Origin of the sequence: Pedobacter segetis, from assembly GCF_016623585.1 — a bacterium.
Classification (GTDB): domain Bacteria; phylum Bacteroidota; class Bacteroidia; order Sphingobacteriales; family Sphingobacteriaceae; genus Pseudopedobacter; species Pseudopedobacter segetis.
Map to the genome: position 1 here is coordinate 1 of NZ_JAEHFY010000012.1, position 57671 is coordinate 57671.

General features: G+C 35.8%; 54 protein-coding genes (1 of these 54 running past the window's edge). 34 read left to right on the forward strand and 20 right to left on the reverse strand.

Annotation, left to right across the window (positions count from 1 at the left end):
• Positions 1 to 92 precede the first annotated feature (92 nt).
• Positions 93 to 986 (forward strand): methylmalonyl Co-A mutase-associated GTPase MeaB, encoded by an 894-nt coding sequence (gene meaB / locus I5M32_RS09335; protein ID WP_200585968.1) that lies wholly within the window; start codon positions 93 to 95, stop codon positions 984 to 986.
• On the opposite strand, the gene I5M32_RS09340 is transcribed toward meaB, so the two are convergent.
• Positions 973 to 2262, reverse strand: a complete 1290-nt coding sequence (locus tag I5M32_RS09340; protein ID WP_200585969.1) for an aminopeptidase P family protein — start codon at positions 2260 to 2262, stop codon at positions 973 to 975. The genes meaB and I5M32_RS09340 overlap by 14 nt on opposite strands.
• Before the next feature lie 156 nt (positions 2263 to 2418).
• On the opposite strand from I5M32_RS09340, the gene I5M32_RS09345 reads away from it, so the two are divergent.
• From I5M32_RS09345 to I5M32_RS09380, 8 genes are all read left to right on the forward strand, one after another.
• Positions 2419 to 3867: an OmpA family protein gene (locus tag I5M32_RS09345; protein ID WP_200585970.1), complete on the forward strand. Its 1449-nt coding sequence runs from the start codon at positions 2419 to 2421 to the stop codon at positions 3865 to 3867.
• A 68-nt stretch (positions 3868 to 3935) separates the two neighbouring features.
• Positions 3936 to 4079 (forward strand): DUF6728 family protein, encoded by a 144-nt coding sequence (locus tag I5M32_RS09350; protein WP_200585971.1) that lies wholly within the window; start codon positions 3936 to 3938, stop codon positions 4077 to 4079.
• Between the two features lie 3 nt (positions 4080 to 4082).
• Complete coding sequence (locus tag I5M32_RS09355) at positions 4083 to 4463, forward strand: RidA family protein (RefSeq protein WP_200585972.1); 381 nt, start codon at positions 4083 to 4085, stop codon at positions 4461 to 4463.
• Entirely contained in the window at positions 4464 to 5393 is a 930-nt protein-coding gene (locus I5M32_RS09360; RefSeq protein ID WP_200585973.1) for an EamA family transporter, read from the forward strand.
• Positions 5394 to 5395: 2 nt separating this feature from the next.
• Positions 5396 to 7501: an ATP-dependent DNA helicase RecG gene (gene recG / locus I5M32_RS09365; protein WP_200585974.1), complete on the forward strand. Its 2106-nt coding sequence runs from the start codon at positions 5396 to 5398 to the stop codon at positions 7499 to 7501.
• Positions 7502 to 7545: 44 nt separating this feature from the next.
• Positions 7546 to 8940: a M20/M25/M40 family metallo-hydrolase gene (locus I5M32_RS09370; RefSeq protein WP_200585975.1), complete on the forward strand. Its 1395-nt coding sequence runs from the start codon at positions 7546 to 7548 to the stop codon at positions 8938 to 8940.
• An 87-nt stretch (positions 8941 to 9027) separates the two neighbouring features.
• Positions 9028 to 10218, forward strand: a complete 1191-nt coding sequence (locus tag I5M32_RS09375; protein ID WP_200585976.1) for an MFS transporter — start codon at positions 9028 to 9030, stop codon at positions 10216 to 10218.
• Positions 10219 to 10983, forward strand: a complete 765-nt coding sequence (locus I5M32_RS09380) for a segregation and condensation protein A (protein WP_200585977.1) — start codon at positions 10219 to 10221, stop codon at positions 10981 to 10983.
• Here the strand turns inward: I5M32_RS09380 and I5M32_RS09385 are convergent.
• Entirely contained in the window at positions 10940 to 11962 is a 1023-nt protein-coding gene (locus I5M32_RS09385) for a Gfo/Idh/MocA family protein (RefSeq protein WP_200585978.1), read from the reverse strand. The genes I5M32_RS09380 and I5M32_RS09385 overlap by 44 nt on opposite strands.
• A gap of 127 nt (positions 11963 to 12089) precedes the next feature.
• Here I5M32_RS09385 and glyA point away from each other — a divergent pair, with 127 nt between their 5' ends.
• Together glyA and I5M32_RS09395 are read left to right on the forward strand one after the other, a co-directional pair.
• On the forward strand, positions 12090 to 13361 hold the full coding sequence (gene glyA / locus I5M32_RS09390; protein WP_200585979.1) for a serine hydroxymethyltransferase: 1272 nt from the start codon (positions 12090 to 12092) through the stop codon (positions 13359 to 13361).
• 67 nt (positions 13362 to 13428) lie between these two features.
• Positions 13429 to 16143, forward strand: a complete 2715-nt coding sequence (locus I5M32_RS09395; protein WP_200585980.1) for a PAS domain-containing hybrid sensor histidine kinase/response regulator — start codon at positions 13429 to 13431, stop codon at positions 16141 to 16143.
• On the opposite strand, the gene I5M32_RS09400 is transcribed toward I5M32_RS09395, so the two are convergent.
• The 7 genes from I5M32_RS09400 to I5M32_RS09430 form a co-directional block, all read right to left on the reverse strand.
• Positions 16144 to 17175, reverse strand: a complete 1032-nt coding sequence (locus tag I5M32_RS09400; RefSeq protein WP_200585981.1) for a hypothetical protein — start codon at positions 17173 to 17175, stop codon at positions 16144 to 16146.
• Positions 17176 to 17177: 2 nt separating this feature from the next.
• Positions 17178 to 18905: an ArnT family glycosyltransferase gene (locus I5M32_RS09405; protein ID WP_200585982.1), complete on the reverse strand. Its 1728-nt coding sequence runs from the start codon at positions 18903 to 18905 to the stop codon at positions 17178 to 17180.
• Positions 18905 to 19309, reverse strand: coding sequence for a GtrA family protein (locus I5M32_RS09410; RefSeq protein ID WP_200585983.1), 405 nt, complete (start codon positions 19307 to 19309; stop codon positions 18905 to 18907). The genes I5M32_RS09405 and I5M32_RS09410 overlap by 1 nt, the downstream gene beginning before the upstream one ends.
• Positions 19310 to 19372: 63 nt before the next feature.
• Positions 19373 to 20923, reverse strand: a complete 1551-nt coding sequence (gene odhB, locus I5M32_RS09415) for a 2-oxoglutarate dehydrogenase complex dihydrolipoyllysine-residue succinyltransferase (protein ID WP_200585984.1) — start codon at positions 20921 to 20923, stop codon at positions 19373 to 19375.
• A gap of 23 nt (positions 20924 to 20946) precedes the next feature.
• Positions 20947 to 23751: a 2-oxoglutarate dehydrogenase E1 component gene (locus I5M32_RS09420; RefSeq protein ID WP_200585985.1), complete on the reverse strand. Its 2805-nt coding sequence runs from the start codon at positions 23749 to 23751 to the stop codon at positions 20947 to 20949.
• A 97-nt stretch (positions 23752 to 23848) separates the two neighbouring features.
• On the reverse strand, positions 23849 to 24748 hold the full coding sequence (locus tag I5M32_RS09425) for a MerR family transcriptional regulator (protein ID WP_200585986.1): 900 nt from the start codon (positions 24746 to 24748) through the stop codon (positions 23849 to 23851).
• A gap of 73 nt (positions 24749 to 24821) precedes the next feature.
• Positions 24822 to 26360 (reverse strand): cryptochrome/photolyase family protein, encoded by a 1539-nt coding sequence (locus tag I5M32_RS09430; RefSeq protein ID WP_200585987.1) that lies wholly within the window; start codon positions 26358 to 26360, stop codon positions 24822 to 24824.
• Positions 26361 to 26440: 80 nt separating this feature from the next.
• On the opposite strand from I5M32_RS09430, the gene I5M32_RS09435 reads away from it, so the two are divergent.
• Positions 26441 to 27445, forward strand: a complete 1005-nt coding sequence (locus tag I5M32_RS09435; RefSeq protein WP_200585988.1) for a YncE family protein — start codon at positions 26441 to 26443, stop codon at positions 27443 to 27445.
• 7 nt (positions 27446 to 27452) lie between these two features.
• On the opposite strand, the gene I5M32_RS09440 is transcribed toward I5M32_RS09435, so the two are convergent.
• Both I5M32_RS09440 and I5M32_RS16860 read right to left on the reverse strand, forming a co-directional pair.
• Positions 27453 to 28754: a DASH family cryptochrome gene (locus tag I5M32_RS09440; RefSeq protein WP_200585989.1), complete on the reverse strand. Its 1302-nt coding sequence runs from the start codon at positions 28752 to 28754 to the stop codon at positions 27453 to 27455.
• A 37-nt stretch (positions 28755 to 28791) separates the two neighbouring features.
• Positions 28792 to 28944 carry a DUF2256 domain-containing protein gene (locus tag I5M32_RS16860; RefSeq protein ID WP_200585990.1) on the reverse strand — a complete coding sequence of 51 codons (153 nt, stop codon included), beginning with the start codon at positions 28942 to 28944 and terminating at the stop codon, positions 28792 to 28794.
• Positions 28945 to 29123: 179 nt separating this feature from the next.
• On the opposite strand from I5M32_RS16860, the gene I5M32_RS09450 reads away from it, so the two are divergent.
• Positions 29124 to 29411, forward strand: coding sequence for a TIGR03643 family protein (locus I5M32_RS09450; protein ID WP_200585991.1), 288 nt, complete (start codon positions 29124 to 29126; stop codon positions 29409 to 29411).
• A gap of 1 nt (position 29412) precedes the next feature.
• Here I5M32_RS09450 and rluF read toward each other — a convergent pair whose 3' ends face one another.
• Genes rluF through I5M32_RS09470 form a run of 4 tightly spaced genes read right to left on the reverse strand, consistent with a single transcriptional unit; the run spans position 29413 to position 32867 of the window.
• Entirely contained in the window at positions 29413 to 30147 is a 735-nt protein-coding gene (rluF, locus tag I5M32_RS09455) for a 23S rRNA pseudouridine(2604) synthase RluF (protein ID WP_200585992.1), read from the reverse strand.
• A 2-nt stretch (positions 30148 to 30149) separates the two neighbouring features.
• Positions 30150 to 30698 (reverse strand): dTDP-4-dehydrorhamnose 3,5-epimerase, encoded by a 549-nt coding sequence (gene rfbC / locus I5M32_RS09460; RefSeq protein ID WP_200585993.1) that lies wholly within the window; start codon positions 30696 to 30698, stop codon positions 30150 to 30152.
• A 36-nt stretch (positions 30699 to 30734) separates the two neighbouring features.
• On the reverse strand, positions 30735 to 31034 hold the full coding sequence (locus I5M32_RS09465) for a DUF4286 family protein (protein ID WP_200585994.1): 300 nt from the start codon (positions 31032 to 31034) through the stop codon (positions 30735 to 30737).
• Positions 31035 to 31058: 24 nt separating this feature from the next.
• Positions 31059 to 32867, reverse strand: coding sequence for a tetratricopeptide repeat protein (locus I5M32_RS09470; protein ID WP_200585995.1), 1809 nt, complete (start codon positions 32865 to 32867; stop codon positions 31059 to 31061).
• Positions 32868 to 33048: 181 nt separating this feature from the next.
• Here I5M32_RS09470 and I5M32_RS09475 point away from each other — a divergent pair, with 181 nt between their 5' ends.
• The 8 genes from I5M32_RS09475 to I5M32_RS09510 all read left to right on the forward strand — a co-directional run bounded on the left by I5M32_RS09475 (position 33049) and on the right by I5M32_RS09510 (position 40556).
• Complete coding sequence (locus I5M32_RS09475) at positions 33049 to 34944, forward strand: S9 family peptidase (RefSeq protein WP_200585996.1); 1896 nt, start codon at positions 33049 to 33051, stop codon at positions 34942 to 34944.
• 3 nt (positions 34945 to 34947) lie between these two features.
• On the forward strand, positions 34948 to 36618 hold the full coding sequence (locus tag I5M32_RS09480) for a sensor histidine kinase (RefSeq protein ID WP_200585997.1): 1671 nt from the start codon (positions 34948 to 34950) through the stop codon (positions 36616 to 36618).
• 1 nt (position 36619) lies between these two features.
• Entirely contained in the window at positions 36620 to 37309 is a 690-nt protein-coding gene (locus I5M32_RS09485) for a response regulator transcription factor (protein ID WP_200585998.1), read from the forward strand.
• A 2-nt stretch (positions 37310 to 37311) separates the two neighbouring features.
• Positions 37312 to 37971: a hypothetical protein gene (locus I5M32_RS09490; RefSeq protein WP_200585999.1), complete on the forward strand. Its 660-nt coding sequence runs from the start codon at positions 37312 to 37314 to the stop codon at positions 37969 to 37971.
• A 252-nt stretch (positions 37972 to 38223) separates the two neighbouring features.
• Complete coding sequence (locus I5M32_RS09495; RefSeq protein WP_200586000.1) at positions 38224 to 39111, forward strand: phosphatase PAP2 family protein; 888 nt, start codon at positions 38224 to 38226, stop codon at positions 39109 to 39111.
• A gap of 198 nt (positions 39112 to 39309) precedes the next feature.
• A complete protein-coding gene (locus tag I5M32_RS09500) occupies positions 39310 to 39588 on the forward strand; it encodes an RNA polymerase sigma factor (protein WP_200586001.1) in 279 nt (92 codons plus the stop codon).
• Between the two features lie 125 nt (positions 39589 to 39713).
• Positions 39714 to 39866, forward strand: coding sequence for a hypothetical protein (locus tag I5M32_RS17005; protein WP_394370318.1), 153 nt, complete (start codon positions 39714 to 39716; stop codon positions 39864 to 39866).
• A 231-nt stretch (positions 39867 to 40097) separates the two neighbouring features.
• Positions 40098 to 40556 (forward strand): DUF2147 domain-containing protein, encoded by a 459-nt coding sequence (locus I5M32_RS09510; protein WP_200586003.1) that lies wholly within the window; start codon positions 40098 to 40100, stop codon positions 40554 to 40556.
• 179 nt (positions 40557 to 40735) lie between these two features.
• Here I5M32_RS09510 and I5M32_RS09515 read toward each other — a convergent pair whose 3' ends face one another.
• From I5M32_RS09515 to I5M32_RS09525, 3 genes are all read right to left on the reverse strand, one after another.
• Positions 40736 to 41503, reverse strand: a complete 768-nt coding sequence (locus I5M32_RS09515) for a COG4705 family protein (RefSeq protein WP_200586004.1) — start codon at positions 41501 to 41503, stop codon at positions 40736 to 40738.
• A 192-nt stretch (positions 41504 to 41695) separates the two neighbouring features.
• Positions 41696 to 42115, reverse strand: coding sequence for a PepSY-like domain-containing protein (locus I5M32_RS09520; protein WP_200586005.1), 420 nt, complete (start codon positions 42113 to 42115; stop codon positions 41696 to 41698).
• Positions 42116 to 42417: 302 nt separating this feature from the next.
• Complete coding sequence (locus tag I5M32_RS09525) at positions 42418 to 43410, reverse strand: aspartate-semialdehyde dehydrogenase (RefSeq protein ID WP_200586006.1); 993 nt, start codon at positions 43408 to 43410, stop codon at positions 42418 to 42420.
• Positions 43411 to 43474: 64 nt separating this feature from the next.
• Here I5M32_RS09525 and I5M32_RS09530 point away from each other — a divergent pair, with 64 nt between their 5' ends.
• From I5M32_RS09530 to I5M32_RS09545, 4 genes are all read left to right on the forward strand, one after another.
• The gene (locus I5M32_RS09530) at positions 43475 to 46081 is read left to right on the forward strand and encodes a lamin tail domain-containing protein (RefSeq protein WP_200586007.1); all 2607 of its coding nucleotides are present in this window, start codon (positions 43475 to 43477) and stop codon (positions 46079 to 46081) included.
• 1 nt (position 46082) lies between these two features.
• On the forward strand, positions 46083 to 46280 hold the full coding sequence (locus tag I5M32_RS09535; protein WP_200586008.1) for a hypothetical protein: 198 nt from the start codon (positions 46083 to 46085) through the stop codon (positions 46278 to 46280).
• 169 nt (positions 46281 to 46449) lie between these two features.
• Complete coding sequence (locus tag I5M32_RS09540; RefSeq protein WP_200586009.1) at positions 46450 to 47397, forward strand: NAD-dependent epimerase/dehydratase family protein; 948 nt, start codon at positions 46450 to 46452, stop codon at positions 47395 to 47397.
• Positions 47398 to 47621: 224 nt separating this feature from the next.
• A complete protein-coding gene (locus I5M32_RS09545) occupies positions 47622 to 48347 on the forward strand; it encodes a YebC/PmpR family DNA-binding transcriptional regulator (RefSeq protein ID WP_200586010.1) in 726 nt (241 codons plus the stop codon).
• Positions 48348 to 48706: 359 nt separating this feature from the next.
• Here I5M32_RS09545 and I5M32_RS09550 read toward each other — a convergent pair whose 3' ends face one another.
• Together I5M32_RS09550 and I5M32_RS09555 are read right to left on the reverse strand one after the other, a co-directional pair.
• Complete coding sequence (locus I5M32_RS09550) at positions 48707 to 49540, reverse strand: alpha/beta fold hydrolase (protein ID WP_200586011.1); 834 nt, start codon at positions 49538 to 49540, stop codon at positions 48707 to 48709.
• Between the two features lie 48 nt (positions 49541 to 49588).
• Complete coding sequence (locus tag I5M32_RS09555) at positions 49589 to 50599, reverse strand: sugar kinase (RefSeq protein ID WP_200586012.1); 1011 nt, start codon at positions 50597 to 50599, stop codon at positions 49589 to 49591.
• A 133-nt stretch (positions 50600 to 50732) separates the two neighbouring features.
• On the opposite strand from I5M32_RS09555, the gene I5M32_RS09560 reads away from it, so the two are divergent.
• From I5M32_RS09560 to I5M32_RS09600, 9 genes are all read left to right on the forward strand, one after another.
• The gene (locus I5M32_RS09560; RefSeq protein WP_200586013.1) at positions 50733 to 51428 is read left to right on the forward strand and encodes a YjjG family noncanonical pyrimidine nucleotidase; all 696 of its coding nucleotides are present in this window, start codon (positions 50733 to 50735) and stop codon (positions 51426 to 51428) included.
• Complete coding sequence (locus I5M32_RS09565; RefSeq protein ID WP_200586014.1) at positions 51425 to 51943, forward strand: DinB family protein; 519 nt, start codon at positions 51425 to 51427, stop codon at positions 51941 to 51943. The genes I5M32_RS09560 and I5M32_RS09565 overlap by 4 nt, the downstream gene beginning before the upstream one ends.
• Positions 51940 to 53091, forward strand: a complete 1152-nt coding sequence (locus I5M32_RS09570; RefSeq protein ID WP_200586015.1) for an MFS transporter — start codon at positions 51940 to 51942, stop codon at positions 53089 to 53091. The genes I5M32_RS09565 and I5M32_RS09570 overlap by 4 nt, the downstream gene beginning before the upstream one ends.
• 52 nt (positions 53092 to 53143) lie before the next feature.
• On the forward strand, positions 53144 to 54064 hold the full coding sequence (gene rsgA, locus I5M32_RS09575; protein ID WP_200586016.1) for a ribosome small subunit-dependent GTPase A: 921 nt from the start codon (positions 53144 to 53146) through the stop codon (positions 54062 to 54064).
• Between the two features lie 176 nt (positions 54065 to 54240).
• Positions 54241 to 54966 carry an SDR family NAD(P)-dependent oxidoreductase gene (locus I5M32_RS09580; RefSeq protein ID WP_234461922.1) on the forward strand — a complete coding sequence of 242 codons (726 nt, stop codon included), beginning with the start codon at positions 54241 to 54243 and terminating at the stop codon, positions 54964 to 54966.
• Complete coding sequence (locus tag I5M32_RS09585) at positions 54967 to 55515, forward strand: hypothetical protein (protein WP_200586017.1); 549 nt, start codon at positions 54967 to 54969, stop codon at positions 55513 to 55515.
• A gap of 6 nt (positions 55516 to 55521) precedes the next feature.
• Entirely contained in the window at positions 55522 to 55782 is a 261-nt protein-coding gene (locus I5M32_RS09590) for a phosphopantetheine-binding protein (RefSeq protein WP_200586018.1), read from the forward strand.
• Position 55783: 1 nt separating this feature from the next.
• Positions 55784 to 57133, forward strand: coding sequence for a beta-ketoacyl-[acyl-carrier-protein] synthase family protein (locus tag I5M32_RS09595; RefSeq protein ID WP_200586019.1), 1350 nt, complete (start codon positions 55784 to 55786; stop codon positions 57131 to 57133).
• Positions 57133 to 57671, forward strand: the 5' portion of a protein-coding gene (locus tag I5M32_RS09600) for an enoyl-ACP reductase FabI (RefSeq protein ID WP_200586020.1). Its footprint extends 274 nt past the window's final position; the window shows 539 of its 813 coding nt (coding positions 1–539); its start codon is at positions 57133 to 57135; its stop codon lies beyond the right edge, outside the window. Before I5M32_RS09595 ends, I5M32_RS09600 begins: the two co-directional genes overlap by 1 nt.

A 57671-nucleotide genomic window follows, 5' to 3' on the forward strand; every position in this document is an offset into this window, starting at 1 on the left:
TTTCTAATAAAATTAACCCTGTTTGTTTTTGGTTTGCAATTAAGCAAAGCAATTAACTAGCAACTTGAATTAATTAGGGTAAAGTTATATTAATGTTAGATAAGAAGAAACCAATACTAGCGCAATTGCGGCAAGGTAATTACAAAACTTTAGCTCGTTTGCTTACCATAGTAGAAAATAATTTGGCTTTCGCCGATGATTATCTAAAGGCATTAGAAATCAAAAACATCCCGGTTATTGGGATAACAGGGCCACCCGGGGCAGGGAAAAGCACATTGGTAAATGCCTTATTGATCAATTTGGCAAAAGAAAACAAAATAGCGGTTTTGGCCGTAGATCCAACCTCACCATTTAATATGGGTTCTCTTCTGGGCGATAGGATAAGGATGATCAGCCAGTTTAATAACCCCAATGTATTTATAAGATCTATTGCAACTCGTGGTTCTTTAGGTGGTTTATCGGTAAAAACCATAGAAATGGTAGATGTTTTAAAAGCTGCCGATTTTGATTATATCTTTATAGAAACCGTTGGGGTTGGGCAATCTGAAGTTGAGGTTGCCGGTTTGGCGGATGTAAGTGTGGTAGTTTTGGTGCCAGAGGCAGGTGATGATATCCAAAGCATAAAATCTGGTTTAATGGAAATTGCCGATGTTTTTGTGGTTAATAAATCTGATAGGGAAGGAGCGCAAACGTTTGCCAATCATTTAAAAAAATTGGTACATCACCAAACTAAAAAAATTTCAGTGATTTCTACCGTTGCCCATCAAAATGAGGGAATACAACAATTGATAGATGGGATAAAGGATTTCCAAATTGGAGCAAATCTGAAAAAACCATTTTTATTAGCAGAGAAAGCTTGGCGTTTGATCCAAAATGATAGCATGAAAGGTATTAAAAAAGAAAAGCTTCAGCAAAAGATCACTGAAGCATTAGAAAAACCAGATTTTAACTTATATAGGTTTGTAGCCGAATTTAAGAGTTCATGATTTCTTCAATCTCATCAGCCTCTATGGGGATATTTGCCATTAGATCAACAGGGCCATCTTTAGTAATCAAGATATTGTTTTCTAACCTAATTCCCAAACCCTCGTTTAAGATATAAATACCGGGTTCGCAAGTTAAAATGTTACCAAGGGCAAAAGGTTGGTACCTGCTCGCAAAATCATGAACATCTAAACCTAGATGATGTGAGGTGCCATGCATAAAGTATTTTTTGTAAGCAGGCATTTTTGGGTTTTGTTTTTCTACATCATGTTTATCTAAAAGTCCTAATTTAATCAATTCAGAGGTCATTATTTTTCCAACCTCTTCATGGTAGTCGTTCCAGATTGTTCCAGAAACAAGCATTTTGGTTGCCTCTTTCATTACATGCAGAACCGCATTATAAACGTCTTTCTGTCTTTTGGTAAATTTTCCGTTAACAGGTATGCTTCGGCTCATATCTGCATTATAATTGGCGTATTCTGCTCCAAAATCGAATAGAATTACTTCCCCATCTTTACATTCTTCCTTGTTATCGTTATAATGTAGCACACACGCATTTTTACCAGCTGCAATTATCGGCGAATAGGCATGCCCCGTAGATTGCTGTTTAATAAATTCATGGATGATCTCTGCTTCAATCTCATATTCTTTTACCCCCGGCTTAACAAATTTTAAAACTCTTTTAAAGGCATCTTTGGTAATATCGCAGGCTTTTTGGGTGTAAGCCACCTCAAAATCAGATTTTATAGGCCTTAATTCCCTAAAGATCAAAGCTGCCCTCTCATAATGGTGTAAAGGGTATCTTGATTTTATTTCATTAATAAACCTCAAATCTTTATACGGCACTATTGGCGCATACCTATCATTTTCATTGGTGTTTATATATATATGAGTAGCATAATGGATAACGGAAGATAAAATATTCCAAAATTCATCAACCCAATAAATGTTTTCTATACCAGAAATGGCTCTTGCTTCTTCTATGGTGTACTTGTGCCCCTCCCAAATGGCAATATGTTCATTGGTCTGTCTTAAAAACAGGACTTCTCTGTATAGTGGATTAGGACAATCTGGGAAAATTATCAAGATTGATTGCTCTTGATCTATCCCAGAAAGGTAAAAAAAATCGGGATTTTGTTTAAAATTATAAATTTGATCGCCACTTCTAGGAAATTCGTCATTAGAATTGATAATCGCAACGGCGTTTTTCTTAATTCTAGAGGAAAAATTTTTTCTATTTATCTTAAACAATTCATTTTTCTCAATCTGTACTTTCATTTTAATTAATATATATTTTAAAGATAAATTAATTTAAGTTATTTTTGCGGAGATTAAAAGTTTGGAATGAAGTTTGAATATTTGCTGATGTCAAACTTATAATTAATTTTACAAATAATTAAGCAATTAAGAATTGTTAACCTTAAAAAAAAAATGATGAATTATTCTACATTAAAAAAAACAGTTGCTTTGTCTCTTGCCACTGCTTTTGCTATAGCAGCAAACGCCCAAGACACAATGCCAACTACAAGCTCTGCCAAAACATTTGGTGGTAGATCACAGTACCGTACTTGGACTTTAGGTTTGAATGGCGGTGGTACAGTTCCGGTTGTTATTACTGGTGGTACAAACGATTTCGGAAGAAACGTTAAATTTGGAGAATATACTGTTGGTGCTTATTACGGACTTAGTTTAAGAAAACAATTAGGTCATGTATTTGGCCTCCAAGGTAACCTTTACAGAGGTCATGTTATTTCTTACAACAAAAATTCTGGAACCAGCTTAACTGGTGGATCTGGTATTTACAGTTCTACAGAAACTAAAGTTCAATATGATGCTAATTTGTCAGGTGTTTTCACTTTAGGATCTATTGATTTCTTAAATAGAAAAAATGCAGTTAATTTCTACGCAACCGTTGGTTACGGAATTATAGCTTATAACCCAGTAGTTTTCTCTACTTACGGTGTAGCAGACGCTACTCACCCATTTGTTGATGGTAAAGGTAGCTACGGCGATCCGGGCGAAAATCACGATTATATAAAAGAGGCTTACATTCCTGTTGGAGTAGGTGTTAAATTTAAACTAAGCGATAGAGTTGCAATAGATTTAGGTTACGATGCTAAATTTATTGATGGCGATAACTTTGATGGTGTTTACGCAGGTGGTACTTCAAAAGATAAATTTTCTGTTGCACATGCTGGTTTAGAGTTCTCTTTAGGTTCAAAATCAAAACCAGATTTAACTTGGTCTAACCCAATTGCAATGATGTACGATGAATTAAAAGATCCTACATTACGTCAAGAAGTTGAAGCATTGAAAGGTCGTGTAACTAACGTTGAACAAGCTGTTGAGGATATGAAAAAAGATTCTGATGGTGATGGAGTTGCTGATTATTTAGACAAATGCCCAAATACTCCGGCCGGAGCTAAAGTTGATGGTGCTGGTTGTGAGTTAGATACAGATGGTGATGGTGTGCCAGATTGGAAAGACAAATGCCCTACAGAAAAAGGAACAGCAGAATTGAACGGTTGCCCAGCAATGGAAACAGCAACAATGGAAGGTGTAAGCAATATCCAGTTTGAATATAACTCATCTGTATTAAGAACTTCTTCTTATGCAACTTTAGATAAAGTTTCTTCATCAATGAGAGCAGATAACAACATGATGTTGCAATTAGATGGTCATGCTTCTGCAGAAGGAACCGATGCTTACAATATGCAATTATCTATTGATAGAGCAAACGCAGTAAAAACTTACCTAGTTAATTCAGGAGTTGATGCGAAAAGAATTGCAACAAAAGGTTACGGAGAAACACGTCCTATTGCTTCAAATGCAACTGAAGAAGGTCGTGAGTTAAACCGTCGTGTTGAGTTCAGACAAAAATAATTAGATTTTTAATCTATATTAAAGGGAGTTCTTAACAGACTCCCTTTTTTTATTTATAATTTTATCAAATGTATTTTTTTAGAAAAAAAGACCCAAACCGCCCAGATAACTTTAACTTACGGGCTATGCACTGGATAAACCGCATAGCCATTACCGTATTTATCCTAGGTGTAATATGGAAATTGATAGATATTTTAATCTTAGAAAAATAAGTGATGAAGAAGGTGATCAAAACAGAAAATGCCCCAGCACCCATTGGGCCATATAACCAAGCAATTTTGGCGCATGATACTTTATATATATCTGGTCAAATCGCTATTGATCCCAAAACGGGGCAAGTTGTAAATGATTCTTTAGAAGAAGAAACCCTTCAAGTTTTAGAAAACCTAAAAGCGGTTTTAGAAGCTGCGGGTTTATCTTTTAAAAACATCGTAAAAACCTCAATATTTTTGAGTGATATGGATTATTTTTCTAAAGTAAATGAAATTTATGGTAATTATTTTGAAGGGGAGTTCCCTGCCAGGGAAACTTTAGCAGTTAAAACATTGCCTAAAAATGTAAATGTAGAAATATCTGCAATAGCCGTTAAGTTTTAGATGAGTAAAAAGGCCATTGGCTTATTAGCAGCATTATCGGCTAATGTTATCTGGGGTTTTATGTCTATACCCCTTAGGCAAATTAAAAATTATGATGCAAATCAAATTTTATATTATAGGATAGCGGTCTCTTTTTTCATCTGTCTCTTTTATATTCTGCTGTTCAGGAGAAAAAGTTTGTTAAACGATATAAATGCGTTTAGCGGTTTAAAACGGGGGGATTTAAAACAAACTGCTATTTTAATTTTGTTATCAGGAGTTTTTATTACGCTAAATTGGTTCTCATTTATCTATGTGATCAATAATGTAAATATAAAATCTGCTGCTTTCGCCTACATGGTTTGCCCTCTCATAACGGCATTGGGAGGTTACTTTCTGTTAAAAGAGAATTTATCTGTTACAAAGTTTGTTGCAATTGGTATAGCGATAATTTCTATCATATTGTTATCAACCGGTTCTTTAAAAGATACCCTCTGTTCTGTACTCATAGCTTTTTTTTATAGCTTTTTTCTAATCATTCAGCGCAAGGTGCAAGGGATAAATAAGTTAAATATGCTATTTGTACAACTTGTTATCGCTATGCTGATTATTGCACCCATATTTTTTTTATTCCCAGAAGCTTTCCCAAAAGAACCCATCTTTTGGTTAAACATTATACTCATTTCAACGGTATTTACTATTTTACCTTTGCTGCTGAGCTTATATGCCTTAGAAAGTTTGCCATCATCAACAGTAGGGATATTAATTTATATTAACCCGATTGTTGTTTTTAATGTGGCATTTTTTTATTTTAAAGAAACGGTTCGGCCGTACCAGATAATGGCTTACTCAATTTTAGTATTAGCCGTAATTCTCTTTAACTATAAAATTTTACTAAAGGGTTTTGGTAAAATCAAATCGAATAACAATAATAATATACCAGTACAATAGCATTGATTGAGCAAATACTTAAAAGCCCAATAGCCTATTTAAAAGGGGTAGGCCCACAAAGAGCCGAAATCCTGAAAAAGGAAATCGGTATCTATACCTATTCAGATTTATTAACCTATTATCCATTTAGGTACATAGACAAAACAAAGTTTTATAAAATAAATCAAATAGATGTAGATCTGCCGTTTATCCAGGTTTTGGTTAGGTTAAGATCATTTGAAATTATCGGGGAAAAAAGAACCAAACGCTTAATTGCCCAAGCTATTGATGATACCGGGGAGATAGAATTAATTTGGTTCCAAGGCATAAACTGGCTTCAAAAAAACCTTCGGGCTAACCAAGTTTACATCATATTTGGTAAGGCAGTTTTGTTTAATGGCAAAGTTCAGATGGCTCATCCAGAAATGGAAAGTTATAATAAAAACGCCATTAGCAAAGGTAACCTTAGGTTACAACCGGTTTATTCATCAACAGAGAAATTAAAGCAATATAGTTTAGATAGTAAAGGCATCCAAAAAATAATGTCTAATCTTTTAGATGTTTGTTTAGATCAAATTCAAGAAAGTTTACCTTTTTATTTGATAGAGAAATATAAACTTTATAAACAGCAACAGGCTATTCAAAACATTCATTTCCCTCTTGATGCCCACAACCTAAAGAAAGCCCAAAGCACCTTAAAATTTGAGGAATTATTTCTTATACAATTTAGGATGTTGAAGGCCAAAATGCTGAGGACAGAAAAATATAAAGGAAATATATTTAGCAACGTTGGCGAAAAGTTTAATTATTTCTATAATAATTTGTTGCCCTTTGAGCTGACAAATGCTCAAAAGAAAGTAATTAAAGAGATTAGGTTTGATACCCAAAGAGGTGCGCAAATGAATAGATTAGTGCAAGGTGATGTTGGATCGGGGAAAACCATTGTTGCGCTAATGGCCATGCTTTTGGCAATTGATAATGGCTTCCAAGCCTGCTTAATGGCACCAACAGAGATTTTGGCCACACAACACTATCATTCTTTAAAGGCTTTACTTCCCAATGATTTTGTAACAATATCTTTGTTAACAGGCTCTACCAAAAAAAAGGACAGAAAGATAATTGCAGAAAACTTAGCTTCTGGGAAGCTTTCTATATTGATAGGCACACACGCCTTGATTGAAGAGCCCGTTAAATTCAAAAATCTGGGATTTGCCGTAATTGATGAACAACATAGGTTTGGGGTAGAACAAAGGGCAAAACTTTGGAAGAAAAACAATATCCCCCCACATATTTTAGTGATGACAGCTACCCCTATCCCAAGAACATTAGCCATGACGCTTTATGGGGACCTAGATATTTCTGTGATCGATGAATTGCCAGCTGGGAGAAAACCCATAGAAACAAAACACCTTTTTGAAAGCCAAAGACTAAGGATGTTTGGCTTTATGAAACAAGAAATAGCTAAAGGGCGGCAGGTTTACATTGTTTATCCTTTAATACAAGAAAGCGCAAAGCTTGATCTAAAGAATCTGTTAGATGGTGTAGATACCATGAGTAAGGAGTTTCCGCTTCCGCAGTATAAAATAAGCATAGTTCATGGGCAACTAAAGGCGGCAGAAAAAGAATTTGAGATGCAGCGTTTTGTGAAAGGAGAAACCCAGATCATGGTGGCAACAACAGTTATAGAAGTTGGTGTAAATGTTCCAAACGCATCGGTTATGATTATAGAAAATGCCGAACGCTTTGGCTTGTCTCAATTGCATCAACTACGTGGGAGAGTAGGGAGAGGGGCAGAGCAATCTTATTGTATTTTAATGTCTGGCGATAAATTGAGCAAAGACGGGAGGATAAGATTAGATACCATGGTACGCAGTAACGATGGTTTTGAAATTGCAGAGATAGACTTGCAGTTACGTGGGCCAGGGAATATTGAAGGTAAACAACAAAGTGGCGTAATGGATTTAAAATTAGCAGATTTAGCCACAGACCAAACAATTTTAAACGAAGCCAGGCTAAGTGTGCTAGATATTTTTGATAAAGACCCTAATCTAGAACTGCCAGAGCATCAAATATTGAAGTCTATATCTCAAAATTCTGATAACGGTATTATGTTAAATAAAATATCTTGATGTTTTAATAATTCGATACATTTACAATCTTAATTTTTATAAATATGATCAAAATCTTTAAAAAAGCTCTTTTTACGATAGCTGTTATTTTAATTTTTAACACCGTTAAAGCTCAAGATTCTTTAATGTTAAGAAATATCTATGATAATGCTTTAGTTAGGGGAGAAGCTTATGAAAACTTGAGGCATCTTTGTAAAAATATTGGGCCACGGTTAAGTGGTTCTGCTAATGCACAAAAAGCAGTAGATTGGGGTAAAAAACTTATGGAGTCTTATGGGTTTGATAAAGTGTATTTACAGGAGTGTATGGTGCCACATTGGGTTAGGGGAGAAAAAGAGGTTGGGAAAATTATAAATGGGAAAACAGAAATCAATGTTCCTATTTGTGCATTGGGAATGTCTCCTGCAACTCCAAAAAACGGCTTAAAAGCAAAAATAATAGAGGTTAAGAGTTTAGAAGAATTAGCTTCACTCGGCGAAAGCCTGGTAAAAGGCAAAATCGTGTTTTTTAATAGACCTTTTGATCAAAGATTTATAGAAACCGGTAGAGCATACGGAGCCGCAGGCGATCAAAGATTTAAAGGCCCGGCAGAGGCAGCAAAATATGGTGCAGTTGGTGTTATCGTAAGATCGCTTTCTAGCACTTTAGATGATTATCCCCATACAGGGACAACCATATTTCCTGAAGGATCAAAAAAAATACCTGCAGCGGCAATTTCTACAAAAGCGGCAAACCAACTCAGCAATTTGTTAAGATTAAAAAAATTGCCAGAGATACAGTTTTACTTTAAACAAAATTGCCAACTTTTACCAGATGTGAAATCTTACAACGTGGTAGGAGAGATAACCGGGACAGAAAAGCCCAATGAATTTATTACGGTTGGAGGCCATTTAGATTCTTGGGATTTGGCAGAAGGTGCCCATGATGATGGTACCGGTGTGGTACAAGGAGTAGAAGTATTGAGAATTTATAAATCTTTGGGGCTAAAACCAAAACACGCTATTAGAGCGGTAATGTTTATGAACGAAGAAAATGGAGGAAGAGGTGGCGAGAAATATACAGAATTAGCGCAAAAAAATAAGGAAATCCATATTGCGGCCATAGAGTCTGATGGTGGCGGTTTTACGCCGAGGGGATTTAGTTTTCAAGATGTAACGCAAAAAGGTATTATAAAAATCAATGAGGATTGGAAGCATTTATTTACCCCATATCTTGGCGATTTATTAACCATAGGAGGGAGCGGAAGCGATATTGAACCTCTTTCTGTTTATAAAGACGCAGTATTGATTGGTTTTAGAGCAGATTCTCAAAGATATTTTGATATACACCATACGCCAAATGATGTTTTTGAAAACGTGAACAAAAGAGAGTTAGAATTGGGGGCAGCATCTATGGCCTCTCTGGTTTATTTGATAGACAATTACGGTATCACTCATTAAATTATTTTTTTGGAACCAAATCTTACTAATTTTAAGAAAGACCCCTATATATCTCTTAGGTTTAAAGAATTTAGATCGTATTTAATCATGCGATTTTTCTTAACCATAGGCTACCAAGTGCAAGGTGTAATAATTGGCTGGTACATTTACAAACTAACCAGAGACCCGCTTTCATTAGGTTTAATTGGCTTGGCCGAAGCTATCCCAGCTATTGGTATTGCATTATATGGGGGCTACATTGCCGATAAATCGAACAAAAAAACATTGCTTCAGAAAGTTGTAGGCTTAATTCTATTGTCATCAACAATACTGTTTATAATCACATTACCTGCCATAACAAATCAGCTTGGGCAATCTTTGATCATTTCTATTATTTATTTAATGATTTTTGTGAACGGTATGGCAAGGGGTTTTTATGCCCCAACTGCTTTTTCATTAATGGCAATGATCATCCCCAGAGAGCATTATCCAAATTCATCTACCTGGAATAGCTCTGCATGGCAAATCGCATCTATTGGCGGCCCTGCGATAGGCGGTTTATTGTATGGCTTTGCAGGCCTTAATCATTCTTTCTTCTTTATATTGATTTGTTTATCAATATCTTTTATTTCTACTTTCTTTTTTAAGAGTAGGCCGGCAACCTATGTACAAACCACCAATATTTTTCAAAGTTTATCTGAAGGTTTAAAGTTTGTTTTTAAAACAAAAATGCTTTTGGGTGCTTTAAGCTTAGATTTATTTTCGGTGTTTTTTGGCGGTGCGGTAGCTTTGATACCGGTTATAGCTACAGAAATATTACATGTTGGTGCAACAGAATTTGGCTTTTTAAGAGCAGCACCAGCTGTGGGTGCGGTAGTAACCATGTTATTCATGACCCGTTTCTCGCCCATGGGAAAACCTTGGAGAAACTTGCTTTTTGCGGTAACTGGCTTTGGGATTTCTATTATATGTTATGGCTTATCCACAAATTTTTATCTTACCCTTTTCTTTTTGTTTTTAGAAGGGGCTTTTGATAGCGTAAGTGTAATCATAAGATCAACAATTTTGCAGATCTTAACCCCTGATGATATGCGTGGCAGGGTTTCGGCAGTTAATTCCATGTTCATTGGGTCATCTAATGAGATAGGCCAGTTTGAGTCTGGTTTGACCGCAAAATTGATGCGCACTGTGCCAGCTGTAGTTTTCGGCGGCACCATGACTTTGATCGTTGCAGGCACAACTTGGCTAAAAACAAAAAAATTAGTGCCTTTAACTTTAGATGATATCAATAAATCTTAAATGATGGAGCAAATAAAAGAGTTTTCGATCAAACTTCCCATTTTTGAAGGCCCTTTTGATTTATTGCTTTTTTTTATCGAGAAAGATGAACTGGATATTTACAACATACCTATCGCAAAAATAACCGATGACTTTTTAAATTACCTGCATCAGCTTGCTTCTTTAAACATAGAATTAGCCAGTGAATTTATTTACGTAGCCGCTACTTTAATGCGTATAAAGGCAAAAATGCTTTTACCAAGACCAGATTTAAACGAATACGGGGAAGAGGTAGATTTACAAAAAGATCTGATACAGCGTTTAATAGAATATAAAAGGTATAAAAAAGCAGTAGAAAATTTTAAGATCTTAGAAGAAGAAAGGATATCTAAAAGCCGTAGAGGTAATATCAATGAAGATATTGATGGTTTACTGTCTCAGTCAACTTCAAATTTAGAAGATTTTTCTTCTTTTGATCTTTATAAATTGTTGAAGGCCTATTTAAAAGCAATAAAAAACCACGAAATAAAAACCAATGAGGTTAAACATACCGTTACAAAATATCCTTACAGTATTGAGGAGCAAAAGGCAGAAATTAAAGCTTTAATGGCTATAAATGATAAATTGGAGTTTAGAGATTTACTCAAAATATCAAAAGATAAAGTTCAGTTTGTTTATAATTTTTTGGCCATGCTAGAGCTGTTGCAGCAGCAATTAATTAAAATACAAGTTGGGTTGGGTTTTAATAACTTTTGGCTTCAGCATAAAGAACAGCCTGCTCAATAAAGTGGATAACATTTAACTCATCAACCAAACCAATTTCTGGCACCTTATCTTGTAGTAGGCACTCGATAACATTTTTTAAGAAAACATCATGCTTATCTGCCGAACCTTTATAATAACTATAATTATTGGCTTGGGTAACCTTGTCAAAAACCGGGACTTCAAATTCTTTCTCAAGATTTACGAAATCTAGTTTTTCCATATATTGGCCACCCACCTTAACGTTTCCTTTAGTTCCAATAATGGTTAAGCTGCTTTCAATATTTGTTTGGTAAGCCGCATTGGTAAAAGTGAAAACACCTTTCCCAACAGGGTTTAAATTAAAATTGATGATTCCGCTATCTTTAAATTCTGTTTGTATTTGTTGGTTGAGCGAAAAAAACTCACTTTTTACTTCATAAGGATTACCACAGATCCATATCATTAAATCTATAAAATGGCTAAATTGCGAGTAAAGCGGCCCTCCTCCCAGTTCTTTGCTAGCCCTCCAAGGAGAGTCTTCGTAATATTTACTGTTTCTGTTCCAAAAACAATTTATTTGTAATAATAAAATATTGCCAAGCAGCTTTTGATCCATTAGTTTTTTTAGCCACAAAGCAACTGGGCTATATCTGTTTTGCATCACGGCAAAAACCTTTTTGCCAGAAACTTTTTCGGCTTCAATCATTTTCAGCACATCATCTACCTCTAACGCAACTGGTTTTTCACAAATTACATGGTAGCCCGCATTTAAGCAAGAAATAGTATGAGACGGGTGCAACCCATTTGGGGTACAGATACAAATTACGTCTGCAGGAATTCTAGCGCTGATAAAATCTTCTAAAGATGTGAAAAAAGGAATTAATTTAGCTATGGATTTACGCCGGCCAAAATTAACATCCACTATCGCAACCAATTCTGCATTTGGTAACTCATTCAATAGCGTTACGTACTTTGTGCCAATATTGCCCACCCCAACAATTACGAAGTTAATTTTATTCATGTATGGTTTTATTCAAATAATGGCTTAAAATTTATAATTTAGGGCATCCAAAAGCATTGGTTTTGAAAGTAATAATTTTGGTTTAGGCTGCTAATAAACGTAATAATATTAAAAATATATAAATTAAATGAAAAAAGACAAAGTTATTTTTGACCTTATAGAAAAAGAAAAAAACAGACAAGAAAACGGGATAGAACTAATTGCATCAGAAAACTTTGTTAGTAAGCAAGTTATGGAAGCGGCCGGTTCTGTTTTAACCAATAAATATGCAGAAGGGCTGCCCAATAAAAGATATTATGGGGGCTGTGAGGTGGTTGATGAAATTGAGACAATAGCAATAGACAGGGCAAAAGAATTGTTTAACGCAGCTTGGGCAAACGTACAGCCTCATTCTGGCGCACAAGCAAATGCCGCTGTTTTATTAGCGGTTTTAAACGCTGGCGATAAAATTTTAGGTTTTGACCTTTCACACGGTGGGCACCTTACGCATGGTTCGCCGGTAAATTTTTCTGGTAAATTATATCAACCGTTTTTTTACGGAGTAGAAGAAGAAACGGGCTTGATCAACTATAAGCAATTAGAAGAAGTTGCGCTTAAAGAAAAACCAAAATTGATCATTTGCGGTGCTTCGGCTTATTCTAGAGATTGGGATTATGCCTTCATAAGAAAAGTGGCAGATAAAATCGGTGCATTGGTTTTGGCAGATATTTCACATCCTTCAGGTTTAATTGCCAGGGGTTTATTAGCAGACCCACTTCCGCATTGCCATATTGTTACCACCACAACCCATAAAACTTTAAGAGGCCCAAGAGGCGGTTTAATTATGATGGGAAAAGATTTTGAAAACCCATGGGGCATCAAAACTCCGAAAGGAGAAGTGAAAATGATGTCGGCATTATTAGACGGGGCAGTTTTCCCGGGTACACAAGGCGGCCCTTTAGAGCATATCATTGCAGCTAAAGCTATTGCATTTGGCGAAGCTTTAAGCGATGATTATATGGATTATATCGTTCAGGTAAAGAAAAACGCAGATGCTATGGCCCAAGCCTTGGTTGCCAAAGATTACAAGCTGATTTCTGGCGGCACCGATAACCATTTGATGTTGATAGATTTGAGCAATAAGAACATCACCGGAAAACTTGCCGAAGAAACATTGGGCAAAGCCGATATTACGGTGAATAAAAACATGGTGCCATTTGATAAACGCTCTCCCTTTGTTACATCTGGCATAAGGGTGGGTACTGCTGCCATAACTTCAAGAGGGTTGAAAGAAAACGATATGTTATTGATAGTGGATTTTATTGATCAGGCACTAATCAATCACGCTGATGTATCTTTCTTAGAAACTTTACGTATGAAGGTTAATAAACTAATGGCTAAACACCCATTATATAGATAACCTAAGCTTAATTTTATAATTGATTGCTGAAGAAACATACCTAACTACGATTCATGCGGTGGCAAACATGTCATTATATGACCTGTTTAATGAAAATTCTGAAAAGGACTTTATCCCAATTCTGAAATCTGCATGTTATGTTTCTGGCTGTAAAAATGCTTCTATATCTTTTATTAAAGATGATTTCCAAGATGTGAGATATACCGAAGGCAACATTGACCCAGTTAATTTACGTTTATCTAGGTCAATTTGTAAATTTACGGTAGAGAGTGAAGACGGATTTTTACAAATACAATCTCTTAAAACAGACCCTAAAACCAAAGAACTAATCCATGATCCTAATTTCCCTTTTAACTTTTATGCAGGCTTAAAATTTGAAACCTCTGATAACGACTTAACTGGTACCCTGTGCCTATTAGATGAAGGATCCAAAACATTGGATCAGCATCAAATTGAAGCATTAAGAAACATTGCCGATCAGTTAGTTAATGTTTTGGATTTGAGAAAGAAGGATTTAGAAGGTCAGAAAGATAAGGTAAAAAAAGAAGAGTTCAATATCCTCTTTAACTCTTCGCCAGATCTGATCTGTATCCTAGATGAAAATCAGAAAATTTTAAACATAAACAACGCATCAGAGAAAATTTTAGGTTTTAACCCCCAAGAATGTTTGGGGATGGATATCGCAAAGTTTGTTTTCCACGAAGATAAATTTAACGTTCTTAGGTCTGCTAATGAGGCATTATCAAACGGAAGTAAAAATTTTGAGGTAGAAACGCGTTTAATTTCCAAAACCGGGGAAATTAAATGGATCAGTTGGAACGCCGTTACCAAAAAACGTACCTGGTTTATTATAGGTAGAGAAGTAACCAAGCAAAAAGAATTGATTAGAAATTTAAACCAACTTTCTACGGTTGCTAGCAAGATCAATAACGGCGTTGTGATTAGCAATAACAAAAGCGAGGTGGTTTGGGTAAACGATGCTTTCGTTAAAATTACGGGGTATAGCCTTAATGATATTATCGATAAGAAATTGGGAGATGTTATTAGTGCATCAAACTCTTCCCAAAAGAGGGTAGAAGAAGCCAGAAAAGCAACTGAAAATAAGCAATCTTTTTCTGTTGAACTGCTAGCGAACAGAAAAGATGGCAAGCCGATATGGCTTTCTGTATTTAACACTATTATTTTAGATGAGCAAGGCGAGATAGAAAGCCTCATAGAGATTATCGTAGATATAACCGATAGAAAGCTATCAGAAGAAAAGTTAGAATTACTTTCTTTGGTGGCAAGCGAAACAGAAATTGGCGTATGTATAAGCGATCAAAATGGCAAAGTAAATTGGATCAATGATTCTTTGGTTAAATTATTAGGCTATCAATTAGAAGAAGTGGTTGGCAAACGCCTAGGTGATTTAGCCAACAGTAGTGAAACAGATTTAGATACAATAAGAGAGGGTAGAGAAAAAGCAGCCAACCTAATTCCTTTTAATATTGAAATAAAAGTAAATAAGAAAGATGGTTCTGAAGTATGGCTTTCTGTTTCAAATACACCTATTCATGATGAGAAGCAAGATGTTTATAAACAGATAGAGATCATATCGGATATAACCCAACGCAAACTGGCAGAATTCCAGCTTGTAGAGGCCAAAGAACAGGCTATACAATTAAGTAAGGCCAAAGAAATGTTCTTATCGGTAATGAGCCATGAGATAAGAACGCCTTTAAATGCCATTATTGGTTTATCTAATATCTTAAATGATGAGGAAAAGCTAGAATCACAAAACCATACCATTAAACTATTAAAATTTTCATCAGATAACCTATTGGCCTTGATCAACGATATCCTAGATTTTTCTAAGATAGAGGTAGGTAAAATGGAATTGGAAAATAAAAGGCTTTCTATCAATGATTTAATCAAGGATATTGCAGATTCCCTGATTTTTAAAGTCAAGGAAAAAAATATAGAAATAATATACGAGGTTGACCCTAACATCCCTGCCTTGGTTAGGGGAGATAAAACGCGTTTGTACCAGATCCTTATCAACCTGATCAATAACGCTATTAAATTTACGGATAAGGGATTTGTAAAGATTACGGCAGATTTAATAAGCATCGATAAAGAACATACAAGGCTAAACTTTAAGGTTATAGATACGGGTATCGGAATACCAGAGGATAAGTATGATTATATTTTTGAGTCTTTTACGCAAGCGGCTACCAATACGGCAAGGAAGTACGGTGGTTCTGGCTTAGGGCTATCCATTACCAAAAGATTGATACAACTCTACCATGGATCCATAAAAGTAAATAGCGAACTGGAAAAAGGCACTACTTTTGAATTTGACCTAAGGTTTAATAATTTTATCGATCTAGAGCAAAATCAGGTGGATCAAACAAAGCAACAAGATACATTAAAAGCCAAAATTCTGGTAGTTGATGATAATGAAATCAATAGGATATTGGCAATAAAGGTGCTAACCAGATATGGTTTAGAGGTTATACCTGCCGATAGCGGTTTTAAAGCCATAGAATTACTACAAGCCAAAGATTTTGACTTGGTTTTGATGGATGTTCACATGCCGGAAATGACGGGTTATGAAACCGTGAAAAAACTGAGAGAGGATAACGACGAGTATTTTGATAAACTCCCGATCATTGCCCTTACGGCCTCTATACTTAAAGAAGATATTAATGAGATCAATGCAAACGGAATGATTGATTATCAATTAAAACCGTTTAAACCAGACGAACTGGTTGCTAAAATAGCCAAGTATATCAAAAAATAGTTACTGTTTTTTCTTCAGGTCTTTTTTGCCGGAGATATTATACCTTAAGAAAAAAGCCTGTTGATTATCTAAAACGCCTTCTAAGAAGTGGTAGCTAAACACAAACTTACCTTCTAAATTTTTGTATTTTATTGCGGTATAGCCTAAATCAACCCTATCGTAATAGCCATGGGTGGTATAAAATGAGTCTCCATAAATGATATGGTGTGGGTTGCCGTTATAAAAAGTATTCTTTACGCTAAATTTTTTATAAGAGGCATATAAGTTAGAAATAAACCCGGCCGGTGTGTTAAAGGAAGAGGATATAGCCCTGGTTCTTTCGATAGAGAACATCACACCGCCACTTAGGGTTAAAGAATCTAAAATTGTTTTTTTGGATAGGTCCAAGCCAACTTCGGCCTGCAAACCACCGTTATCTTGCAGAAAATCTCCCGGTATAGGTATCCCTGCCCCGGCGTTATGGTACATAAAAGCATAATGGGATAAAAAGAACATACCGGGTTGGTACTTTCCAGAAAAACCAAATAAGAACGTTTCCTTATCTTTTGCGGTTTGCCTGCTGGTCCAATCTAGCCAAACAGTTTCTCTAAATTGCTTTGTTTGATATTTAACCAACATCCCTTCAATATTGGGTCTATAATAATTTAATGAATCTCTTAATAAACCTACGGGATAATCCGTCAATAAATTTAACCTCGGGAAAGAGCCAATAAAAAAACTCCAGTTGTTTTTTTCATGCTCGTAGTAAATTACGGGATCAACTCTATCAAAAAAGGTATGCTTTTGCGATCCAAATTCATACAGGGCATTAAAACCTATCCTAAACCTGTTAAAGCTATCTAACTTAAGGCCAATTTCGGGAGAAATGCGGTTGCCAAATATGGTTTGGGAAAACCTTTTAGACCTGGCATATTCTCTATTATCCATAAAACCAAAATAGTTAAGGTTTCCCTCAATTGTTTGCGATTTTGCGCTAAAAACTAATGTAGATAACAATGTTGATAGGATGAAGCTTATTTTTTTGATGCTCATATTTATTTAACTTTAAGGGAAATCATTTTGCTGTTTCTGGTACCTTTAAAGGGCTTTGTTTTTATTGATATAAATAACTTATAATCTCCCGCTTTATTTGGCGATTTAATATTGAGGTTAACTTTCTTTGTTTCGTTGGCTTTTAACGAAATTGCCTTTAAAGAATCTGGCAAAGCCGATAAGCTAATCATTTTACCGTTTTGCATTAAACCGTATTGAAAACTACATTTCCATTCTTGATCATCATCAGAAAATGAAACGGTTTTTTGGTACGGGTTTCTGATGGTAAAGGCAACAAGCCTGGTTTCGTTTTTATCCCATTGTTTTGGGAAATTTATAGGGTCAAAATATATCTTGGGATAAAACCTAACATGGTTTATTAAGGTGAGATGGTAGGCCCCTTTAATGGTTTTTACAGTTTGTTGATTTTTGCCTGTTGCTTTTCCATCTTCAATTAAAAACACGCTTTTACCTTGTATCTCATTTTCTAAAGGCCAAAGATCATATTGTGTTTGCCTGTAAGCAATAGAATTATAGGCATCTGCTTTTAAAGATCGGGTGTAAAAATTATAATAAGAAGCTTTTTGGAAACCGTCTAAAAAAATCACAGGTTTGTTTTCTGTTACCTCTTTTAGCTGATTTGCCCAAACATCATAATTTTGAAATTCGGCAACAAATTTTATTTTATTGGCGGCAGGGATAAATCCCATAATGATCAACCTGGCCAAAATTATCAAGAATATATTTATCCCAAACAACCACTTAAATTTAGAAACATGTGCCGTATTGTTACTGGCATAAACATAAGCCAAAATAAACAATGCAATAAACTCTATCAAAGGCCATTGGGCTTGTACCCTGCCTTTAAAAGTGCTGATAAAGAAAAAAATTAAAACCCCGTATAAAATGAATTTTAAAGATCTTAAAAACGCATCGGGCTTACTTTTTACCTTAAAACCGTAATAAAAAAACAACCAACCAACTAAAGGCCCCATCATCAATAATTGGTCTAAAAAGTATTGCGAAGTATAATCAAACCTATAAGGTGTTGCTGATCGATCAATAATATGGTAATAAAAAGAAGGGAAATTATTGAGGTATTGCCAGTATAAATGCGGTAAGCAAATTAAGATACCCAAAGAAATTACCAAATAAAAAGATTTTCTTTTAAATAAATTAAGATTAGAGATTAGTACAAAAAATATCACTAATATTCCATGATATTTGCTCATCATTAATGCTCCGCATACCAAACCCAACAGAATTGCCCAATATAATTTATCTTCTTTTAGATAAATCTGATAGAGGTATAAAAACAATATGGTAAAAAAGAATAGCGGCACATCTGGTGTGGTAATGAATGCGTAAACATGAAACATTAACACAGCGCTTACCATTAAGATAAACAATGGGACGTTTTGGTTATACTTTTTAACTATTTGGTATAGAATTATAAGCGCACCTAAATTGCTAATCACAGTAATTAACCTAAGCCCTAATGTGTTTTGGAATATTGCATAACCACCTTTAATAAATAATGCAACCATTGGCGGATGATCAAAATATCCCCAATCTAAAAACTTAGAATAGATCCAGTAATAAGCTTCATCTGGGTGTAAACCAGTAAAATAAGATTGTAAAAGATTGAGTACAAAAGTTAAGACAAGAAATAAGATAAAGAGGTTCTTGCTATTAACATCAGTAACCGTATTTTTCAAAAACTTATCCATTAGGCTGCAAAAGTATAAATATAGTTTGCAAAAAAGTTCCATAAAGAAACGGCAACAATTGCGAATACTTTTGATAGGTAAAAATTGATCTTCAATTTATCGTTTAAAAAATAGATGATCAGATTATTGAAGATTAAACCCACCAATGCAATAGCGAAAAATTTACCGAATTGCTGAAATGCTTTTGGATCGTGGCTTTGGAAAGTCCAGTACCTGTTTAGCAAATAGTTGGTTAAAGTAGCCAACAAAAAACCACAAGAATTGGCTACGTATTTATGGATCTTTACTTTTTCTTTTAGTAGCCACGTTGTTCCAAAATCAACAAAAATACCAGAAATGCCAACAATGCCAAATCTTATAAATTTGAAAATAAGGTCTTTAGAAAAAGTAACTATAAGATTCATTAACAGTTGTAAAAAGAAAAACCTCTAATCTCTCAGAGGTTTTTATGTTTATTTTTATCGATTTTAAACTCCTAATAATAACCTGGCGGGATCTTCTAACAATTGCTTAACCCTTACCAAAAAGCCTACGGATTCTCTACCATCAATTACCCTGTGATCATAAGATAATGCCAAATACATCATCGGAAGAATAACAACCTGGCCGTTTACTGCCATTGGGCGTTCTACTATGTTGTGCATCCCCAAAATTGCAGACTGTGGGGCGTTAATGATTGGTGTTGACATCATAGAACCAAATATACCACCATTAGTTATCGTAAAGGTTCCACCTGTCATCTCATCAATCCCTAATTTACCTTCGCGGGCCTTAACCGCCAATCTAATAACTTCTTTTTCAATCTCTGCTAAAGATAAACTATCTGCATTTCTTATTACAGGTACCACCAATCCTTTTGGTGCAGATACCGCAATTGAAACATCGGCAAAATTGCTGAAAACCAATTCTTCGCCTTCTATTCTTGCGCCAACAGATGGGAAATCTTTTAACGCTTCGGTAACTGCCTTTGTAAAAAACGACATGAAACCTAAACCAACGCCATGTTTTTCTTTAAATTGATCTTTATATTTCTTCCTTAGTTCCATCACCGGTCCCATGTTAACTTCGTTAAAGGTTGTTAACATGGCGGTTTCATTCTTTACGGTAACCAAGCGTTTAGAAATGGTTTTTCGTAAAGAGGTCATCTTTTCACGACGCTCATCTCTATTTCCAGAAGTTGGCTGTGAAGCAGATGTGCTTCCAGAAGATTTAGATATTGTTGAGCCTTCTACCTTCGTCTTTTGATCTTCAACTTTTTGGGCATTAATGGCATCTTCTTTTGTAATGCGGCCATCAACTCCAGTACTTTTCACATCTTTTGCATCAATACCTTTTTCTGCTAAAATTTTTGCGGCGGCAGGTGATGGCGATTTATCTGCATAAGAAGTATTAGATTTTTCAGTTTTTGAATTGCTCTCTGCTTCTGGCTTTTGGCTTTCAGCATTTTGTGCGCCTCTTCCAGAAATTTTAGCTACCACAGCACCAATCTCTAAGGTATCGCCTTCTTTTGCTATTAAACTTAAAATTCCCGCACTTTCTGCTGGTAATTCAAAAGTAGCCTTATCAGATTCTAGTTCGGCAATAACCTCATCCATCTCTACGCTATCACCTTCTTGTTTTAACCATTTTGTTAGGGTAACTTCTGTAATAGATTCTCCAACCGAAGGGACTTTTATTTCTTTCGTTTCACTGCTCTCGGCTTTTGGTTCTTCACTTGCGGCCTTCTCTACGTCTTGTTTTTCGCTTTTGGCTTTTGCCTTTTGGCTGTCGGTTTTAACAGGATCGCCGTCTTCAATACTACAAACAACAGCTCCAATTTCTAAAGTATCGCCTTCATTTGCGATCAACTTTAAAGTACCAGATGCTTCTGCTGGTAATTCAAAAGTAGCCTTGTCAGATTCTAACTCAGCAATTACCTCGTCCATTTCTACATGGTCGCCTTCTTTTTTTAACCATTTGGCCAGTACTACCTCTGTAATTGATTCGCCAACTGAAGGCACCTTTATATCTAAGCTCATAAATTTAAGAATATGATTTTCTATTAATCAACTTTGGCCGTTTTTGCCATTGCAGATTTTTTAATAACTTCTTTAACTTTTTCTACGTTTTTAATCTCAAATGCTTTGGCAACAATTGCGGCTTGTTCTGCCAAATGTTGTTTGGCAAAACCAGTTGCTGGGCTGCTAGATGGCTTTCTTGATATTACATCAAAATTAAAATCTGATTTTCTAAAAATCCTTGATATGAATGGCCAAGCGCCCATGTTTTCTGATTCCTCTTGCACCCAAACAAATTCTGCATTTTTATATTTTTTCCTGATTTTTTCTAATTGATCATAAGGCGTTGGATAAACCTGTTCTAACCTTACTATAGCAACATCATTTCTTTTGCTTTTTTCTTGCTCTTCTAATAAATCGTAATAAATTTTACCAAAAGATATTAAAACTCGTTTAACATTTACAGCTTTAACATTCTCATCATCAATTACTTCTTGAAACTTACCGTCTGTAAAATCTTTTAAGGGAGAAACACATTTAGGAAATCTCAATAGGCTTTTTGGCGAGAAAACTACTAAAGGTTTACGAATTTCTCTTATTAATTGTCTGCGTAGGGCATGGAAGAATTGGGCCGGTGTGGTGCAATTGATCACTTGCATATTATATTCTGCACAAAGCTCTAAGAAACGTTCTATCCTTGCTGAAGAATGTTCTGGCCCTTGCCCTTCATAACCGTGAGGTAAAAGCATAACCAATCCGTTTGCCCTTTGCCATTTTGTTTCGGCAGCAGAGATGTACTGATCCAGGATAATTTGCGCACCATTAAAGAAATCGCCAAACTGCGCTTCCCAAATTGTTAAAGCATTTGGGTTTGCCATGGCGTAACCATACTCGAAACCTAGAACACCATATTCTGAGAGGTGAGAGTTATAGATTTCAAACGGGGCTTGATCTTTTGCCAAGTTTGATAATGGTGTATATTCTTCTTCAGAATCTTCTACTTTCACTACGGCATGTCTGTGCGAGAAAGTCCCTCTTTCTACATCTTGTCCGCTCATTCTCACTCTTTTGCCATCATTTATAACGCTGGCATAAGCTACCAATTCTCCCATGGCCCAATCAAAAACATGGGTTTCTTCGGCCATTTTTAATCGCTCTTTAAACAAACGATCAATTTTTGAAAGGAAATTTTTATCTTTTGGTAAAGTAGAAATACTTTTTGCAAGCTTTAAAAACGTTTCTTTATCGATAGCTGTATTTGGAGATGATTCAAAATCTTCTGGTTTAGAAAAACGCATAGCTGTCCATGCTCCAGAAAATGCAGGGTTTGATGGTGCGCCTTCATCTTCTTTAGATTCGTTTAATCTTTCTTGTAAAAGGGCCTTAAACTCCTTTTCCATCTGCTTTGCCAAATTATTATCAACCGTACCAGAAGAAAGCAGTTTTTCTACATAAATTTCTCTTGGGTTTGGGTGGTTTTCTATGGTTTTATAAAGTATCGGCTGTGTAAACCTAGGCTCATCAGACTCATTGTGGCCGTATCTACGATAGCAAAGAATATCTATAAAAACATCGTTATGGAAACGTTGGCGATATTCCATCGCCATATTTATGGCATAAACCAACTCTTCTACATCGTCTCCGTTTACATGGAAAACAGGCGATAAAGTTACTTTGGCGATATCTGTACAATAGGTAGAAGATCTTGCATCTTTATAATTGGTGGTAAAGCCAATTTGATTATTGATGACCAAATGGATGGTGCCGCCGGTAGAGTAAGCATCTAACTTAGACATTTGCAAAACCTCATAAACTATGCCCTGCCCCGCAATAGAAGCATCGCCATGCAATAAAATAGGTGCAATCTTTTTATAATCGCTATCATATTTTAAATCCATCTTAGAGCGTGTAATCCCTTCTACCACGGCAGAAACCGTTTCTAAATGTGATGGATTTGGGCAAAGGCTTAAATGAACTTTTTGGTTATTAGAGGTTTCTACATCGGTAGAAAAACCAAGATGATATTTTACGTCGCCACCAAACGGAAGGTCTTTATTGTACTTCCCTTCAAACTCAGAGAAAATATCTTTATAGGTTTTACCCATAATGTTGGCCAATACGTTTAGCCGCCCTCTATGTGCCATTCCTATTACAAATTCCTGGATCCCTAAAGCTGCCCCTTTTTCTATAACAGAATCTAATGCAGGGATCAAGGCTTCTGCGCCTTCTAAAGAAAATCTTTTCTGGCCTAAAAATTTGGTACCTAAAAAACTCTCAAATGCAACCGCTTGGTTTAATTTTAGTAGGATCCTTTTTTTTGTCTCAACATCAAAATCTGGTTTGTTCCTAGATTTTTCCATGCGATCTTCAAACCATTTAAGTTTGATGGGGTTACGCATATAGCGATATTCTATCCCTAAAGATTGGCAATAGGTATCTTCTAAAAGTTGTTTAATTTCCCTTAAAGTGGCATTGGGGCCTAACCCAACTTCTACACCGGCCTTAAAAACGGTATCCAGATCGGCTTCTGTAAAGCCAAAAGTCTCTAATTCTTTGCCTGGGAAATATTGCCTCCTCTCTCTTACCGGATTTGTTTTAGTAAATAAATGCCCACGATCTCTGTATCCATTGATCATGTTTAGAGCATTTATTTCTTTTAAAACATGATCAGAAGAGCTAGAAGAAGTATTGCCAGTAGATGCTTCTTTGTCTGATTGTTGACCAAAATCAAAACCTTCAAAGAATTTTTGCCAACCAAAATCAACCGAATCTGGGTTTTGTTGGTAAGATTGGTATAAGGAATCTATGTATGCCGAATCGGCGTTGCTTAGATAAGATAAACTATCCATCAAAAAAAAATATTTTTATTGGTTGCAAAAGTAAAAAAATAGGTTTGTAAACCAGTAAATTAATGCTATTAATTAAATTTAATTATGTGCTTGTAGGTTATTTATAAGCAGAGCCGTTAAGATGGTGCACCTGATCTATAAATTCTTGTATGTTTTTGATAAAAATGGTGTTTGGGATAGGAGAGAAAGTATTACAAGAAATTTGTGCACCGGCCAAAATTAAAGGAGTATCATTAATTTTTTCTTTGATCTTGTGGATCAGATCTTCTAATTTAATTTCTGAATTTGCGATGGTAAGCACCGTAAAAACAAAGTCAGGTTCATAATATTCTACTACCTCTCCTAGGCTTTCAAAGGGCATATCTTGCCCTAAATATAATGCCCTGTGCCCATTGTTTTTAAGAAGGTATTGCGCAAATAGCAAACCTACTTCGTGGTGTTCTTGTGGGGGTAAAAACAAGATGAAGCGTTTAGAGTTTTCGTTCTTGGCACTCTTTAGTTCATAAGTATCGTGAATTATTTTTTGTTCTATTTTTTGGGTGGCGAAATGTTCATGCGCAGCATTTATAGTGCCTACTTGCCACATAAAGCCCACTTTGCGCATAAATGGGAAGATGATCTCACATATCGCTTTCTCCATTCCCAAATCGTTTACGCAACCGTTTAATACTTCATCAAACTCATGATCATCCATTTTTAACATGGCGTTTGATAGCATCTGGACTTGTACGTTGATATTATAGTGATCTTCTTGAAGTTTCTTTACCAATAGATTTATCTCGGCATTATCCATCTTGGATATCCTACTGATTTTGTAGCCGCTTTCATTTAAAGCGGCAATGTTTAAAAACTTACAAAGATCATGATCATCATAATACCTGATGTTGGTTTCTGTACGTTTAGGGGTAAAAAAATTGTAACGCTGTTCCCAAACCCTTATGGTATGGGCTTTAATACCTGTTAAATTTTCAATATCACTAATAGAGAATTTTCTCAAAACTTATGTTTTAACAATGTATTTGGTTTGGGTTATTTGTTTGGGTAACAAATTTATTAACAGTTTGTTTATTTTACAATGAGTTTAAGTTTGATAGGTAATGATTGCCCTGGTTTACGATTGTATCTATTTCTGATTTGTCCATTTTTTCTAATAACCTGTACACCATCCCTATACGGGCATTTTTTTTCAATTTATCTTCATGTTTGATATAGAAATTCCAGTACAAACTATTAAACGGACAGGCTTTGTCTCCATGTCTTAGGTTTTTATCGTACTTGCAACCGCTGCAATAATTGCTCATTTTATTGATGTAATTGGCAGATGCAACATAGGGTTTAGAACCTATTAAACCACCATCTGCAAATTGGCTCATGCCACGGGTGTTGGTTATCTGTACCCATTCTACGGCATCGGCATAAACGCCAAGGTACCAAGCATCCACTTCATTGGGGTTTGCGCCTATCAATAACGCAAAATTTCCGATTACCATTAACCGCTGGATATGATGGGCATAAGCATGGTCTAAAGAGTTATTGATGGCATATTTTAAACAATTCATTTTTACTTTGCCATCCCAAAACCAAGAAGGTAATTTGGTTTTATTATCCAAATAATTTTTTGAGGCAAAGGCCGGCATTTGGTCCCAATAAATTCCACGCATATATTCTCGCCAGCCGATCACCTGCCGTACAAAACCTTCTACCTGTGCAATATCGATCTCCTTTTTATTCGCCTGCCAAGTATCAATAACCTGATCTACCACTTCTTTTGGAGAGATCATTTTTAGGTTTAAAGAAAAAGAAAGACAAGAATGGAAAAGCGTATGGTGTTCTTTTAGCATGGCATCTTCATATCTGCCAAACGATGGGAGCAACTCATCACAAAAATACTTTAGAACTTTTAATGCTTCTTTTCTGCTTGTTGGGTAAGGGAATTCTTTTGGTTTGATGTTGCCGAAATAATCAACTTTAAGATCATCTAAAAGTTTAACAATATCAGAAACATCTTTTTTGAATAGTAGGGGGGCTTTTAGCGGATATTTACCATCGTATTTTTTTCTGTTTTCATGATCAAAGTTCCATTTATCGCCAAATGGTTCTAATTTATTATCAACCAGTAAATGGTGTTTTTTACGCATATCGCGGTAAAAGCTTTCCATTAAATATTGCTTTTTCCCTTTAAAAAAATCTTTTACGTCTTCACGGCTGGTGTAAAAATGTTCGGTATCAAAAACCTGTGTTTCAATTTCTAGGTTTTCGCAGATTTCTTTTATTTGTTGGTCTAAGCGATATTCATCTGGCAGTTGATATTCAAATTTTTCGATTGATAATTTTTCGATAAGGTTTTTTAGGTTTTCTTTAAAGTTTTGCTGATTATCCTCATCATCTAATCGAAAGTAAATGATTTGATGACCCTCATTTCTCAATTCTTCGGCAAAGTTTCTCATCGCCATAAAAAAACCGATTATTTTTTGGATATGATGCTTCACATATTGCTGTTCTTGCATCACTTCCATTATGATATATGTAACCTCATTATCTTTTTTATTAAACCAAGAATGATGATGGTTAAGCTGATCGCCTAAAATAAGTCGGAGTGTTTTTGCCATTTAGAATAAACAGCAAAGATTGAAATTGTGTTTTGATATGAATCTAAAATTAAATAAGTTTAAAAAAAAATATCAAAAAAATGAAAAATTTAAGTCGCATTTTAACTATAATTTGTCCCATTTTATTTTCATTCTCAGCAATTGCACAAAGTAATTTTTCTTTTCAGAAAAAAATATCTTTAAAAGGAAGCGGTGGCTGGGATTATATGCTTTTAGATTCACAAAAAAGCAGATTGTTCGTTTCGCATGATGATAGAGTTCATGTAATTGATTTGAACTCTTACAAAGAAACAAAAACTATTAAAAATTTGCATGGTGCACATCATATAGAAATTGCCCCAACTTTTAATAAGCTATTTATATCTAACGGAGATAATAATACTGTAACTGTGTATAATTATAGCAGTTTAGACAGCATAACTACTATCGCAGTTGGAAATGAAAATCCAGATCCAATGTGTTATGATGATTTTTCTAAGAAACTTTATGTGTTTTGTGATAACAATAAATCTGTAATCATAGACCCAAAAAACAATAAAATAACAGGAAGTATCGCATTAGGAGGAGCACCTGATTTTGCTTTTTCTAATCATAAAGGATTTATTTATAATAATCTTGAAGGTTCTGATGAAACTATTATTATTGATGTAAAGCAGCAAAAAGTTATTAAAAGATTTCCTTTACCAAAAGGTGCTGCACCAACCGGATTAGCTTTGGATGATCAAAACAAAAGGTTGTTTGCAATTTGTAGGGGAATTAATAAAATGGTGGTGCTAGATTCTGAAAAAGGTACTATGATTATGCAATTTCCAATTGGAGGAAATGACGATGGTATTCATTTTGACAAAGATCGTAAATTGATTTTTTGTTCTGCCGGTGCAGGAAAAGTTATTGTAATAAAACAATTATCGAAAGATAACTACGTGGTATCAAAACAATTTAATACCCATTTTGGTGCAAAAACAATGGAATATAATAAATCTAAAAACGAATTATATTTTTCTGCGGCAGATAGAGTTAAAAATTCGGATAAATTAAGCCCTGATAATTTTGGAGTTTATGTTTTTAAAATTACTGATAAATAATTTTAATTTAATTTTCTAACCAAAGCTTTCTATACTCCCCTTTCGGATCATAATCATCAGCTTGCTTTTCAATATTAAAATGGCGGTTTTCACGGGGATCGTTACCAACGCCGGCAACATAGGCCCAATTTCCCCAATTGCTCGCCGGGTTATAATCGATCAGTTTTTCTTCAAAATAGGCAGCGCCCCAGGTCCAGTTTACCTTTAAATCTTTTACCAAGTAAGAAGCCACGTTTTGGCGGCCACGGTTGCTCATAAAACCGGTTAAATTCAGCTCTTTCATATTGGCATCTATAAAGGGGATGCCAGTTTCGGCATTTTTCCATTTTTCGAAAAGTTCTTCTTGGTTTTCGGCGTGTTCATTTTCTTTGCCTTTAAAACCACCTTCCATAAAAAATTGGGTACCGTGTTTTTTGAACATAAAACGGAAATAATCTCGCCACAAAAGCTCAAAAATCAGCCAATAGGTACTATCGTTTGCGCCACGCTCTTGTTCGTATTTTTTTATCTCCCAGTAAACTTCCCTTGCAGATAAACATCCGGCGGATAGCCAAGCAGAAAACTTTGAGCTATAATCTGCCCCAATCAACCCATTTCGGGTTTTTTTATAGGTTTTTAGTAAATCGGTATCCCACAGATAATATTTTAATCTTGCTAAACCTTCGGTTTCACCGCCCTTGAATTTTATAGCGGTGCGATGGTCTGTTCTATTATGCTCTGCCCCTAAATCTTCTAAACTTGGTAAAGTGGTTTCTTCTAAATCTTTAGGTACGGTAATTTTTTGAGGAGATTCAAAAGCGGGGCGTATGATACCTTCTCGCTCTGTTTTTTTACGAAAAACGGTAAATACATCTGGGATGTCTTTTATAGGGAAGGGCAGATCTTCTTTATGGTACATGGTATGCCCAATAAAATGTTTTAGGTTGATCTGCTTTTTCCAAAGGGCATCTTCTACTTTTGAGGAAATATCTGTTTCTTCAGAAGCTACTTCACGGTGGTGATATACTTCATTAACGTTGTATTTTTCGCAGATCTGTGGGATAAGTTCTTCTGGATTACCTTGTAATACCAGTAGATCTCCCCCTAATTTTTGTAACGATTTTTTAAGATCGGCAACGCTTTCTAACAGGAATTGGGCCCTAAAGCCCCCTGTTTTTTTGGTGTTAAAGATGGTTTCCCTAAAATAGCGAGGATCAAAAATGAAAACAGGAACTATGGTGGATGCTTTTTGGGTAGCTTCTAATAAAATTTCATTATCATGTATGCGTAAATCATTTCTAAACCAAACAAGTATCGTTTTTTCGCTCATTTTTTATCTTCTCAGTTTTCTTTTACAATATTGCTTATTATTTAATATTTCGGCAAAGGTTTGAACAATATTTTACTTCGTCCCAACACTTTTCCCACTTTTTGCGCCAAGTAAATTCTTTTTGGCAAGTTAAACACACCTTTTTTGGTAGGTTGATTTTTTTTATTGTTATACCTTTTTGATTTAACATTAGGTTAGATTTCTTTTGGTTAGACGATAAACATTGTTAATTGCTGCATTAGGGATTGAAGCGGCATCCTTTTTATGCAAATAGCCGTTTTGCAAATGGCATAAAAAGATATAGCGGAAAGCCCGCCCGAATGCCCTAATTTTTATTAAACAATAGAAGCTAAAAGATGTTTGTAATGGATGAAAAGGGATTTTAAAGATCTAACAGATAGAGAGACGGATAGGATCATAGAAATGGCATGGGAGGACCGTACGCCTTTTGAGGCCATAGAATTACAGTTTGGTTTGCCAGAAAAGGATGTGATTAGGTTGATGAGAAGGGAACTGAAGCCCAATAGTTGGCGTTTGTGGCGAGAAAGGGCGCACCAAGTTTCGCACAAGCATCTGAAGAAAAGGAGTGATGATATTGGACGTTTTAAATGTACCTTACAAAGGCAAATTACTTTAAACAAAATCTCTAAAAGATAATTTAAGCGGTTTTACTAGAATTTGCCACCATTTTCATGATCTCTGCCAGTTCTTCTTTGCTAAGGTTTCGCCATTTGCCCAAAGGGATATTACCAAGTGAAACGTTCATGATGCGGGTGCGTTTCAGTTTTTTTACTTCGTAATCTAGGTGTTGGCACATTCTACGGATCTGCCTGTTTAAACCCTGGGTAAGGATAATCTTAAAAACCGTTTCGCTTTCTTGCTTTACCACACATTTATTGGTAACGGTGTTTAAAATAGGTACACCGCTGCCCATTTTTTTTATAAAGTTTGGGGTAATGGGTTTGTTTACCGTTACGATGTATTCTTTCTCGTGATTATTCCCTGCCCTTAATATCTTGTTCACGATATCGCCATCACTGGTTAAAAAAATTAGGCCTTCGGATGCTTTATCTAACCTGCCGATCGGGAAAATACGTTTTGGGTGGCGGATATAATCTATGATATTGCCTTCAATATGTTGGTCTGTGGTGCAAGTGATGCCTCGGGGTTTGTTAAAGGCGATGTAGATGGAGTCTTCTTCTTTTTTAAATTTAACTTTTCTGCCATCAACCCTTACATCATCTGTACTTAAAACACGATCGCCCAAAACCGCTTCTTTTCCGTTGATGGTTACGCGGCCTTCTGTGATAATGCGGTCTGCTTCACGGCGGGAGCAAAAGCCGGTATCGCTGATGGCTTTGTTTAAGCGTAAACCTTCTTTTGGGTTTTGCATATTTAAAACGGACTTTCTATCGTTGCAAAATTTGGGAGAATTGCATCTTTTGGAGAAACCAAGGCATCTTTTTCATCTATTCCCCAATTGATCGCAAGGTCTTTATCGTTCCAAATTACGCCAACTTCTGCATCTTTTTGATAAAGGCTGGTACATTTATAACTGAAAATGGTATTGTTTTCTAAGGTAACGAAGCCATGCAGAAAACCTGGTGGCACCCAAAACATCGTATTGTTTTCTCCGCTTAATTCTATGGTAAAATGTTGCCCAAACGTGGCTGAAGATTTTCTGATATCTACGGCAACATCCATCACTTTGCCTTGCACTACCCTTACCAATTTACCTTGTGCATAAGGATTTGCTTGGGCGTGTAAGCCCCTTAATGCACCTTTATGAGAAAAAGATTGGTTGTCTTGCACAAAATCTGCAACTATACCAGCATCGGCGAAAGCCTTTTTATTATAACTTTCAAAAAAATAACCTCTATCGTCTTTCCATATTTTAGGTTCTATGATCAGTAAGTCTTTGATTGGGGTTTGGATAATGTTCATTTATTAAGTTTAGAGTTAAATTGGAAAGTTACGGGATTAAATTTTTTCTAATACGCTCCTAAATGATACCACTTGATCGCCAAACTTTTGCTGTACATCTTGTTGTAATTTAGGGGCATAGTTTTCTCTATAATCTTTTAAATCTTCGGGATCTTCTGCGATATATTGTGCGCAGAAGGTGGTCCCTTCGTTTACAGGTTCTGTTAACCGATATAGATTTGAGGTGGTAAATTTGCCAGTTGCCATTACTTCTGGGATATGGATTTCTTGCATATAGGCCAAAAAATCGTCTTTGATGTTTTCTTCTACTATGCTGGTAACGTTATAGATAATCATTTGCCAAAGTTAGCATTTGCGATTTTAATTAATCGTATCGCCCCGCAAAATTCTAAATCTTTTTCTAGCTTCGATAGTGTACAAACTGCCCGGATAATCATTTATCAATTGATCAAAATGCTTTTGGGCATTTGTTTTATCGTTTAACTTATCGTTTTCTAAAACACCCAATTGAAATAAAGCATCATCTGCCCAAATACTTTGATTATAATTAGAGATCAGACTTTTATAGGTATCGGCAGCTTTTGTAAAATCTTTTTGTTTGGTGTAGATCTTTGCCTTTAGCATCAAAATATCGTCTAATAAATCTGTTTGAGGATAAAGAACGGCAATGCTATCTAAAGTGGTAAGAGATTGATCATTTAGATTTTTGTACTGCAAAAGATCTGCTTTGGCGTATAGTTTTAATGCGTTTCCGGTGGTATCAAAAACTAGGTTATCTTGGATCAATAAACTCAGATCTAAAGCATCGTTTGCGATCAGTTGGGATGTTGATGCTTTTAGAACATCTAACTGTGCCTTTGCCCAGGTAAAATCTCCGTTGTAGAACGAAAGTTTGGCGTTTTTAAATTTTGCCTCTTGCCCCAATTCTTCATTGGTAAAAGATTTTTCTACTTGTCCGTACAACAGGGCGGCTTCCCACCGCTCGTTATTTAAGATATAAATATCTGCTAGGTCCAGTTTTATTTGGGCAACGGTTTCTGGCCTGCTGTTTGGGAAATTTATGGCATTCTCTAATAATTGCTGGGCATCATCTAATTGGTTTAGATAAAATGCTTTTAGGTTTGCCAATTGCCTGATAGCGAATATGGTTTGCGCATTGCTACCAAACTCGGCAAGTAACTTTTCATAATCTGCAACTAAGCCTAAAATATCTTCTTTGGTATATTTCTCTTCTAAGATCTGTTTGTTTTTGCAACGTAAAATAGCCACTCTTGATGCGATATAATAGGTGCTATTTGGGCCTTTGCTGATCAAATAATCATAAACTTTATTAGCGGTAGCGTAAGCTTTGTTTTCTATCAATAGATCGGCAAAAGAGAATAATTGGCCACCATTTCCATTTGTTCTTTTGTCTAACGCGATCAACTGTATCAAAGCCAAATCAAATTGTTGCTGTTGCATATATTGCCAAGCCAATAAATTGATATAGTTGGTGTTCTGCGGGTTTTTTTGGATTTTTTTTAATAAAAGGCTTTTAAGTATGTTATAATCATCGTTGTTTTCATAAGTCTTAGAAAGGCTTGCTTTTGCCATTGGTAGCATTTCTGGTTGGGTATCCACAAGGTTTAAGACTTCTTGCGTCAACTCTTCTTTCATCTTTTTGTATCTATACAGATTGATCAGTTCAAAAGCGAAAGCACCGTTATCTTTTAACAATCTGCGGCCCTCAACTAAAGTTTTTATGGCATAATCAAAATTACCGGTACCGTAGAAGGCATTGGCAACATCGTTTATGGCAAACTGATCGGGCTGCATTTCTTTAACAACGCCATCATAAATTTTATCGGCAGAAGCCAGGTCTCCTTTTTCTTGGTAAAGCGCACCAAGATCTAAACGGGCTATGGGGTTTTGTTTTATTTCTTTTTGGATGATTTTTTCGGCATCGTTGTATAATTTAAGTTTTAAAAGTGTGTTCAAATACTCGCGATAATAAATGGAGGAGCCATTCTTTGATTGATAAAGGTTTTTGTAGATAGTTAAGGCCTTGGCATAATCACCGTTATTATAGAATTGGTTTGCTAAAGCATCTTGATTGCTTATCTGGGCCATTACGGGCTTAAATAAGATGGTAAAAGCAATAATGAACGATAACAGCAACCTTTTTATCATGAATGATAGGATTATAAATTTAAAAGAGACTAAGCCCGATTTATATTAAATACGTTAGGATTAAAGTTGTATTTTAAATGTTACCATATAATTTATCCTTGATGGGTTAGAATTAGTTATTTTGGAACAATATTTTGGCCATCATCTTTTTGGCTATCAAATATTGAAATAAATTAAACCAATGTTGGAATTTTGCAAAAAATATTTTTTTACGGTTTGCTTAATCGCATGTGTTACGGGGTGCATAAAATCCAAAAAAGCAGAACAGCTTTCTACAGAGACCTTTTTTAAAGACCCAGATCAATCTTCTTATCAAATTTCGCCAGATGGTAAGTTTTTATCTTTCTTGAAACCTAATAATGGGAACCTAAATATTTATGTTAGGTCTTTAAGCGATGATAAAATTGCGCAGGTTACTAAATTGAGCGGGCAATCTGTTAAATATTATTTTTGGGCGGGTAACGATAAGCTTTTCTATATGCAAGAGAAGGATAGTTTGGATAATTACCAAGCTTATACTATAAACAAAGACGGCAGCGATAATCTTTTGATAAAAACACCGCCAAAAAGCAAAGTAGAGGTTATAGACCAAATAAAAAACGATAATAATACCATTTTAGTTGCTGTTAATGATCGTGTTGCCGAGTATTTTGATGTTTATAAACTGGATATCAACACGGGTAAGAGAACGCTTTTTATTAAAAACCCAGGCAACATTGTGCAGTGGGTATCTGATGATAACGGCAATGTTAATTTAGCCGTTGGAAGTGATGGCGTTAATGAAACCATTTATTTTAGAGCTAATAGTAGCCAGAAATTTAAGCCCGTAATTACCAATAACTTTAGAAGTTCTTTATCTCCCTTCGGTTTTACCAATCAGCCAGATCATGTTTATGCCTTATCAAACCTAAACAGGGATAAATTGGCTTTGGTAGATTTTAACTGTAAAACCGGCAAAGAGGTAAAAGTGATCTATGAGAACCCCAATGCCGATATTATGGATGTGGTTTACTCTAAAACGCTAAAGAAACTTGCCTATGTAACTTATGAAATAAATAAAAGGGAAATCCATTTTTTAGATGATAGGTACAAGGATATGTATGAAGATATACGCACCTTGATACCTAACCAAGAAATTAAGATCGTAGATAAAGACCAATATGAAAACAAGTTTATCGTAAGGACCTTTACCGATAAAAACCCCGGTTCTTATTATCTATACCAATCTAACACCAACAAGATACAAAAATTAGGAGACGTAAACCCTCAAATTAAACCCGAGGAAATGTGCGAAATGAAACCCATAAGCTACCAAAGCCAAGATGGCTTAACCATACATGGTTATTTAACCTTGCCAAAAGGAAAAAAGAAAAGCGAGCTGCCCTGTATAGTTTTTCCGCACTCTGGGCCATCATTAAGAAACACTTGGGGCTACAATGCCGAAGTACAGTTTTTGGCAAATAGAGGTTTTGCCGTTTTACAAATGAATTACCGTGGTTCTGTTGGTTATGGCAAATCTTTTAGAAATGCTGGTTATAAGCAATGGGGCAAGCTGGTACAGAATGATATTGCCGATGGCGTTAAATGGTTGATCAACCAAAACATTGCCGACCCTGCCAAGATCGGGGTTTATGGTTATGGTTTTGGTGGGTTTTCTGCCTTAAATCAAGCAATTTATTATCCAGAATTATATAAATGTGCCGCATCATACTCTGGCTACATCAATCTCTTTACCTATCTAAAGGGATTCCCGGCCTATTATAAACCCTATCAGCAGATGATGAACGAAATTGTTGGTAACCCAGAAAGCGACATCGATTATTTGAGGTATTCTTCGCCAATTTTTCAAATAGATAAAATAAAGCTGCCATTATTTATTGCCCAAGGCGCAAGGGATAGCCGTGTAAACGTAAATGAAACCAATCAGTTTGTTAAAGAACTAAGGAAAAGACAGATTAACGTGAGCTATATGCTTAACGAAAACGAAAACCATGTTTTTAGGGACATGAACAATAGATTGGCATTTTACAAGCAACTTGGCAATTTTTTTGGCAAACAGTTGGCCACAGACAAATAGCGGATGAAGGCGAAGAACAACAGCTACCGAAAAAATTTCGCTCTGATCATTTCTTTTATGGTACTGATCTCTGTTTCACTGGTTTTAGCCTTGATCTTGGGATATAAACTGACCAAAAAATACATAGAGAATGAATTTTCTGCGCTTAAAATAGATGTACTAGAGAAAACCATTGCCCCTTACAACACGCTGTTTCAAAATAAGATCCCAGAAATTTCTTTTTATCAAGGATTTTTGGATTCTACCTCGGCAGAAAAATATGCCGATACCGTTTTAAAAAATTATCCTTTTGTAGAGAAAATCCTCTTTTACGATGCGCAGGTAAGTAACCATCATATAGAGGATGGTTTGCGGATAGGGAACTTTTCTGTTGGCATTAAAAAGCTATACCAGTTTGGGGCAAACATCAAACAGAAAGACAAGACCATTTTTGATGGGAAACATCCCGGCACTTTGTCTTTAAGCAGCGGAGACGAGTTTAATAAAATAAGCTTAAAGCTGGCCAGCTATATAGAAACGGCAGATACCACCAAAGCTTTAAGCAGTGAGCAGATCTTTAGGGTGTTTTACAGCATCGTTAATAATAAAATCAGCTACATGAATATCCCAAGGAGGGACGACATAAAAATATACCAAGATCTGATGTTTAAAAAACTGCCTCCTTCTCCTTTTTATGAGCAAGATGTATTCTCTTTTGAGCTTAATCCGCAGAAACTGAAGATCATAAATAACCATCCAGAGCTTTACCAGTTCATAACCATAAAGCCTCTTTCTTACGATCCAATTTTAGAAAAACCCAATTTGATCACAACTGATATAGCCTTACCCGGCGCTTTTTCTGATTATAAGATGTATTTTGGTAGTGAGCCGGGTTTTCTGGGAAAAGAGGTAAACCATCGTTTTTATCCGATAGGGGTGGCGGTTTTTATGGTTTATTTGATATTGGCGTTCATCACATTTTTAATTTATAGGAACCTTAACATCAACCAAAAGCTATTTAGTTTGCAGTATGATTTTATAAACAATTTAACACACGAGTTTAAAACCCCGGTTTCGGTAATCAAGATAGCGGGTAACAATATTAAAAACTCTAAAGAATTATCAGATAAAGAAAGAAACCATTACGGTAAAATATTAGATGAAGAGGCAGATAAACTTAACGATTTGATGAACAAGCTTTTATCTTTTACACAGATAGAAAACAAAGCCATAAAAATAAATTATCAAGAAATTAATTTAGAAGTTTTTGCGCAAAATGCGATAGATGCTTTCCAGCTAAAATACCCAGATTATGAAATACACCTAGAAATCAAAAAGCTCAAAACTTTTTCTACAGACCCGGTTTTACTCAATAGCATTTTTCATAACCTGATAGAGAACGCCTACAAATATGCCAATGAAGGGCAAAAAGATTTAAAGATTTGCATCTACAAAGAAAAGAAAGATATTGTGTTTTCTTTTAAAGACAGGGGAATTGGCATAGAAGCCAAAGAATTGAACCATATTTTTAAGAAATTTTATAGGATACAGAATAAATATAACCAACAGGGTAGCGTTGGTTTGGGCTTAGCTTTCTGCAAAGAATTAGTTAATTTTATGAACGGAAAAATTACCGTTAAAAGCAAAATTGGTAAAGGATCAGAATTTGAAGTTACCTTACCTTATGAGAAATAATATGCAAAAAGAAATAAAAATCGCCATCGTAGAAGACGACGAAAACCTAAGGTTTTTGGTAAGCAATAGGTTAGAAAAAGAAGGTTATAAAATTGTTGAGGCCAGTGATGGCAACATGGCCATTAAATTGATCTTAGAAGAACAGCCTAATATTGTTTTATTAGATTGGATGATGCCCGGCAAAGAAGGCTCTGAGGTTTGCAGCGAACTGCGAAAAAAAGGTTTTGAGAATATCATTATCATGATGACCGCAAAATCACAAGATTTGGATAAGATTGATGCCTATAATTTTGGCGTTTCTGATTATGTGACCAAACCTTTTAATATGGATGTTTTAGTAGCCATGCTAGATAGCAAGGTTAAATATTTGGTAAATGATAAGCCAGATCATAGTAAGTTTGGAGATATGGAGCATCATCCTAACATACATTCTTTAATTAAGGAGGGCAAAAAAATAGAGCTAACCATTTTAGAAAACCGCATTTTACTGTATTTCTTAGAGAATAAGAACAAAGTGGTGAGCCGTGATGATTTGATGATGGAAGTTTGGGGCTATAATTCTGATGTAAACACCCGTACTTTAGATATGCACATTGTTAGATTAAGAAAAAAGATAGAATCTAATGCAGATAGGCCCGAGTTTTTAAAGACCATTAGGGGCATTGGCTATCTTTTTAAAGATGAAGAGTAAAGATGAGGTATGTTTTTTTAGTTTTTATCTTAATCATATCACTATCGGCAAAAGCCCAAAAACACTTTCAGTTAAAAGTTTACGATCATAAAAAGTTAGAAAATCAAACTTTAAAAATCTTTTCAGAAAACGGTATCATCTCGCTAAGGGCTTTAAAACCCAATGTGATCAAAGTCGGTTTTTCTTCTTTACCAGATTTAGACCCTAAGCCCAAACAAAATAACGGCGTTTATGTAAGGGTAACGCAAAATTTGGATGATGTTTTTATGCAGACAGATTCTTTGCTCATCATCATCAATAAATTAAATTTTTCTATTAAATATAAATCTTTAAAAGAGAAACTGTACACCATCAATACTTTCGATAATCTAAGTGGTTCTGATAAAAACCTGGTCTTTTTAACCGCTGAAGATGAGGTTCTTTCTTATTCAAAAAATAAATCGATAAAAGAGGGAATCAATAAAAATATTTCTTTAAACGTCTGTTCTTCAAAAGGATATGCCATTGTTTTGGATAAAAAACAACAAGATTTATTAAAATCTATCGAATTAGATCATAAGATTTTAAAAATCTATAATAGTGATAAAAGTAAAATGATCGGATATACTTTTATTGCCGAGCATAAAAATAAAATACGGGCTGTGTTAAAAGGCTTAAAGTAATAACATCAGCCAATTTCTCTTTTAAACCTGCTCTGTAAATATTATGGTAAGGCATCAAAAACTAAGTTCAAAATTTCTTCAGTATTGTATGCGTAGTTTATGATTTTAATGAGAGTTAGGCGGTAAAAGCCATGTTTTCATTTTAAACCAAAACCCTTTTAGCTTGCTGTTGTAGAACTTAGTTTTGGCAGATCAGGCTTCTTAAACGCTAAAGAGTAGATCTAATAGATAAATTTGAATTGGCCTTTTTATATGTTTAAACCAACAGCATTGTTTTTCTTTTTGTTTTTGATGGTTGGTTTAGCTAAGGGGCAAGTTTTAGATACCGCTTTTACAACAGCTAAAATAGATACCACAGCTTTAAAGCAAATATATCCAAAACCAGAAAGGTTTGGGTTTATTACGCACACCCCAGTAGATTTATGGCAACTTACCAAATCGCCGTTTCAAAAAAGCAATTTTAAGGGTGTGGCTTTGGTTGCAGCCTCAACGGGTCTGCTAATCTGGCAAGATCAACATCTTCTAGATGCGGCTCAAAACTTTGGTAGATTTATCGAACTAAAACCCGATGTTGGCTTTAACAATATATTGAAAGCAGGTTCTACCCGTTTGGTTAAAATACCTAAAAACTTAAATACGGGGCTTTACCAGTTGGGCGAAGGCGGTACAAGTATGTATATTGCAGCAGGGTTGTTTATTTACGGAAAATTTGAGCATGATAACAGATCGTTGCAAACCGCCAGTGATTTAACAGAATCTTTTTTTGCCACCGGCATAGCCACTCAAATTTTAAAGAGGGTTTCTGGTAGGCAAACCCCATCAAGTTCTACCGTAGATGGTGGTTATTGGTCTGTTTTTCCTTCTTTTAAAGCTTTTCAAAACGATAAACCAAACTTTGATAGTTTCCCATCGGGGCATTTGACAACCATGATGGCCACGGTAACCGTATTAGCAGAAAATTATCCAGAAAAAAAATGGATAAAACCCGTAGGCTATTCTTTGATCGGGCTTACGGGTTTGGCTATGCTTAATAATGGGGTACATTGGGCCGGAGATTACCCTCTTGCGATCGCTATGGGATATCTTACCGGGAAGATCATCACTAATAGGCATCTAAAAAACCATTTATCTTTTAGGTAACTATATATTTTAATAATGCTTCTGGATTTGTTTATAGGCATCAAATTAATTGATTACGAACAGATTTTATGAACAGCCATTGCAGAGCATAAAACTTTAAGCTTTAAAGGCAAAAAATCCAAATTAGTTAACAAGAATAGGATAACAGTTAAACAGAGCCATGGTTACGCATATTAGTATTTCAATCTTATCCTCAAGATGATTAACCCAACCGATCAGCAAATTCTTGATGAAATAGTATCAGGGAACCAAAAAGCATTTGATGAATTATACCGGCGGGAGTATAAAAGGCTCTTTATGTTTTCTTTAAAATATATCCACGATCAAACGATGGCAGAAGAAGTGGTTCATGATGTGTTTATCAAAATCTGGAACCAAACTTCTTCTTTAATTATACAGCAATCTCTTAGTAGTTATTTAACAAAAGCTGTTTTTAATCTAAAGAATTTTCTAACGCTTACGTCGGGTATTGAGTGAAAACATGTGATTTTTTTATGGGTAAACATATTCATAAAAGCTATAATAAGAATTTGCTTTTGTAGCATTTGTTTTGTCAGATAAAATATAGACTGAAGGTATTAATTGAAGAAGTATCAGAAACATTGAAGGCCGTTTGTATACAATTATCATCAATATATGAGATTCATTTTTTAGAGATTGGCTATGATGAAGACCATGTTCATTTTTTGATTCAGAGTGTTGCCTATTATTTCTCCAAAAAAGATAGTAAACACGTTAAAGAGTTTGACAGCTAAAGAGGTATTCAGTTTACATCCAGAAGTGAAAAGGTTTTTGTGAGGAGATAAGTTTTGGCCGAGTGGTAATTATATTAACACAGTTGGGCAGTATGCTAATGAAGATATAATAAAAAAGTATGTTCAAGGTCAATGAAACAATCAAGAATATAAATGATACATTCCTCACAGTTGAGATTATTTTAATACGGATCGAGGTAGTCTATTTTACGATTAACAAAACCAAAAACCATGGGCATTAAAACATTATTAATAACTTTTGTAATGCTATTTCCGCGTACGGAGATTAAAAGCGCACTTCTACAAGAGAACCTTATCTTAGGGAAATGGATTTCAGTAAAAAAGAACGTTATTGTTGATGTTTACAAAGAAAATAATCTGTTTAGGGCAAAGGTGATATGGTTTAGCGATGCCGATAACCCGGCCAAGCCAATGGCCACCAGAACAGATTGGCGCAACCCAGATGCCAACCTAAGATCGCGTAAACTGTTAGGTATGGATATTTTGAAAAACCTTACCTATAAAAGCAGTTCTAAAAGATGGGAAGACGGCCTCATCTACGATCCTTTGAGCGGCAGAGAGTGGAGTTCTGTAGTTTATTTTAACGATCAGAAACAATTAGAAGTAAAAGGTTACTGGCATTTTGAGTTCATATCAAAAACAATGATCTTTAACAGATTGAAGGATTGATATTAGAATTGTGATTCTTTTGTGCCTTAATGACAGAAACTATCTTCTATTAAAATTCAATCCAAAAGCATAACCGCTTTTACCCTAATGTTGGGTTGATGGGCGGTTGTGCCTATTTCAAAATACTTAATTTGAAGCTAATCCAAAAAACATAAAATCCCTAAGATTCTTGCTTTAAATCAGCTAGCTGTAGCAGATATTTTAGCCGATTTTCTCTTCTCTAATATAGAAAGGTAAACCACCAAGCCTAATATAGAAGCTAAAAATATAGCATTTATTATGCCCGTAGGGATAGCTAAACCCCCATCTTTGTTAGACTGTGTCAATAAATCGCCAATTGAAGCACCAAGCGGACGGGTTAAGATATAAGCCAACCAAAAAGCGAGTATGGCATTTAGGTTTAAATAGCGATAGGCTGCATAGATTAAGGCTATGGTGCCAATAAATATGCTGCCAGCTAACAAATAACCCAGTCCTAAACTTTCAGAGAGCAGATCGCCACCAGAAGTACCCAAAGCAAAAGTGAACAGGATTGCCGCCCAATAAAAAAACTCGCGTTTAACGGTATTTATTTTATGCACCGATAAAGTCTTCTCACTTAAATACCATGCAACAAAAACGATGATAAGGCCGCTTCCAAAGCAAATAGTTGTAGTTGTTAAACTTACACCAAGGTTATCTACCAAATTATCAGATATCAAGGTTCCCATCACACTGATAAATACAACCACCAGCCAATAGATCCAAGGGACATATTTTTGATACTTAAACTGTATAAAAAGCACAATGATAAGCAAGGCCGCCATTACATAAGAAGTATTTACCAAACCCAGGTTTAGGTTGATATTGAGAAAATCTGCGGCAGTTTCTCCAATTGTGGTAGCCATTATTTTTATGATCCAAAAAGCTAAGGTAACTTCAGGCACTTTATTGAGTATCTTTTTCATTTTATTTTGGGTTCTTTAGCTAAGTAAATTCTCAACTATTTTTATTAATAAATTCTAATGATTTGTTTGATAGCGGTTATATCACTTCAGCTCTAAGGATATTATGCTATGCTACATTTTATCGGTAGGTTAAAATGAAAAAAGGAATCCATTTATAGATTCCTTCCTTCAAGATCAATACCAAAACCGATATTAATCGCCCGCTGCTTCTTTGATAAACTTACCGGCTTCTGTAAACAGCATATCTTTACCGTTCACTTCTGCTTCATACTGCACCTCGCCATTGGCCTTGGTAATTTTTGCAGCCTCTTTGATTTTTGCGCCTTTGTGCATTTTCATCACATTGTCTGTTACCACCTTTGGCAATTCAGAAACTTTGATCTCCATTTCCTTTTCTAGAGAAGTTCCATTAGAGGAATAGATTACGCTCATTTCATGCCCCATCTGTTCAAAACCGGCTTCGTAATTTGCGCCCTCTTTTTCCCATTTTACTTTGGTGCCGGGGTACTCTTTGTTAAAACTGCTTTTTACGGCATCGGGTACTTTTACTTGTGCACAGGCGGTAACGCTGAGTGCTACGGAAGCTGCGAGCATTAAAATCAAATTTTTCATAACTATTTTTTTTGTTTACGATAAATGTAATCGTGAAATCTGAAAACATCTTGAAGAACCGATAGCGTTTTGCAATTAATTTATTTGAAAAAACAAAGATCAAGGTTTGTTTTGCTTGGTAGGTGCCAAAACCAAAAAAAAAACATTAAGGCTTTTACAAAACGATAGGCAACCAATAAGAGAAATTAAACTCCTTTAGAATTCGGGGAAACCGTTGTTTACAAAAATAAAGACATCTATTTTAACATGCAAAAAGCCTTCGGGTTTCCCAGAAGGCTTTACATTTTATTAATGTTTACAAATTATCCTATCAACTTTTGTTCTAACAAATACTCGGCAATTTGAACCGCATTAGTTGCGGCACCTTTACGCAAGTTATCGGCAACGCACCACATATTCAAAGTATTGACTTGCGATTCATCTCTGCGGATACGGCCTACAAAAACTTCGTCTTTTTCATGCGCATCCATCGGCATTGGGTATTTTGCATTTGAAGGGTCATCCACCACAATCACTCCAGAAGTTGCCGCTAGCAGCTCACGCACTTTTGCTAGATCAAAATCCTTTTCAAACTCTATGTTTAACGCTTCAGAATGGCCGCCCATCACTGGGATCCTTACGGTTGTTGCGGTTACCCGGATGCTTTCATCGCCCATAATTTTCTTGGTCTCCAAAATCATTTTCATCTCTTCTTTGGTATATCCGTTAGCTTGGAAAACATCAATTTGAGGAATCACGTTTAGATCTATGGGATAGGCGTAGGCCATTTCTCCTTTGATGCCTTTTCGTTCGTTCATTAACTGATCAACCGCTTTAACGCCTGTACCGGTAACAGATTGATAAGTAGAAACTACAACCCTTTTGATTTTATACTCGTCATGAAGGGGCTTTAAGGCCACCACCATTTGTATGGTACTGCAATTTGGGTTGGCAATAATTTTATCTTCAGCAGTTAAAACATCGGCGTTAACTTCTGGCACTACCAACTTTTTTGTTGGGTCCATTCTCCAAGCAGAAGAATTATCAATCACGGTAGTTCCCACGGCGGCAAATTTTGGGGCTTGCTCTGTAGAAGTCGAACCTCCGGCAGAAAACAAGGCCACATCTGGTTTCATGGCAATGGCTTCATCAACAGTTACAACTTTGTATTTCTTTCCCTTAAAATCAATTTCCTTGCCCTTGCTTTTTGCCGAAGCAACCGGAATTAATTCTGTAACTGGGAAATTGCGCTCTGCTAAAACCTTTAACATAACCGTACCTACTAGGCCGGTTGCGCCTACAACTGCAACTTTCATGATGTAATTTTAATTTAAAATAATTTATTATTAATATCTTGTGGGTGTTTTTACAGGCGCAAATATGAGAAAGTTTTTACTAGTTTTTATTCTGTTTACCTCAAAAGTTGCATTTTCACAAGTTAATGAAAACTTTTCTGATGGAGATTTTACCCAAAACCCCGCTTGGCAAGCAGATGCGGTATCAAATTTTACCGTAGTAAACGGGCAGCTGCGATCAAACTCAACAACTTTAAACTCAAATTTTTATATTTCTACGCCAAACTCAAAAGCTTTAAACTGTACTTGGGCATTTGATGTGAATTTACAATTTGCCACCTCTGGAGCTAATTATGTAGATGTTTACTTAATTAGTAACGTTGCCGATTTAAAAAGCACCAACATTAACGGTTACTTTTTAAGGATGGGGAATACCAATGATGAGGTTGCCTTGTATAAAAGGTCGGGGAACACGGGAACAAGTGTGAAAATTATTGATGGGAGAGATGGCTCGGTAAGCAGCTCTTCCAATAATCCTTTTAAATTTAAGATAACCAGAGAAAGCAACGGCAACTTTACGTTAGAAAGAGACAGTACGGGTACTGGAAATTCTTTTATATCCGAAGGCTCTGTTATCGATAATACCTTTACTACTACAAGTTCTTTTGGTTTTTTTATCCAACAATCCACGGCATCTTTTCAACAAAAACATTTTTTTGATAATATCGTGATTCAAGATATTATCCCAGATGTTACGCCACCAGTATTAAACACCGCCAACACCACCAACGGAACAAATATTACCTTAAATTTTAATGAACCGCTTGATGCAAATGACGCTGCAATCGCCAATCATTATAACATTACGCCTGGGAATATCCAACCTAGCAGCGTTACGGTAAATGGCGCTGTGGCTACTTTAAACTTGGCCAATCAGCTAGCAACCGGGAATTACACGGTAACAGTTAGTTCTGTTAAAGATATTAAAGGAAATACGGCCGCACCTCAAAGTAAAGGTTTCGCTTATCATAAGCCTTATACCGCACAACCCAATGATATTGTAATCAACGAGATTTTTGCAGATCCTAGCCCCCAGGTAGATTTACCAACTATGGAGTTTGTAGAACTTTGGAACAGGAGCACAGAAGATATTAGTTTGGCAGGTTTTAAGTACAGCGACCCAACCACCATCGCAACTTTTGGTAACGATAGTATCAAAGCAAATTCTTATTTAATTATATGTGCCAAAGCAGATACCTTAGAGTTTAAAAAATTTGGGAAAGTGATTGGGCTTTCTCCTTGGCCAACGTTAAATAATAGCGGCGATCTAATTACTTTGGCTAATCAAAACGGTACCATACTTTCTCAAGTAAATTATTTTGACACTTTTTACAAAGATGCTGTAAAGAAAAACGGCGGTTGGACATTAGAACTCATAGATCCCAATTCTACTTGTAAGCCATCACAAAATTATTCTGCAAGTATAGATCCAACCGGCGGAACTCCCGGTAGGCAAAACTCTATTTATTTGAGCAACCAAACTACTGCTCCCTTGCAGCTCCTGTCTGCAAGTGTGAAAGATAATAAAACCATTTTGCTCACATTTAATAGGGGTTTAGATAGCTTACAGGCAACATTACCTTCGCATTATATGATCAATAATGGGGTGGGGCAGCCACAAACGGCCATACCTCTTTCGCCTTCATTTTCTACCGTAGAGTTAGATTATGCACAAGCATTAAACAGAAACCAAACCTATACGGTTACGGTAAACGGAGTTTCAGATTGTGGGGTAAATACAATAACTAATCAAACATTAGAATTGGTTTACCCTGCTTTAATTGCCAAAGGCGATGTTTTGATCAACGAAGTTTTATATAACCCCAAAAGTGGCGGCGTAGATTTTGTAGAGGTTTACAATAATTCTGATAAGATATTAGACTTTAAGGATTTAAAAATAGCCACAAAAGATGCCGTTAAAGATTCTGTTGTGAGCATAAAAATAGTAAGCGGCAATACTTTGCTTTTTCGGCCAAAAACCTATTGGGTTATTACCACCAATCCAGATACGGTTAAAGCACAATACCAAACCCAAAACAACAATTTTATAAAATTGAGCAGTTTACCATCTTATTCTGATGTGAGCGGCAGTGTGATTTTATTGAACAAGGATAGTTCTAAATTAGACCAATTAGATTACAACAAAAATATGCAGTTTGCTTTGTTGAAAGACTTGAACGGCGTTTCTTTAGAACGAAGCAGTTTTTCACAACCCACAAACGCTGTAGGTAACTTTAGATCTGCAGCCGCATCTGTAGGTTATGCTACCCCAGGCTACAAAAACTCGCAATTTTTAGAAGATGTAACCCCGGTAGAAGAAATTTCTTTCGCTTCAAAAACCTTTTCGCCAGATAACGATGGCTACCAAGATGTGCTCCAAATTTTATATCAATTTTCAAAGCCAAATTATGCCGCAAACGTTACGATCTATAATGATCAAGGTGTATTGATACGTAAGTTGATCCAAAACCAAACATTGGCAACTTCTGGTCAGTGGATTTGGGACGGCTTAGATCAAACCAGCCAAAAAGCAAAAACTGGGATTTATATTATCTACACAGAGATCTTCGATTTAAACGGAAACGTGAAAAAGTTTAAGAATACTGCTGTTTTAGCAGGTAAGTTTAATTGATATGACAGATAAAGAGTTAGTTTTTATAGCGGTTTTATTGCTCAATTTGGTTCTGATGGTTTTTGCCTTTAAAATGATCAACAAACTTAGCAATGAAGGCAAGATTACAAAAGGCAGAAAAACATATTTGATCATTATTTCTTTGATAATTCCCTTAATCGGATGGATGAGGGTTTGGTACGAATCTGAAAAGTTTTGAATAAATTATTTGGGCATTCCTCCCGATGAAAAATCGGGAGTCGGGCTTTTTGCTCATACGCACACAAGGCATTAGGCTCTTGGCCGGTATCCGCTTCAATCCCTAATGCAAACTATTTCCCATTCCCCTTCAATTCCCTACCTTTGCCGTTTAAATCCCAATTAAAAACATGGCGGAAATTATTTTAGTGATAGGCTCTAACGGGCAAATAGGCACAGAACTGGTTACAGAATTACGTAGGATACACCACATAAACCAAGTAGTAGCTTGCGATATCCGTCGCCCAGATTATGATACCAAAAATGCCGGGCCGTTTGAGTTCGTGAGCGTTTTAGATAAGGAGAACCTAAAAGCAATTTTTACTAAATATAAACCCACACAAGTTTATTTATTGGCGGCCCTGCTCTCTGCCACCGGAGAACAGAACCCAAAACTGGCTTGGGATCTAAACATGAACGGTTTGTTAAATGTACTGGATTTCGCCATAGACTTTGGTACAAAGCGAGTTTACTGGCCAAGCTCAATCGCTGTTTTTGGGCCTAACTCGCCAAAAGAAAACACGCCACAATATTGTACAATGGATCCAAACACGGTTTACGGCATTAGTAAACTGGCGGGCGAACGTTGGTGCGAATATTATTTCCAAAAATATGGTTTAGACGTAAGGAGCATCCGTTACCCGGGTTTGATCAGTTGGAAAGCCATGCCGGGCGGGGGAACAACAGATTATGCCATCCACATTTTTCATGAAGCTTTAAAGAAAGGGAGTTATAATTCTTTTCTTTCTGCAGAAACCAAATTACCGATGATGTATATGGATGATGCCATCCGCGGAACCATAGAATTGATGGATGCCCCAGCAACACAAATCAGCATTAGGTCTAGTTATAATTTTAGTGGGCTAAGTTTTAACCCAGAGGATCTAGCATCAGAGATAAAAAAGCATATCCCTAATTTTCAATTGAATTATATCCAAAATGATCCTCGCCAAAAAATCGCTGATGGTTGGCCAAAATCTATTAATGATGAGATTTCAAAAAAAGACTGGCAATGGCAACCAAAATTTGACTTGGAAAAATTAACTTTGGAAATGCTTAGAAATTTGAGGAAAGGATGAGTATCTAGTATCAAGAAACAAGATACAAGATGCAAGAATCGAGATACAAGAATCAAGATTTGAGAATCAAGTAGCAAGAATCTTGTAAAACGGATTATAATAAATCGAGTAAAAAAAATTATCAAGCTAAATGATAAGTATCAAATCTGTAAATCATCTTGATACTTAGTACTTACTACTCGATACTAAAATACTAATGAACTAAAAACTAACGAACTAATTGAATGGGAAGAGCATTTGAATTCCGCAAAGAAAGAAAATTTAAACGATGGACCAAAATGGCGGTCCAATTTACACGTATCGGCAAAGACATCGCCATAGCGGTAAAAGAAGGAGGGCCACATCCAGAAACCAACTCTAAATTAAGAACAGCCATACAAAATGCCAAGGCGGTTAATATGCCTAAGGATCGTGTTGATGCAGCTATAAAAAGAGCATCAGACAAGGATATGGCCGGCTATGAAGAGTTTGTTTATGAAGGTTACGCTCCTCATGGTGTTGCCATTTTGGTAGAAACCGCAACGGATAATACCAACAGAACGGTAGCTAACGTAAGAAGTTATTTTACCAAAACCAATGGCTCTTTGGGTAAAACAGGGTCCTTAGATTTCATTTTTAAAAGGGTCTCTACTTTTACTTTTGATCCGGGAGAAATGGACATTGAAGAATTGGAATTAGAACTGATCGATTTTGGTTTAGAAGAAATATTTGTTGAGGCTGATGAAGACGGAAATGATGTTGCAGTTGTGCATGCTACTTTTGAAGATTTCGGGAATATGCAAAAAGCCTTGGAAGAGAGGGGAATTGAAGTGAAATCTGCTAAATTAGAACGTATTCCTCTATCATATTCTCAAGTTACAGAAGAACAAGCGATAGATGTTACTAAATTACTTGATAAATTAGAAGAAGATGAAGATGTACAAGCGGTGTACCACAACATGGAAGAGTAGCCTATTGTGATGCTTTCTGCCATATGAAGGAGTCATTATCTCACTTTCTGTTAGAAACTAAATGAGAATTTATTTTGATGATATTAAAATTAGCAAGCTTGCTCATAAAAAAATTTAATAAATAAGAAGCTATCTCAATATAAAAGATTTGTCATGCTGAATTTATTTCAGCATCTCATTTGCAAGTTGTTACACTATATTAGAACTTATTTGATAAGAAAGATTTGTCATGCTGAATTTATTTCAGCATCTCATTTGCAAGTTGCTAGACTATATGAGAACTTATTTGATAAGATTCCGAAATAAATTCGGAATGACAATACTACATGAGACAGCTTTTTTTATTATAATAGTATCAATTAACCTATAAACGTTACAACGTCTTTGTTAAATTGGTCTTTATCGGTGTAAACCAAACCGTGTGGCTGCCCTTTATAAATCAGAAATTTATTATTTGGGATAATCTCGCTCGCTTGCTTGCCCGCTAGTTCTAATGGTACATTTGTATCGGCATCGCCATGGATAATTAAAGTTGGTATGGCAATTTTTCTGGCTTCTTCCCTAAAGTCTGTTTCTGCCCAAGCATACATACATTCTAAAGTTGCGATAGGCGAAGCTTGCATACATAAATTTACGTTCCAATCTAAAAACTCTTTGCTAACTGGCGAAGCAATCAATTTATCGCCAAAGAAATTCTTTAAAAAACTAGCCATAAAAGCGGGACGGTCTGCCTTGATATTATCTGCAAATCCATCGATCATTTCAATCGGGACGCCTTTAGGGTTATCCTCTGTTTTTTTGATAAAAGGAATAATAGAACTTGCTAAAATCGCTTTTGTAACCCTGCCTTCTGTATTAAACTTAGAAAGATAACGCACTACTTCGCCGCCACCCATAGAAAAACCTAAAAGCGTAACATCTTTTAAATCTAGTTTTTTGATGATTTGATCTAGATCACTTGCTAAAGTATCATAATCATAACCGCTAAAAGGTTGGTCAGATTTCCCAAAACCACGCCTATCATAAGCAATGCACCTAATGCCTTTTTTGGGCAATTCTGTTAATTGCGACTCGAACATGGCACTTGTAGATGGCCAGCCATGGATTAAAATCAAAGGTTTGCCTTCCCCTAAATCATGATAGGCTATATTTATTTCGTTAGCTTGCCCTTCGTTGATCTTTAAATTCTTCATAATTTTTTTATTGATGTTTAAACAATCATTCTGCCAAAAATCTACAAATTAATTTTCTAAGGTTTTCTTTTTAACCGTAAGGATATCTTGCCCGGTAGCATCGCCATGCTCTTGTAGTTTGCCAAAAGCAGCCGTGGTAGCGTAATCGATAATTTCTTGAGGTTGGTGGTGATTATAAAAACCATAAATTAAACCTGCCATAAAGCAATCGCCACTTCCAGATCTATCCACTACACCTTCACAATTATGCTCGGTAGAATGAAATGATTTTCCATCGGTAAACAAACTTGTATAATATTTAAGCTCATTAGCATCACTATCAAATCTAAAAGTATTCGCAACACTTTTCACTTTTACAAATTTATCAATAATCTCTTTTGCGGTTCTTTCTGCATGGGCTAAATAATCGCTTCTTTTGCCTTTTTGATGTATTTTTTCATCTATTGAAGTGCCTAAGAGGCTATTTGCACTCCAAATATTACCCATTACCACATCACAATATTCTATTAATTTTGGCATCACCTCAATAGGTTCTTTACCATACTTCCACAATCTAGATCTATAATTTAGATCGCAAGAAATAACAATCCCTTTTTTTGATGCAGCTTCTAAAGCTTCTAAACAAACATCGGCAACGCGTTCATTTAACGCGGGGCTAATTGCCGTGAAATTGAACCAAGAAACATCTCTTAAAACTTTGTCCCAATCAATCATTCCTCTTCTCAATTCGGCAAAAGAAGAATGTGCCCGATCATAAACCATGCTTCCTTTTAAATCAGCGCCACGTTCCAAATAATATACCCCAATGCGGTCTCCACCAAATAAAATGGAAGAAGTAAAAATCCCATGAAAATCTAAATAATCTATTACATGGCGAGCCATAAAATTATCTGGCAAAACCGTACAATATTTTACTGGCACATTCCAGCCGGCTAAAGCAGTTGCTGCATTGGCTTCGGCACCACCCATATAAAGTGTAAAAGGATTTTTTTCGGCATCATTAACAGGCGAAGGAGAAATCCTTAACAATAATTCGCCAAAACATAACACTTTTTTCATTAAGTTTTTATTGGTTTTTGAAATTGCAATTTAAAAATTTAAGTTTTATAAGGCATTATTTAAAACTCTTTTATGAACTAACTGCTTATTCAATAGAAATTAAATCATTAGCTTCACATTTTAAATCAATATTTTGAAAACCTACCAGCATATTTTTTTCGATTTAGATCATACCCTTTGGGACTTTGATAAAAATGCCGAAGAAACTTTGAATGAACTATATTTAACTTATAAACTTAGCGATCTAGGCTTAAATTCTTGCGATTTATTTATAGAAACCTACACCGCAAACAACCATCAGCTTTGGGCAGATTACCATTTGGGCAAAATTACCAAAGAAACCTTAAGGGAAACCCGTTTCAGAAAAACTTTTTTAGATCTTGGGCTTTCGCCCGATTTGATCCCGCACAAATTTGAGGATGATTACCTGAGTATTTGCCCTACAAAAACAAACCTTTTCCCTCAAACGCATGAAACGTTAAGCTACCTCCAAGATAAATATCATTTACATTTGATTTCTAATGGTTTTAAAGAATCAACAGAATATAAGATCAAGAATACCAACCTTGGCCCGTACTTTAAGAACATCGTTATTTCTGAGGTAGTTGGTGTTAACAAACCCGATAAGGCAATATTCCAATACGCAACGGATAAAGCGGGAGCCATGGCAAATGAAAGTTTAATGATAGGGGATAGTATAGAGGCAGATATTAGGGGCGCAATAAATTTTGGTATGGATGCTATTTATTTTAATCCTAACTTTATACAACCACCAACAGATGTTAAAAGGCATATTAACCACTTGCATGAACTATTAACAATTTTATGAGTGTAAAATCAGATAAAGAAGCCTTATTAAAGTCTTTAAAATTTTATGAAGAGTTTTTGAAAACCCTTAACGAAGATGTTTTTTTAACCACTCCGCCCATTGGTGGATGGTCTTACTCTGAGGTTTATTCCCATATCTTAAGCGCAAATCTTTTGTCTTTTATAGCCTTAGAAAAATGCTTGAACAAAACAGCCGAGATCAAGACCAAAAAACCAGATTGGAGGGTACGGCTGATTTTGTTTCTCGGTAAATTCCCTCCCGGTAAATTGAAGGCACCTAAGGTTATTGCAGATTTAGTAAAGAAAATAAGTACAGAAGAGGCAAGAAACCAAATGGTAAAGATTAAAAAAAGAATCACAGAAATGCCTGTCGGTTTTAAAAATTTTGATTCTAATTATAAAATGAAACACCCAAGATTGGGTTATTTAGATGCAAAATCGTGGTTAAGGTTTATGGTTATCCATACCCAACATCATGAGCGGCAGATTAAAAGGATCGTAAAAAGTTTCTCTTGAAAAAATCACTTTTAACAATTGTTGTTGCCCAGTTTTTTTGCACCTCGTTATGGTTTGCAGGTAATGCGATCCTATCAGATCTAATCAAAAGCCTAAATTTACAAGCCTCGTTTATGGCCAATTTAACCAGTTCGGTACAGTTTGGTTTTATCGTTGGCACTTTTCTATTTGCATTTTTAAGCATTTCCGATAGGTTTTCCCCATCAAAAGTATTTGCGTTTAGTGCACTTATAGCTGCTATTTTTAATTTGGGGATGGCAATAAATGGGATTACAGAATTTCATTTACTAGCGTTTAGGTTTTTTACCGGTTTCTTTTTGGCAGGTATTTATCCTGTGGGCATGAAGATAGCTTCTGATTATGAAGAAAAAGGTTTGGGGAAATCATTAGGTTTTTTAGTGGGCGCTTTGGTTTTAGGAACAGCTTTTCCCCATCTCTTAAAAAGTTTTACCACTCAATTCCCGTGGCAAAATGTTATTTATGGCACCTCTTTTTTAGCGGTCATCGGCGGAAGCCTAATTTATTTTTTGCCAGATGGGCCGTTTAGAAAACCAAACCCAAAACTTAAATGGAATGCTTTTTTTGAAGGTTTCAAAACCAAAAAATTTAGGAGTGCAGCCTTCGGTTATTTTGGGCACATGTGGGAATTGTATGCTTTTTGGGCATTTGTTCCCTTTATTTTAACTAACAACCATTCATTACAAAAAATCCAAAACATTGCAATTTTAAGTTTTTTCATTATTGGTATCGGTTGCCTTGCTTGTATTTTTAGTGGCTTGCTTTCCCAAAAATATGGCGCAAAAAGGGTTGCTTTTATTTGTCTCTTACTTTCTACGGTCTGCTGTTTAACATCTCCGGCTTTTTTGCAACAAAGCCCAATTGTTTTTATGCTTTTCATGTTGTTTTGGGGCATGGTTGTAGTTGCAGATTCTCCATTATTTTCTACGTTAGTTGCCCAAAATGCTCCTCAGCAAAACAGGGGAACGGCTTTAACTATTGTGAATTGTATCGGTTTTTCTATAACGATTATCAGTATTCAGTTTCTTCAAACCATTAGTTTACAAATTAATATTCAATATTTATATATGCTTTTAGCACTTGGCCCTATTTTAGGATTATACGCTTTACTGCAAAAACAGCAGGCATAAAAACAGAACCACTACCAAACAAAACAAGTTTATATTTACCTTTACCACTTAAATGCAAGGACTAGTTACAAAATCTACGGGCAGTTGGTACACCGTTTTAGGCGACGATAATACTTATTACGAATGTAGGATAAAAGGCAAATTACGTATGAAGGGTTTGGTAAGCACAAACCCCGTTGCAGTAGGAGACAGGGTAGTTTTTGAGTTAGAACCAGACCAAAAAACTGCGGTAATCTCTAAAGTTCAAGACCGTAAAAACTACATTATCCGTAAATCTATCAACCTTTCTAAACAAGTCCAGATAATTGCGGCTAATTTAGATTTGGCCTGTTTGGTGGTTACTTTGGCTTCGCCGAGAACTTCATTGGGTTTTATAGATAGGTTTTTGGTAACGGCCGAAGCTTACGGGGTTCCTGCCATTTTGATCTTCAATAAATTAGATTTATATAACAAAGACGGGTTAGAAATTTTAGACAATTATTTCGATTTATATCAAAATATAGGTTACCCCTGCTACGCAGTTTCGGCAATTAAGGGAACCAATATTGCGCAATTAGAAAATGTGATAAAAAACAAGATATCGCTTTTCTCAGGGCATTCTGGCGTTGGGAAATCTAGCTTGATCAACAGTTTGATTCCCGGAAAAGAATTAAGGACGGGAGAAATTTCTGATTGGAGCGATATGGGAAAACACACCACCACGTTTGCAGAGCTTTTTGAATTGCCCTTCGGCGGAAAATTGATTGATACGCCTGGGATTAGGGAATTGGGCATAGCCGATATTGAGCCACATGAATTAGGTCATTTTTTTCCAGAAATGCGGGCCCTGATGAACAATTGCAAATTCAACAATTGTGTGCATATCAACGAGCCGGGCTGTGCGGTTTTAAACGCTTTAGAAAACGGCGATTTAGAACCTACCCGTTATGATAGCTATCAAAGTATTTATTTTAATAACAATACAAGAAACTAAAAGCATTAAAACCAAAGGTTGTTTGGGCGTTTTAACGCTCTGCCAACCTACCCATATATTTTTTTGTCGTCCTAAGCAAAGTCTAAGGACAGAAAAAAAGGATACCGCATCAATCGTTACCGCACCTTTCTAATCCAAAAAAATCTGCTATTTTTGAGCTATTTAATAAATAATTGATGTTGGTAAAACCAAAAGTTTTAATTACAGGGGCAAGCAAGGGTTTGGGATTGGCGATGGCAAAAAAGCTAAGTAAGGATTATACCCTAATTTTACACGCCTCAAAAGACGAAAGCATCAGAGAATTTAGAGAAGGGAATTATCTATTAACTGCGGATCTGGCCAACCCCGAAGAATTAAAAGAATTTTGCAAAAAGCTAAAAACAGAACATGGCGAAGATCTTTATGGGGTAATAAATAATGCCGGTATAGCTTTAGATAAACCATTGCTTTTTCAACCAGAGAAAGATATAGAAAAAATGATGGCCGTTAATTTAAAAGCCCCAATCATTATTTCTAAAACCGCCATGAAAATTTTTGGCTTAAAAAATAAGGGCGTGATCATTAACGTAAGTTCTTGCGTTGCCGAAACAGGGAATGCTTTCCAATCGGTTTATGCTGCAACAAAAGCGGGTTTAATCGCCTTTTCAAAATCATTGGCAAAAGAGGCAGCTGCATTATATCAAGATCATCAGATCAGGGTTTTAAGCATCTCACCGGGCTTTATACAAACACCCATGACGGATGCTATCCCAGAATCAGAAAAAGAAAAATATTTAAGAATGATCCCCGCTCAGAGGTTTGGCAAAGCCGATGAAATAGCAGAAACCATAGCTTTTCTACTTTCAGATAAAGCACCATACATCAACGGAAGTAATATCGATATTAACGGAGGGCTTTTTTGAATGGATAATTTATTAGGTGTTTCCCCAGAACAACTGCTTTTGCATGGGCCAACAAAAAGATTGTTGGATGCTTATCATTGGCACCAACCAAAAATAGGGATCGTTGCCAGTTATACGCCAAAACCTTTTGATGTGAAAGATCATTTTGGCGTTTTTAGAGGCGTAGATCAAATTGAGGCTTTTGCACAAGCAACCATTGTTTCTTGCGCTACTTTTTTAGAGTGTAAAAAGCAAAATTGTTCTCCGTTAGAATTAAAGGATAAATTTATTCCTGCTTTTATAAGCGTTGGCAATGTCAATTTTCATAATTACTTACAAGAGGGAGATACCTTTATTAGTTTGGGTAAAATAAAGTTTTATAAATTTAGGCAGATGGTTGCCGATGGTAGGATTTATAAAGCGCCAAAAGATGTAGATTTGAACCAGTATTTTTCTGATTTTGACGAAAACAAATTAGAAAATTATATTTTAAACGATGATTTTGAACTCGTTGCAGAGCTTTTTGATATCACAGGTAGGGCCTTAAAAAAAGAAATTTTTAACAAATAACACAGAATGGAAAGACAAGAAATTATTGATGGTTTGGTAGAGATATTGAAAACGATCAGAACAATTGATCAAGAGAAACTAAAAAACGTAACAGAAGAAACAGATTTTATAGCTGATTTAGGAACACCATCTACAGAATTGATCAATATCGCCGCAAAGGCAGAGCAAAAATTTGAGGTAGAGTTTGATGATGATGATATTGATGATTTGGGCTCTAAAGTAAAAGACATTGTAGATTTGATCTTGCGTACCAAAGAAAGAGGTTAGTATGGTATTATCGGGTAGAAAAGTTGCGGTTGTTGGTATGGGCGGGGCTTTCCCAAAATGCACTAGTTTGGATCATTTTTCTGATCAGCTTTTTTCTAATCAAAGCTTGATTAGGGAATGGGATAAGGCAGTGGCCCATGGAAAAAATGTTCGCTCAACCGTTTCTGGCTTCATTACCGAGGCAGAAATGAACTTGGAAACCGTTTTTTCTACTCTTTTAGAAGGTTATCCGGAGGTTTACGTTGACTTATTGAACCGCATACCACCTGCCAATCTTTCCACGGCAGATATAGGGAGTATTTGGGCTATGCTAGGTTCTCTTGATGCCATAAAAATGGCAGGCTGGACAGATAAGGAAACCGAATCTGAAACTACCGGTGTTGTAGTGGGTTCTGGTGGAGGAGGTCATGAAATACAAAGAAATGCTTGGCATAACTTTTTCGAGCTAGGCAAAAAAACAAGGTTGGTGGGTTCTCATACCGTAGATCGAGCGATGGTTTACCGAGATGCGGCTAACGTTTCATGTTTGATAAAAAATAAAGGAGTTTGTGAATCTATTGGTTCTGCCTGTGCCACGGGCTTGGGCAATATTGGGCATGCTTATCGTTTAATAAAATTTGGCTTGCAAGATAGGGCGGTTGCAGGTGGTGTAGAAGGCACTTCATTAGAAACTTTTATCGGTTTTGATGCCATGCAGGTTTTGAGCAGAGGTTTTGCGCCCGAAGAAAGCTCTCGCCCTTTTGATAAGGACCGTAACGGTTTTGTTTGCTCTTTTGGTGCCGGTATTGTTTGCTTAGAAGAATATGAAATGGCAAAAGCCAGGGGAGCAAATATTTTGGCCGTAATTGATAATTATTTTAATAATTCTGATGGCGATGGCGATATGTTTTACCCATCGTTTGCCGGGCAGCAACGTTTATGGAAAGGCTTGTTGGGCAATTCTGGTTTTAAGCCTGATGTGGTAAAAGCACATGGAACTTCTACACCTGCCGGCGATGCGATAGAATTATTGAGCATTGTAGATTGTTTGGGAACTAAAGGTTACCATATTTCTGCCCCCAAATCTCAGTTTGGGCACATGCTAGGTGCGGCTGGGGCGGTTGAATTTATAACCTCTATTCTAATGCTTCAAAAACAAAGGGTTTTGCCTTGTTTAAATACGGTAAACTTAAATCCCGAGCAAGAAAACTTTCAGAAAACAGCTGCTTGGGACGGGCCAAAATCGCCTATGGCAGATTTTAGGGATTTGTTACCCCAAAAAAGCATCGATAAAGAAATAAATTCTATTACTTGTTTAAATTACGGTTTCGGTGGTACAAATAGTGCCATTTTAATTTCAAAGGATAATTGATGATCAATAACCAAGATAAAGTTGCGGTAGTTTTTGGTGTTAGGAATGATAGTTCTATCGGTTTTCAAATCGCTTTAAAATTGCACCAATCTGGTTGTAAAGTAGCTTTGAATTTTGTTGAAGACACCAAAGAAGAAGTTCTGTTCTTGATGGAAAAACACGGTATGGATGCAAAATCTGCTGCCCGTGTGGATGTTAGAAACGAGGAAGAGATCAAAACTTTCTTGAGTAAGACTTATGAGGAATTGGGCCCAATAGATTATATTTTACATGGTGTTGCCTTCGGCAGTCAAAATGTGATGTGCTATTCTTTACCGGGAAATGAAGCTCTGGCTCCGTCATATATCGATATTCCTTTTGATGATTTGATGGATTCATTTAATATCAGTGCTTATTCTTTATTGAGGATTTGCCGTGTGGCCGAGCCTTTGTTGGCCAAAAACGCTTCGGTTTTAACGTTAACCTATAATGCTTCACAACGTGTTTTCCCCGGTTATGCAGGGATGGCAATCAATAAAGCGGCTTTAGAAAATATTAT

Bases quoted from the DNA above. Each gene is read 5' to 3' on its own strand.
- meaB (WP_200585968.1), top strand. From the start codon at position 93: ATGTTAGATAAGAAGAAACCAATACTAGCGCAATTGCGGCAAGGTAAT.
- I5M32_RS09340 (WP_200585969.1), bottom strand. From the start codon at position 2,262: ATGAAAGTACAGATTGAGAAAAATGAATTGTTTAAGATAAATAGAAAA.
- I5M32_RS09345 (WP_200585970.1), top strand. From the start codon at position 2,419: ATGAATTATTCTACATTAAAAAAAACAGTTGCTTTGTCTCTTGCCACT.
- I5M32_RS09350 (WP_200585971.1), top strand. From the start codon at position 3,936: ATGTATTTTTTTAGAAAAAAAGACCCAAACCGCCCAGATAACTTTAAC.
- I5M32_RS09355 (WP_200585972.1), top strand. From the start codon at position 4,083: ATGAAGAAGGTGATCAAAACAGAAAATGCCCCAGCACCCATTGGGCCA.
- I5M32_RS09360 (WP_200585973.1), top strand. From the start codon at position 4,464: ATGAGTAAAAAGGCCATTGGCTTATTAGCAGCATTATCGGCTAATGTT.
- I5M32_RS09370 (WP_200585975.1), top strand. From the start codon at position 7,546: ATGATCAAAATCTTTAAAAAAGCTCTTTTTACGATAGCTGTTATTTTA.
- I5M32_RS09375 (WP_200585976.1), top strand. From the start codon at position 9,028: ATGCGATTTTTCTTAACCATAGGCTACCAAGTGCAAGGTGTAATAATT.
- I5M32_RS09380 (WP_200585977.1), top strand. From the start codon at position 10,219: ATGATGGAGCAAATAAAAGAGTTTTCGATCAAACTTCCCATTTTTGAA.
- I5M32_RS09385 (WP_200585978.1), bottom strand. From the start codon at position 11,962: ATGAATAAAATTAACTTCGTAATTGTTGGGGTGGGCAATATTGGCACA.
- glyA (WP_200585979.1), top strand. From the start codon at position 12,090: ATGAAAAAAGACAAAGTTATTTTTGACCTTATAGAAAAAGAAAAAAAC.
- I5M32_RS09395 (WP_200585980.1), top strand. From the start codon at position 13,429: ATGTCATTATATGACCTGTTTAATGAAAATTCTGAAAAGGACTTTATC.
- I5M32_RS09400 (WP_200585981.1), bottom strand. From the start codon at position 17,175: ATGAGCATCAAAAAAATAAGCTTCATCCTATCAACATTGTTATCTACA.
- I5M32_RS09405 (WP_200585982.1), bottom strand. From the start codon at position 18,905: ATGGATAAGTTTTTGAAAAATACGGTTACTGATGTTAATAGCAAGAAC.
- I5M32_RS09410 (WP_200585983.1), bottom strand. From the start codon at position 19,309: ATGAATCTTATAGTTACTTTTTCTAAAGACCTTATTTTCAAATTTATA.
- odhB (WP_200585984.1), bottom strand. From the start codon at position 20,923: ATGAGCTTAGATATAAAGGTGCCTTCAGTTGGCGAATCAATTACAGAG.
- I5M32_RS09420 (WP_200585985.1), bottom strand. From the start codon at position 23,751: ATGGATAGTTTATCTTATCTAAGCAACGCCGATTCGGCATACATAGAT.
- I5M32_RS09430 (WP_200585987.1), bottom strand. From the start codon at position 26,360: ATGGCAAAAACACTCCGACTTATTTTAGGCGATCAGCTTAACCATCAT.
- I5M32_RS09435 (WP_200585988.1), top strand. From the start codon at position 26,441: ATGAAAAATTTAAGTCGCATTTTAACTATAATTTGTCCCATTTTATTT.
- I5M32_RS09440 (WP_200585989.1), bottom strand. From the start codon at position 28,754: ATGAGCGAAAAAACGATACTTGTTTGGTTTAGAAATGATTTACGCATA.
- I5M32_RS16860 (WP_200585990.1), bottom strand. From the start codon at position 28,944: ATGTTAAATCAAAAAGGTATAACAATAAAAAAAATCAACCTACCAAAA.
- I5M32_RS09450 (WP_200585991.1), top strand. From the start codon at position 29,124: ATGAAAAGGGATTTTAAAGATCTAACAGATAGAGAGACGGATAGGATC.
- rluF (WP_200585992.1), bottom strand. From the start codon at position 30,147: ATGCAAAACCCAAAAGAAGGTTTACGCTTAAACAAAGCCATCAGCGAT.
- rfbC (WP_200585993.1), bottom strand. From the start codon at position 30,698: ATGAACATTATCCAAACCCCAATCAAAGACTTACTGATCATAGAACCT.
- I5M32_RS09465 (WP_200585994.1), bottom strand. From the start codon at position 31,034: ATGATTATCTATAACGTTACCAGCATAGTAGAAGAAAACATCAAAGAC.
- I5M32_RS09470 (WP_200585995.1), bottom strand. From the start codon at position 32,867: ATGATAAAAAGGTTGCTGTTATCGTTCATTATTGCTTTTACCATCTTA.
- I5M32_RS09475 (WP_200585996.1), top strand. From the start codon at position 33,049: ATGTTGGAATTTTGCAAAAAATATTTTTTTACGGTTTGCTTAATCGCA.
- I5M32_RS09480 (WP_200585997.1), top strand. From the start codon at position 34,948: ATGAAGGCGAAGAACAACAGCTACCGAAAAAATTTCGCTCTGATCATT.
- I5M32_RS09485 (WP_200585998.1), top strand. From the start codon at position 36,620: ATGCAAAAAGAAATAAAAATCGCCATCGTAGAAGACGACGAAAACCTA.
- I5M32_RS09490 (WP_200585999.1), top strand. From the start codon at position 37,312: ATGAGGTATGTTTTTTTAGTTTTTATCTTAATCATATCACTATCGGCA.
- I5M32_RS09495 (WP_200586000.1), top strand. From the start codon at position 38,224: ATGTTTAAACCAACAGCATTGTTTTTCTTTTTGTTTTTGATGGTTGGT.
- I5M32_RS09500 (WP_200586001.1), top strand. From the start codon at position 39,310: ATGATTAACCCAACCGATCAGCAAATTCTTGATGAAATAGTATCAGGG.
- I5M32_RS09510 (WP_200586003.1), top strand. From the start codon at position 40,098: ATGGGCATTAAAACATTATTAATAACTTTTGTAATGCTATTTCCGCGT.
- I5M32_RS09515 (WP_200586004.1), bottom strand. From the start codon at position 41,503: ATGAAAAAGATACTCAATAAAGTGCCTGAAGTTACCTTAGCTTTTTGG.
- I5M32_RS09520 (WP_200586005.1), bottom strand. From the start codon at position 42,115: ATGAAAAATTTGATTTTAATGCTCGCAGCTTCCGTAGCACTCAGCGTT.
- I5M32_RS09525 (WP_200586006.1), bottom strand. From the start codon at position 43,410: ATGAAAGTTGCAGTTGTAGGCGCAACCGGCCTAGTAGGTACGGTTATG.
- I5M32_RS09530 (WP_200586007.1), top strand. From the start codon at position 43,475: ATGAGAAAGTTTTTACTAGTTTTTATTCTGTTTACCTCAAAAGTTGCA.
- I5M32_RS09535 (WP_200586008.1), top strand. From the start codon at position 46,083: ATGACAGATAAAGAGTTAGTTTTTATAGCGGTTTTATTGCTCAATTTG.
- I5M32_RS09540 (WP_200586009.1), top strand. From the start codon at position 46,450: ATGGCGGAAATTATTTTAGTGATAGGCTCTAACGGGCAAATAGGCACA.
- I5M32_RS09545 (WP_200586010.1), top strand. From the start codon at position 47,622: ATGGGAAGAGCATTTGAATTCCGCAAAGAAAGAAAATTTAAACGATGG.
- I5M32_RS09550 (WP_200586011.1), bottom strand. From the start codon at position 49,540: ATGAAGAATTTAAAGATCAACGAAGGGCAAGCTAACGAAATAAATATA.
- I5M32_RS09555 (WP_200586012.1), bottom strand. From the start codon at position 50,599: ATGAAAAAAGTGTTATGTTTTGGCGAATTATTGTTAAGGATTTCTCCT.
- I5M32_RS09565 (WP_200586014.1), top strand. From the start codon at position 51,425: ATGAGTGTAAAATCAGATAAAGAAGCCTTATTAAAGTCTTTAAAATTT.
- rsgA (WP_200586016.1), top strand. From the start codon at position 53,144: ATGCAAGGACTAGTTACAAAATCTACGGGCAGTTGGTACACCGTTTTA.
- I5M32_RS09580 (WP_234461922.1), top strand. From the start codon at position 54,241: ATGTTGGTAAAACCAAAAGTTTTAATTACAGGGGCAAGCAAGGGTTTG.
- I5M32_RS09585 (WP_200586017.1), top strand. From the start codon at position 54,967: ATGGATAATTTATTAGGTGTTTCCCCAGAACAACTGCTTTTGCATGGG.
- I5M32_RS09590 (WP_200586018.1), top strand. From the start codon at position 55,522: ATGGAAAGACAAGAAATTATTGATGGTTTGGTAGAGATATTGAAAACG.
- I5M32_RS09595 (WP_200586019.1), top strand. From the start codon at position 55,784: ATGGTATTATCGGGTAGAAAAGTTGCGGTTGTTGGTATGGGCGGGGCT.